Raw genomic sequence first — 57671 nt, 5'->3', positions numbered from 1 at the left:
CCGTATGAATGTCGATCATCGGCACCTTGACCGGCCAACCGGCCAGCATGGTCTCCGAGGTGACCGGCACCTCGCCGTCGCACAGCCCGACATCGGTACTGGTCCCCCCCATGTCAAAGGTGATGATGCGTTCGAAGCCGGCTGCCCTGGCGGTAACATAGGCGCCGACCATCCCGGCTGCCGGTCCCGATAAAATGGTGCGTACGGCCTCGCTGCCGGCGGTTTCGGCGTGGATGGCACCGCCGTTGCTCTGCATGATGCGCAAGGTACGATGTTCGAGGCCCTTTTGCAGGCGGTCGAGATAGCGCGTCATCACCGGCGATACGGCGGCATTGACGGCGGTGGTCGAGGCCCGCTCGAATTCACGGTATTCCGGCAACACCCGGTGCGAAGCCGATACCTGAAGACCGGCGTCTTCCAGAGCTTTCTGCAGGCGCTGTTCATGGTCGGGATTGGCGTAGGCATGCAGCAGACAAAGCGCCACCGAGTCGCAGTTGCAGGCCTTCAACTGTTTCACGACCCGGCGGATCTCTTCCTCGTCAAGGGGCTCGGCCACGGAGCCATCCGCCTCTATCCGTTCCCGCACCTCCACCACATGTTCGCGCGCAACCAGCGACCGGCGGTCTTCGGGATGCAAAGCGTAGAGCCGGGGGCGCTGTTGCCGACCGATGTGCAGTACATCGCCGAAACCTTGGGTCGTCACCAGCGCAACCGGCGCCCCAGTGCCTTCCAGCAGGGCATTGGTGGCAACCGTCGAGCCGTGGAACACCAGGGCCTGATCCTCGCCAAGCAGAAACGCGATCCCTTCGAGAACGGCCCGCGACGGATCGTCCGGGGTGGAAGGGAGCTTGTGGGTACGCACTTTGGAGCCTGTGACCAGTATCAGGTCGGTAAATGTGCCGCCGGTGTCGACCCCGAGCAGCGATGTTTCGGGTTGCTTCTTCACGCTAGTTTTTCCTTTGCATACCTGTCAGAGGGTCTTGGTCAACTGCTCTGCCAGGGCTTTTGCCTGGTGATGTTCCGGGTGGAGAGACAGAACCTTGTCGAGGGCTTCGCGGGCGGCATCGGTCTGCCCGAGGCGCGCCTGGCATTCCGCCAGATGCAGCCAGCCTTCGGTATCGCGGGGATTCTGTTCCAGCGCCTGCCGATAGGCGCTGATGGCTTCCGACAGTTTGCCGGCCCGCCGTCGCGCTTCGCCCAGCATAAAATGGGCCGGCGTAAAGCGGGGGCTGTTGACCGTTGTTTTTTCGAACTGCGCAGCGGCCTCGTCCAGTTCGCCGTTACGCAACAGTGCCATCCCCAACTCGAAACAGGCCTCGGTATAGTCCGGACTGGCCTGCTCGACTTGACGGAACAGGCGGATGGCCTCGGTAGGATTGCCTTGCTGGGAATAGATCATTCCCAGGATAAAAAGCGCCCGGGTATATTTGGGATTGAGCCGGATGGCGTCGTCGAGGGCGGCACGGGCCTGCTCCAGGTCGGATTGCCGCAGATAGGACAATCCCAACCGATAACAGGTTTCGGCACTGGCGGGATTGACTTGCAGGGCCTGTTTGAAACTTGCCACGCTGGCGGCAAGATCCCCCAGGCCGTACTGTGCCAGGCCGAGCTTGAAGAGGATGCGGAACGGTTCCCGGGACTCGGCCAGGGCCGCTCGAAAGGCCTTGATAGCGCGGGGCAGATCCCCTTGATCGTACAGCGCCAGCCCGATGTAGTAGTGCGCCTGGCTGAAGTCGGGTTCCAGTTTCAGCGCCTCCTTCCACAGCGACAGCGCCTGCTCGACCTGCCCGCGATGGTAAAGGTCGACCGCTTCTTCATGCAGGGATCGGGCATCGCGTTCGAGTTTTATTCCACACAACTCACAGAATTTGGCTTGTTCCGAAACAACCGCCTGACAACGGGGACAGCGCATGGTTCCTCCTTTTCAGCCGCAGGGTCGATGTCTGTGGTTCCTGGTGGCTAGTCCGCCTTGGGAGCCGGCTTAGGCGACCGTCGTTGCCCGCTTCGCCGCCGGCGGCGAGGACGGCGACGGCTGGGTTTGCTACTTTTGGCGGACGGGGCCTCGGTGCCGGCAAAAGCCAGCCGCCAGTCCGCCAGCAGATCGAGTTGCTGCTGCGTGGTTTCGCACCAGAGGGCAAAGAACTCCAGTGCTTGCACGGAGCTGGTGTGACGCAGGAAGCGGGCCTCGCCCCGCCGACCGCGGCCTCGGCTGAGACGGAAGAAACCGATGAGCAGGTCCCGGGCACGGGCACGGGTTCCGTGGGCGATGCGGAAATAGGCGCACATGGGGGTGAGCAGCAGATTGGCCAGCTGCAAGGCGTTGCCTATCGTGGCTTCATCGTCTGTCGGCAGGGCATGGCGAAAGCGTGCCAGAAACAGGGTCGCCAGTACCAGCGATTCTTCCACGGCGGCACCTTTGCCGGTGCGCCGGTCGACGCCTTCCAGCAGCGCCAGGGTTTCCTCGGTTACCTCGTAACCGGCCAGCAGGTGGCTCAGCAGCCCCATGGCCTGGGCTTCGCGGAACACCGGCCCCGCCACCGCGTGCCGAAACAGTTCCATCACTTCCTCGCGAATCCGGGCCGGCGCTGCTTCCGCAATCAGGGGGCCGCGCAGATAGATGGCTTCCCGAATCCCTTCGTCGAGGGAAAAGCCCAGGCGCGCGGCAAACTCCAGAGCCCGCAACATGCGGACCGGATCCTCGGTGAATCGCACCAACGGATCGCCGATGACCCGCAAGCGTCTGGCTTCCAGATCCTGGAGCCCGCCGACGTGGTCGATGACGGAAAAATCGTCGATGTTGTAAAACAGTCCGTTGATGGAAAAGTCGCGGCGAAAGGCATCTTCGCGCGGCGTGCCGAACACGTTTTCGGTAAAGAAGAAATGTTCCGCCGGATCGTCCGGCAGTTCCTCGGGGCGCGGTTGCCGCCGGAAGGTGGCGACTTCGACGACGTAGTTTTCGGCAAACCGGATATGGGCCAGGCGAAACCGCCGGCCGACCAGGAAGCAGTTGCGGAACAGTTTTTTGACCTGCGACGGGGTGGCATCGGTCGCTACATCGAAATCCTTGGGGCGCCGATTCAGAAGCAGGTCACGTACGCCTCCGCCGACCAGATAAGCCTTGAAACCGTGATTGCGCAGCCGGTACAGGACTTTGAGACTATGTTCGTTGATGTGTTTGCGGGAAATGGAATGTTGTGAACGGGGCACGATTACAGGGCCCTGTGCGCCGGTATCCATTTCCTTGTCCGGTTCAGTCATAATCATAGGCTCAACTGCTTGAATTTTCATGGAATAAGGTTCTTTCAAAATGCGATCCAATTTATCAGAGTTTGTGCGCAAAGGAAAGCATCGATGTGTTCATACCGTTGCAAAGGACTGTCAAAAATCCTATCATGCGGCGATACCCGTTTATCCAACCCGTTCCCAGGTTTTTTTATGACATGCAACCTGTTGGTCATCCTCGGCCCGACCGCCTCCGGCAAAACCCGCCTCGGAGTGGCGGCGGCCCGCGCCCTTGACGGTGAAATCATTTCGGCCGATTCGCGGCAGGTTTTTCGCGGTATGGACATCGGAACCGGCAAAGACCTCTCCGAATACGGCGATGTTCCGTATCATCTCATCGACATCTGCGAGGCGGGCAGCGAGTTTTCCGTATTCGATTTTCAGGAGCGTTTTTGTACGGCTTACGCCGATATCCGCAAGCGAGGCAGACTGCCGGTGCTGGTCGGCGGTACCGGTCTGTACCTCGATTGCGTGCTGCGCAACTACCGTCTCGTCAAGGTGCCGGAGAATCCCGTTTTGCGCGCCGAACTGGACCCCTTGAGTATGGATCAACTGGCAGAGCGGCTTCGGGCCCTCAAACCGGAACAGCACAACACCACCGATCTGGGCCATCGCGAGAGGTTGCTGCGCGCCATCGAAATCGCCGAAGGCGAAAAGGCTTGCGGCGAAACCGGCCCGGTGCTGCCGGGACTGCGGCCGCTGGTGTTCGGGGTGCGCTGGGAGCGGGCCGTGTTGCGGCGGCGTATCACCGCCCGTCTCAAAGAGCGTCTCGACGCAGGGCTCATCGATGAAGTTCAGGCGCTGCTTGATGCCGGAGTCGCCCACCGGATGTTGGAGCACTATGGCCTCGAATACCGGCTGGTATCGCAGCATTTGCGCGGGGAGCTGAATCGCAACGACATGTTTCAGAAGCTTAACAGCGCCATCCATCAGTTCGCCAAACGCCAGGACACCTGGTTCCGCCGTATGGAGCGTCAGGGCGTTCAGATCCATTGGCTGGATGGCGCCGGCGACCCTCTGCAGGGGTTGCTGCGCGTTTTTATGTCTTAATCACAGGTTATCACAATGTCCTTGCCTGTCGCTGTCCAACGCTACCTGGAAAAACGTGCGCTAACCCACCCGTGGCGTATTGAGGGGGCTTTGCGCCACGACTATCGGGGCGCGGTGGTGATCCCGGCACTGGCCGAAAGCGCCCATCTGTTCGCCACCTTGGCCAGCCTGCAGGCCAATCCGGCCTCTGTGCTTGAAGAGTTTCTGGTGGTTGTGGTGGTCAATCAGCGACAGGACGCTGCCGCAAGCGATAAACAGGATAATGACCTGACCTTACGGAAATTGAGGGAGTCGCTCGGGTTTTTGCCCCATCTGGGTTGGGTCGATGCTGCTGCCGACGGGTTGGAACTGCCTGGCAAAGGCGGTGTGGGGCTGGCGCGCAAAATCGGTCTCGATCTGGTGCTGCAGCGACTGGACTGGGCGGCGGGTCCGATCCTGGCGAATCTCGATGCCGACACCCTGGTCCGAGACGATTACCTGCCGGCTTTAAAGGCCCATTTCGCCATCGCCGAAGCCGGCGGAGCGGTGGTGCCCTTTTGTCATCCGGTCACCGGCGAAAAGGCGCAGCAGCAGGCCATGATAGCCTACGAACTCTATCTGCGCGGGCATGTGCTCGGTCTGCAATGGGCCGGCTCGCCCTATGCTTTTCACACCGTCGGCAGCACCATGGTCTGTCGTGCTGACGACTATGTGCGATCCGGTGGCATGAACCGCCGCCAGGCCGGCGAAGATTTCTATTTTTTACAGCAACTGGCCAAAACCTCGGGGGTTGGCGGTGTCGTCGATACGGTGGTTTACCCCTCGGCGCGGATTTCGCAGCGCACGCCTTTTGGCACCGGGCGTAGCGTGGCGCAGCTGGCGTCGGATGGGAGTGCGCCACGGCTTTACTACGATCCTCGCTGTTACGAGATGCTGCATGACTGGCTGCAGCTGGTGTCTGCCCACTGGCAAACCGACGGTGGGGAAATCCTTGAGCAGGCAGGAGTTATCAGTGAATTGCTGGCGGGGTTTTTGCGTAAAGAGAACTTTCAGGAGACGTGGCCGCGGCTGTGTCGCAATCATGCCGATCGCCAAAGCCGTCTGAAGGCATTCCATGGCTGGTTCGACGGATTGAAAACGACGCGACTGATCCACTATCTGACCGATGCCGGCTGGCCACGCCAAGCGGCAGCCGAGGCCATAGCGCCTCTGTTGCGGCGGGTCGGTCTGCCAGCGGTTGACGAGCCGCAAAAACAGCTGATGCTATTACGGCAGCGGCAAATCGGCACGCCTTGTGCTTCTTGCAGGTTGTCTGAAAAATCGAATTGTTGTAGGGTGGCGTGATCCTGCCCTGCCCGATTGCCGGCCCCATCAAAGAGAGAGCTGTCATGACAACGGAAACCCTCTCAAGAACGTCCATGCGTCGCAGATACCTTTCGTGCCCCTTGCTGGTGGTGCACCAGAGCCGTCCTTCCGACAGCTGCGTATTTTTCGGTTATGCGCGCAACATCAGTCGCGGCGGCTTGTACATAAGCACCGTCAACCCCCGTGAGCCGGGCAGCCGCTTCGATCTGGAAATCCCCATCCCGCCTCTGGGACGCTACGTAACCTGCCTTTGCGAGGTCATCTGGAAACGCGACTTTTCCCACAATTCCCCTTACGATCCCGGTATGGGGATGCGGTTTATCGATCTGGACGAGGAAACAGCGCAAGCCATCGATGCATGGGTGCTGGAGAACGAGGTCTAATCTGAAGACGGCGGGTTCCGGATCTTTTAGGCCCGCTTCTGCTTGCCTGTCATTTGAACTTCAATGCCATTTTTGCCGCCAGGTAGATCTGGGCCAGGCATCTCAGGACGCGGCAGTCGTGACCTTCCAGTCCCGCCAACGCTTTTGAACAACCGTTGTAAATCTCCACTCCCGTGTTGATCGGTATCGCATGGGAATCGTCGGCAAATGCGGCAAAAGCCTCATTGTCGAGGGCCACGTTGCCGTTCGTCTCCTTGATACACCCCTGGCGGAAGCGGGTGTCGAAGTCCAGCCACAGCTGTTGCTGTGCCGCTTCGGGAAGTTTTTCCTCAAGGACGATTTTCAGCATTTCTTCGCCTTTTTCGCTGAGTTGCAGGCAGGCTGCCACTCTTTGCTCGGCGGTTTGTTCGTCGCTCATGGGCATTCCTTTCTGAAAGATACTATCTGTTGTCAGCGTAAGGAATTCAGGAAGTGGTCTATCAGTGCGCCGCCTCGTTCCACAATCGAAAACGTTCCCTCCTCTATCAGCCAGGAATTAAGGCTTCCTATGATCAGGCAACGCAGGGCGAATGCACATTGTACGCAATCTTGATTCGCCGAAATCTTCCCCGCTTGTTGCAGGCGGGAAAAATCATCCGTGTCCTTTTGCTGCAGCCGGTGCAGTTTTATTTTGAACTGGTTCAATACCGGCTGAAGTTCCTCGGTAAATTCCGCTCGTAAAAAGATTAATTCGAAGAACTTTTTGAAATGTTCGTCGTTTTCAAGGTTGCGATACAGTCGCAGAATGTTGTCGCGAAAATCCGAAAGTTCGTTCACCGAAACCAGCAGCAGATCCTCCAGGCGGGTTTCGGTGGAACATTCGATCTCGTCCTTGAGACCGTTGAAAAGGTCGACCTTGTCTTTGAAATGCCAGTAGATGGCGCCCCTGGTGACGCCGGCGCTGCGGGCGATTTCTTCCAGTGTGGTCCGGGTATAACCTTTGGCGTGAAACAGCTCCAGCGCGGCCTCAAGGATGTCCCGGCGGGTCTGTTCGGCTTCTGCCTTGGTTTTTCGGGCCATTCCATCTCCTTCCTAAAATCGGTTCAAAGTCTCGCCGCATCGGCGGGAAACGTTTGGCCCGGAGGCGTCAAGACGCCATCCGGCCGCTAAAAGGTTATCGTTATTCGTCATTTCTGTCCAACCATTTTGCCCGCAGTGCTTCGCTGGCTCTTTGAATCACCACATAAAAAACCGGAACGAACAGTATCAGCAGGAAGGTTGCCGACAGCATGCCGCCGAACACCGCCGTACCGAGGGCCTGGCGGCTGGCGGCACCGGCTCCGGTGGCGACAACCAGCGGCGCGACCCCGAGAACGAAGGTCAGTGCGGTCATCAGGATCGGCCGGAAGCGCAGGCGCGCCGCTTCCAGCGCCGCATCCGCGATATCCTCGCCGGCGTCACGCTTGGCCTTGGCGAACTCGACGATGAGGATGGAGGTTTTGGACGACAGGGCAATGAGTAACACGATACCGATCTGGGTATAGACGTTGACCTCCATGCCCCGCATCATGACTGCCGATGCCGTGCCCAGCAGCGCCAGCGGTACCGACAGAATGATGGCCAGCGGGCTCGACCAGCTTTCGTACTGGGCGCATAACACCAGGTAGACGAAAACCACCGCCAGGAGGAAAATAAACAATCCCTGGTCTGCCGTGGTGCTTTCCTGATAGGACATGCCGGTCCATTCGAATCCCATGCTGGCGGGAAGCTTGGCCGCGGCGAGGCTTTCCATAACGCCCAGGGCTTCGCCCGAGCTGCGCCCCGCTGCCGCACGGCCGTTGATGGTGGCCGAAGGGTACATGTTGTAACGCCGGATCAATTGCGGCCCGACGGTTTCGTTCACCGATACCAGGGTGCCCAGGGGGATCATGCGTCCCGCCGTGTCGCGCACCTCCAGGCGGCGGATGTCCTCCACATCGCTGCGGAAGGCTCCGTCGGCCTGCACCTTGACCTGGTAAGTACGCCCGAATTTATTGAAATCGTTGACGTAGACCGATCCGAGGAAAGCCTGCAGGGTATTGAAGACGTTGGACAGGGGAACATTCAGGGTCTTGGCCTGAGTGCGATCGACATCCGCAAACAGCTGCGGCACGTTGGCACGGAAGGTCGTGTAGACCCCCTGCAACTTCGATTGGGCGTTGGCATCCTGAACCATGTCGGCAGCGACATTTTGCAGGGTATTCAGGCCGACGCCGCTACGATCCTGCAATTCCATGAGAAAGCCGCCGGCAAAACCCAGGCCGCGGATCGATGGCGGTACGAAGGGAAAGATGCGGGCTTCCTGGATGCCGGAAAATTCTCCGGCCATTCGCCCGACCAGGGCATCCTGACTGAGATCCGCGGACATGCGCTTTTCCCAGGGATCGAATACGACCCAGATCGTGGCCATGTTGGAACTGGCGGCACCGTCGATAAGGGAAAAACCGATGATCGACACCCAGTCACCGATGCCGTCCATAGCGGCAAGTCGCTGGTTGACCTGCTCGACCACCGCCCCGGTACGTTCTAACGATGCGGCATCGGGTAATTGAATGCTGACGAAACAGTAACCCTGGTCCTCACTCGGCACAAACCCCGTCGGCAGGCGCACGAATCCCCAGAAGGCCATTGTGGCCAGAGCCACGAACAAGACCAGGGTCAGAACGGCCCGTCGCACCAGACCGCCGAGCAGGCGGGCATAGAGATTACTGGTACGCTCGAAGGTCCAGTTGAACAGCCGGAAAAAGCCCCAGTGAGCGGTTTTTGTCGGACGCAGCAATAAAGCGCACAGGGCCGGGCTCAGGGTCAGAGCATTAATCGAACTGAATACCGTAGCCACCGCCACGGTCAGGGCGAACTGGCGATAGAGCTGACCGGTGATGCCCCCCAGAAACGCCGTGGGGATAAACACCGCCAGCAGGACCAGGGTGGTGGCGATGATCGGTCCGGTCACCTCCTGCATGGCCCGGATGGTCGCTTCGCGGGGCGTCAGACCGTGGTCGTCGATGTTACGCGCGGTATTCTCCACCACCACGATGGCATCGTCGACCACTACGCCGATGGCCAGCACGATACCGAACAGCGACAACATATTGATGCTGACCCCCATGCCGGCCATGACCGCGAAGGTACCGATGAGCGACACCGGGATGGTCAGGGCCGGGATGACGGTGGCCCGCCAATCCTGCAGAAACACGTAGATGGTAAGGAAAACCAACAACACGGCGATCAACAGGGTCATCACCACCTCGTCGATGGCGGTGTCGACGAACATGGTGGTGTTAAACGGAATCTTGTACTCCAGACCATCGGGAAAGGTCTTTGACAGTTGCGCTATTTTGGCTTCGACCCGTTCCGCCACCTCCAGGGCGTTGGCGCCCGGCAACTGGTAAATACCGATAGATACGCTGGGCGTGCCGTTAAGCTGGGAAAGGCTGGAATAGTTTTTGGCCCCGAGTTCCACCCGGGCGATATCCCGCAGGCGGATCAGGCGGCCTTCCTTGCCGGCCTTGACGATGATGTTTTCGAATTGTCCGGCATCCTTGAGTCGGCCCAGGGTATTGACGGTAAATTGAAAACTCTGTCCGGCGGGGGCGGGATCCTGGCCGATCTGGCCGGCGGCGACCTGCACGTTTTGCTCCTGCAGGGCGTCGATGACATCGGCGGTGGTCAGGCTGCGGGCTCGCAGTCGATCCGGATCGAGCCAGATGCGCATGCTGTAGTCGCGGGCCCCGAAAATCGTGACATCGCCCACGCCGTCGACCCTGGCCAGTTCGTCCTTGATGCGCAAGGAGGCGTAATTGCTCAGATACAGGGTATCGAAACGGCTGTCGGGGGAAAACAGGCTTGCGATCAACAAAATGTTAGTCGACTGCTTCTTGGTCGATATGCCGTTGCGCTTGACCTCCTCGGGGAGCGACGGTTCGGCGATGGCCACGCGGTTCTGCACCAGCACCGCGGCCATATCCAGATCGGTTCCGACCTCGAAGGTGACGGTCAGGGTATATTCGCCGTTATTGGTGCAGGTGCTCGACATGTAGAGCATCCCCTCGACACCGTTGACCTGCTCCTCGATCGGTTGTGCCACGGTCTCGGCGACGACATTGGCATTGGCCCCCGGATAGGAGGTGGTAACCCTTACCGTCGGCGGGGCGATTTCCGGATACTGGGAAACGGGCAAGGTGCGGGCCGCCACCAGCCCGGCGATGACAATGATAATCGAAATAACCGCCGCGAAGATGGGGCGGTGAATGAAAAATCGGCTGAACATCAGGCCCCTCCCTGCTTGGTCTCCGTCCCGTTGGCGGGATTCTGAGCGGTTTCTGTGACCGGCTGCACCACGACCCCGGCTCGGACCTTCTGCAGGCCCTTGACAACGACCCTGTCACCGGCCTGTACGCCGGTCTCTATCACGCGGGACCCATCGACTTTGGGTCCGATGCTCACCGCGTGGTATTCAACTTCGTTTTTGCCGTTGACGGTCAGCAGGTAATGCCCCTGCAGGTCGACTCCAAGCGCCGACTCGGGTACCAGCAAGGCCTTTTCGATGGTACGGATCGGTGCCTGCACCCGGGCAAACAGCCCCGGCAACAGACTGCCGTCGGCGTTGTCGAGCACGCCGCGCACCTGGATGGTACCGGTCTCGGCCTGGACCCGGTTGTCGACATAATCGACCTTGCCTGTGTGGGGATAGCCCTTCTCATTGGACAGGCCCAGATTAATGACGGTATGGCCATTGCCATTGGTCGGGCCCTGTTGTCCGGTACGATGGCTCTGGAAATCGAGCAGATCGCGCTCGTTGACGTTGAAGTAGACATAGATCGGATCGATGCTGACGATGGTGGCCAGCAGGGTATTTTCGCCGGCACCGACCAGGTTGCCGACATCGACCAGGCGCCGGCCGATGCGCCCGCTCAGCGGCGCGGTGACACGGGTGTAGGACAGTTCCAGGCGGGCCGTTTCGATGGCGGCTTTGGCGGCGGCGATAGCGGCGACCGCCTGGTCCTTTTGCGCCCGGGCCTCGATGACTTCCACTTCGCTGACCGCCTGATCCTCGAAGGCGCTCTCCTTGCGCTTGAGTGTCGCTTCGGCGAGACGCAGTTCGGCCTGCCGCATGGCCAGGGTCGCCTCGGCTTCGTCCAGGCGGGCCTGGTACGGTTTGGGATCGATAACGAACAACAGGTCGCCTTTTTTGACCATGGCGCTGTCGTTGAAATGGATGCTTTGCAGATAGCCCTCCACACGGGCGCGGATTTCCACCGATTCGACAGCGTCGGTCAATCCGGAATACTGGGCATAGTGGGTGATGTCCCGCTGTTGCGGGCAGGCGACGGTCACCGTAGGCGGCGGCGGTGCGACGTACTTGTTCTGATCGCGACATCCGGCGGTTAGCGGTAGCGCTGCCAGCAGCAAGCCCAACAGGATTTTATGGGTTTTGATGATCTTGGCCATTACTTGTTCTCCTCAGGGGTGTTGTCCGCAGTTTTGCCGGTTTGAAGATTGTCCGCAGGGTTCCAGCCTCCCCCCAGGGTCTTATACAACTGCACCAGGTAGATGGAGGTATCGCCGCGCGCGGCGGCCAGCTGGTTCTCGTTGTCGAACAGGGACCGCTGGGCATCGAGGACGTTCTGAAAATCGACCAGGCCGTCGCGATACAGGCGGGTCGCAAGCTTCAGGGAGCGTTGCGCCGCCTGTACCGAGCGTTCCAGGGCCGACAGACGGTTGCGCTGGTTCAGATACTGGCTCAGGGCGTTTTCAACCTCGTTCAGGGCCTCCAGCACGCTCTGTTCATAAGATAAAAGCGCCTGCTCCGTTTTGGCGTCCTGCACGGCGATCTGGGCCCGGACCCGTCCGCCATCGAACAGCATCCAGCGCAGGGTCGGCCCGAAGCCGAAGGCCCGGCTGCTGCCTTTCAGCAGGTTACCGGCATCGATGGCTTCAAAGGCGAAGGTGCCGCTCAGCGACAGGCTCGGATAGAGATCGGCCGTCGCCACGCCGATCCGTGCGGTCTGGGCGGCGAGCTGGCGTTCGGCGCGGCGGATGTCGGGCCGCTGGCGCAGCAGGTCGGCGGGAACCCCGACGGCAACCCGGGCGGGCGGCACCGGGATCGGTGCCGGTTTCTCCAGTTGCTCGGAGAGGCTGCCGGGCGCCTGGCCCAGCAATACCGCCAGGGTATTGACGGAGCGGGTCAAGCCGACCTGCAGCGGCGGAATTTCCGCCTGGGATGCAGCCAGTACCTGTTCGGCCTGGGCCACGTCGAGACCGGTGGCAAGTCCGTTTCTGAAACGCGAGCGGGTCAGTTTCAGAACCTGCTGCTGGGATTCGATATTCCCTTGCGCCGCCGCCAGGCGAGCCTGGTAGGTGCGAATATCGAAATAGGTGCGTGCCACTTCCGCAAAAACGCTGATCAGCACATCGCGGCGGTCCTCCTCGCTGGCCTGATAATCGGCCTGGGCCGCCTCTACCGACCGGCGGATGCGACCAAACAGGTCGATTTCCCAACTGGCATCGAGCCCTGTATTGTACAAGGTCTCGGTTTTGCCGCCGGTCGAGTACATGCCGTTTTCGCTGCTGCGTTGCCGTATGGCGCTACCCTTGGCATTCGCTTCCGGCCACCAGGCTCCGCGCGCGGCGCCGAGGCTGGCCCGTGCTTCCCGGATTCTCGATACCGCCTGGCGGATATCCAGATTGTTCCGGCCGGCCTGTTCGATATATTGGTCGAGGAGCGGATCTTCGAAGGTTGCCCACCAGTCGACCGTAACGGATTGGTCGGGCACCAGGGCGGGGTCCTGTCCGGAGCGCCAGTCATCGGGCGTTTTGATATCGGGAGGGGCATAATCGGGACCGACGGCAATGCAACTGCTAAGCAGCAACAGCCCCAGCATCCCGGCAAAAAAACCTGTCAGACGGTGACCGTGGCTCCGCCAGCCTTTATTTTCCGCATCGATTTTTTCAACTGTCATGGTGGCCTCGTTGGGATAATACATTGAGAGAAGAACAAACATACACGAACGTATTTTTGCGATCAAATAAAAAAACCGGGTACGGCGTCTGTCGTACCCGGGGCTGCAAAAAGAGCTGCGGAAGGAAAAACTCAGTAATTACCGCCGATACCTTCTTCGGCTGCGTCACTGACCGGGCCGCGGAAGATGCGGTAGATCCAGATCTTGTAGGCGATGACGATGGGCACAAAGATGGCCACCACCACCGTCATGATATGCAAGGTGTAAGGGCTTGAGGAGGAGTTGGACAGGCTCAGGCTGTAGGCCGGATCGAGGCTGGAGGGGATAAGGTTCGGGAACAGCCCGATGATGCCGGTTGCCACCACCAGCACGATGGCGGCGCAGGATGCGGCGAAGGCCTGCAGCCATTTGTTCTGCGCGACCAAAAGGCGCACCGCCAGCAGTTCCAATGCCGCCATCAGCGGCACCACCCATAACGACGGCGAGGCTTGAAAGTTTTCGTACAAGGCCGTAGCCGGCGCGGTGAAGGCCAGAAAGGCGACGGCGGTCGCCAGCATATAGGGCCAAAGGGTGCGGGCTGTGCGTTTTGCCCTTTCCTGCAGATCGCCGCTGGTCTTGATGGCCAGATACAGCGCACCGTGCTGCAGAAACAGCATGATGAAAAGCACCCCGGTCAAAAGCCCATAAGGGTTGAGCAGCGCCGGCAGCGAGCCGTGATAGCCGGCGGCATCCATGGGCAACCCCCGGAAGATGTTGCCGAAGGCCACTCCGAACAGCAGGGTAATGACCAGACTGGACAGAACGATGGCCCAGTCCCAACCGTTTCTCCAGCCCGGTCCGGGGTTCAGGCCGCGAAACTCAAAGGAGACGCCGCGCACGATGAGGCCGAACAGCAACAGCAGCAACGGGGCATACAGGTAACTGAACATCAGCGCATAGGTGGTGGGAAAGGCCGCGAAGGTGGCGCCGCCTGCCGTGATCAGCCAGACCTCGTTACCGTCCCAGACCGGGCCGAAAGTGCGGATCACCTGTTGACGCTGCGCGTCGTCGCGGGCGATGAATTTGTGCAGCATACCGGCCCCGAGGGTAAATCCGTCGAGCATAAAGTACAGGGCCCACAACAAACCCCACAGGGCAAACCAGATCACCTGAAGTGTCATCGTTACGCCTCCCGTTGTTCGGCCACCGCAAGCTCGGGGCCCTTGGCCGCGATTTTGGTGAGCAGATAGAAATCAAGGACTCCCAGCCCGCCATATAAAAGTGTAAAGCCGATCAGGGAGCCGATGACATGTCCCGGCGTGAGATTCGAGGAGACGCCGGCGCTGGTCTTCATAAGTCCGTAGACGATCCAGGGCTGGCGGCCGACCTCGGCGGCAATCCATCCCAACTGATTGGCCAGGTAAGGCAGGGGGATGGCGAAGAACATCATGCGCAGGAACCACCGGTGCCGATCGAGCCAGCCTCGCCGCGATAGCACTACGGCGGCCATGCCGGCCAGCACGAAGAACACCCCCAGCCCGACCATCGCCCGGAAACTGAGGAACACCGGCAATACCGGCGGGCGCTCTTCGGGGGGGAATTCCTTCAGCCCCTTCACTTCCGAGTTGAAATTCTTATGCGCCAGATAACTCAGCATTTTAGGGATGGGCAGAGCCTGCACCGCATTGCGTTCGTTGGCGGCATCGGGCCAGACGATGAGGTTCATGGGCGCGCCGCTGCGGGTTTCCCAGGTCGATTCCAGTGCCGCGAATTTGGTCGGCTGGAAGCGCGCCACCACGCTGGCCTGCATATCGCCGCTGAACATGACCAGGCAGGCGGCCACCAGGGCGAAGGGCGCGGCCATGCGAAACGAGCGCCGGAAAAATTCCGGCTCCGAATTGCGCAACAGATGCCAGGCCGAAACGCCCATGACAAAGAACGCCGCCAGCAGGTGCGCGGAAATAACCGTATGGAAAAATTTGATCAGCCCGTAGGGGTTGGTCAGCAGTGCGACGAAATCGACCATCTCGGCGCGGTTGTTGCGCAGGACATAACCGACCGGATTCTGCATCCAGCCGTTGGCCAGAAGAATCCACAGGGCCGACATGTTGGAACCCAATACCACCATCCAGATGGCAAAACAGTGCACTTTTTTGGAGACCTTGTTCCAGCCGAAGATCCACAGGCCGATGAAGACCGATTCAAGGAAAAACGCCGCCGTTGCCTCGATGGCCAGGGGTGCGCCGAAGATGTCGCCGACATAGCGGGAGTATTCCGCCCAGTTCATGCCGAACTGAAATTCCAGGGTGATGCCGGTGACGATGCCGAGGGCGAAATTGACCAGAAACAATTTGCCCCAGAAGCGGGTCATGCGCCGGTACAGCTCATCGCCGGTACGCACATAACGGGTTTCCATCCAGGCCACCAGGATAGACAGGCCCAGGGTCAAGGGCACAAACATGAAGTGAAACAAGGTGGTGATGGCAAACTGCAGCCGACTTAAGGTAACCACATCCATCGAAAAGCCCCTCCTTTTTGAGTCCCCCTGTGTTGCTAACGGACGGTGTGTCGGGGCGCCTGCCCCCTGAAAACGAAATGACCGGTGCGATTGAAGCCTGGTTTCATGCCTGTGAACATCGGAGTCAACATGCCATAAAGTTCGGTTTGGAAAAGGGTCTGGATCCGGATTTCAATGGGCAGACCCGACATTACATATAACAGACATAAATGACTTTTTCAGTGATATTTTTACGTAAACGCCAGGATTCCCGGTTGTCGGGTGCTGCATGGTTCGATTGATTCATAGAGGGGCAGAACGGATCAGTCGGTTTGAGCTTCCCGGGGAACGGCCGATACTGTCGCCGGACCGAGCAGCGTGGCAACCCACTGGGTATCCTCGTGGCTGTCCAGGGCAATTTTGGCTGTCATGGTCAGTGGCACCGACAGCAGCATGCCGACCGGACCGAGCAGCCATCCCCAGAACAGCAGGGATAAAAAGACCACCAAAGGCGACAGGCCAAGCCCCCTGCCCATGAAGCGCGGTTCGACGGCACTGCCCATGACCAGGTTGACCACCAGAAAGCCGACACCCACCAGCAGTGCCCGCAACAGGCCCAGCTGAACCAGGGCCAACAGCACGGCGGGGCCGGCGGCGATGATCGACCCGATATTCGGGACGTAATTGAGCAAAAAGGCCAGGACACCCCATAGCAAGGGAAAATCGACGCCCAGCACCAGCAGCCACAGGGTGATCAGCGCCCCGGTGATGAGGCTGATGATGGTTTTTATGGCCATATAATGCTGAACGTTTTGTACAAAGTGGTCGAAACCCGAGAGACTCTTCGACGGGCCGAGAATGGCACGCAGTTTTCCCGGCATGCCCGAAGCTTCAAGCAGCATGAAAATAACCGTCATAAGGACCAGAAAGCCGTTGGCCAGCACGTTGGTCAGGGCATTAAACAGCGAAGCGACAAGCTTCATGGCGGCGCCGGGATCGAAAATCTCCGTAAGGACCTGCCCCGATATGCTGATGTTCTTGCGTTCCAGCCAGGTGGTGAGCACATCGGCGTATTGGCGTAGCCTCGATTCGTAGAGAGGCAGGTTTTCCGAAAAAGCGCTGACCGAGGAGCCTATCAGGCCGGCGAGCATCAGCCCGGCCAGCACTACCGTTAGGATAACCACAAGCAATGCCAGCCATGATGGCAGCCCGCGGCGCTGCAACCAGAACATGGGGGATGCGCTTAAAATGGCGATAAAGCCTGCCAGCAGAAAGGGCACAAGAATCACCTTGCCGGCATTTAAACCCGCTGCAACGATGACCAGGGCGGCCAGAGTTATGAAAACCTGAGAAACGCTCAGGGGGCGGTTGGACATATTTCCTCACACATGGCGAATGCTGCAGACAGTGAATTAACGGCGTGCAGGTTATCGGAAAGCGTGGCTCGGCATGTTTTCCTGCGGACCGGAATTTTAGAAATAATAATCGTTTCGAGCGGAAACCGCAATGCCGCAGGGTGCAGACGGTCGGCTGACTTTTTGCGGAACGTCGCCACAGGGCGGCCGGCCGATGATGGGAAACGCTTTGCAGTAGAAGCGGGCCGCTACCGGCGAATCGGTGTTCTTTAAGGAGGTGCCGGGATCAGATGGGGGCCGTACGTCTGGTACGTTTGCTACGGGTTCGCTTCAAGCGAATCAGGGCGGATTCGATCCGGGCAAAATCGGGACCCTTGCGGTTCAAACTGGAAAGGTCCAGCTTGTATTTTTTGGCCATCTCCATCACCACCGGCAGGGGTTCGGGGTCGGCCTTGGTCCACACGGGACGTAATTCGCGCAAGAAGATGTTGGCGACATCGGGCTCCATACCGTGCATGGCGGTCAGACGCCCTTCCAGATCCTCGGCATTGGCGGCGGTATCATGCAATTGGGTAAGGCTGCCCTGGTAGTAATTCTGCAAGGTGTTGCAGATGTCCATGACATTGGTTGCCGCTATGCCGTCATACCGCACATAACCGCCTTCCTGCATGACCGGATGCACCAGGTAACTCCAGCCTGCACGGCTGATACTTTCCGGGTCGAGGAGTTGGTACTTCTGGAATGTGCGATAGGTTTTGCGGGCGATATCCCGCGAAACCGGGCCTCCGAACAGCGTGGCGGCCAGCAACCATTTGAAAAGTTCCTGATCGCAGGAGCTTTGTAAGTCGATACCGAGTTCTTCGGAAAACAGGGGAAAGGTGAGCAGGTCGTCGATCTTCATGAAGGATTCCTTTTGATGCTTTTTGTTCTGCGTTGAATATGCAGGGAACATGCCTGAATCATTAGATATTCTTTGCAGAGCGGTAGGGCTTTGCGGTTGCCGTGTTTTTTACAGGAACGGCCATGTTTTTAATCCGTGAGCAAGCGGCAGCGTAGAGAGGATTGTTCGATAACGGCATGCGGAACGAAGGCCGGTGGTGAAGAACGGCAGGTAGAGTCATGCAGAGGGGAGCAAGCTTAATGCATCATGGACAAAGGTGGGTTGGCACCGGCAGGGTTTGCGGTTGAGGTGCCTGTTTGTGTTGCCGGGGTCGGTGATTTCACCGAATGGGAGAAATTTGCAGGTGTTGCTGCTTCAGGTGTCGGGATGCGAGGCCAGCCGGTAGATGGCCATATCGACACCGCAAGAAGAACAGATGGTCGTATCTTCAAGCAGAGTACGGCAGCATGGACAGGTATCCCCCCAACCGGTGCTTCCGGTTATTTTTCGATCGACGCGGCGGGCCGACGCGAGTTGCTCCATGGGTTCGACGCTGCATAAGGCCCCGGCTCTTCTGAAATGTTCCCAACAGCGCCAGGCGGCTTTGCGGTCGACCCCGGAGCGGACAATGGCGCCTGGGGATAGAAGACGGCCTATTTCATGGTCGGTAAAGCCTGTCGTTCTGGCCAGGTTGGATCGAACCTGGTGCTGACTCAGCGTTGGTGAGAAGCGACCGGTGAAGATCACATTGAAGAGTTTTTCTCTCATGATTGCTCCGAAAAGGGGTGCCCCCGCCGTTGCCCATCGGGACCGGGGTTTGCCGGGACAGGGAACGTGGCGGTCAATAAAGAATAGCATGCCTTAATTTTCTATGTCTAACGCTTTTTGGCAAGGAGGCGAACACGGAGAAAGGTGTTTTCATCGGCGGCATCGATAACGGTTCTCACGATGGCGGACGGCAATCCCTTTCAGGAGTGGAGGAAATCGTCGGAGAGGGTTTCCAGCAGCAGGATATGCAGTTCACGCGGTCCACGGGGGGCGGCGGGCAACATCCGCTTGGTATCGGCGGTGCGGCTGGGCCCGGTGATAAACGCAATGAAATCAGGACTCTGACGGCTGTGCAGACGCCGCAACAGGGGAGTGGCAGCCATATGGTCGGGAAGGATTTTTGTCGGATGCAGCAAGACGAAATGCCGTTCGGGCAAGGTGCAGGTCAGCTGCACGTCCTGCGCGCTGGCCTCCAGCACCAGGGTGCCGGTATCGGCCAGGCCGAAATTGGCGCAGCTGACACCGGCGGCAGCCGTGGCGGTGGTACGGAACAGGTCGCCGCAGACAACCTTGCCGCCCCGGTCTTGCAGGCGTCCGACCAGGGCGAGTCGGCGGGCATCGGCGAAATCGGGCACAAGAATGGTGCCGCCGGCATGCCGGACTAGGTAGTCGGTGGCAGCTGACGTCGAAACGCAGCGCACCACCTCCGCGCCTGCCCGGGCGGCTGTTTGACAGAACCGTTCAAGGAGAGTGGCCGGGATGGACATGGAAATCGATGGCTTGCGGCCCGCTCAGGCACCGCGTCCTGATTTGAAACGTTTTAACCAGGCCTGGAAATCCTTTTCTTCGTGTTCCAGTTCGAAGGCATTGATCAGGCCGCGCCGCAGGGCCACGGCGACGGCGCGGTTGCGAAGATTGAAGGCGTCCCCGTACTTTTCGGTATGAAATTGTTCCTGATCGACACCGAGCTTGGTGTAGAGGGAATTGAGGCGGCTCTGAACGCCGCGCCGCGACAGATAGCGTCGCTGGGCGATGAGATTATCGGTCAGCCCCAGAGAAATATCGAGAAGCGCTTCGAATTCGATGTCGGACAGAGCGGTCTGGCTGTGGCCGGCACGGCCCTGGACTTTGCGCACTTCCGGGTCGATCCAGCACTGTTCTTCAAGCAGTACGGTGCGAATGGCGGACATAATGCGGTCGCGGGGATTGGATTTGAGAATGTATCCGTACACGGTTTCTGGCGGAACGATACGCGACAGAGTTCGCACATACATTTCATCTTTGAACTGGCTCCAGAAAACGATGCGAGCCTCAGGCTTGCGCTGCCACAGATTGCGGGCCAGTTCGATGCCGTTCATTTCCGGCATCTGGATGTCGCTGATCAGAAGCGGCTGCTCCTGCTGCAGGGCCATTTCCAGTGCCGCCATGCCGTTCGGTGCCCGGTCGATCTGGCAGGCTTCCTCCCAGCCTTTGAGCAACTGTTCCAGAAACTCGAAATCCCGCGGATTGTCTTCTGCGATTACGATGTGCACATCCGTCATTCGTGTCAGGCCTCCTGGGTTCCTGCCGGGATTGGCAGGGTCAGTTCAAAGCGGGTACCGCTTGAAAATCGGGAATCGCTCCAGCGTACCTGGGCGCCGATCGTTCGCGCACGCTCGCGAATGTTGTTCAATCCCCGCCCGGCGCGCATCGCCACCTGCTCAAGATTGAACCCGATGCCGTTGTCTTCAATGGACAGCACGACCTGGTCGCCGCATAGGTCGAGGTTCACCTCGTAGCGCGAAGCCCGCGCATGTTTGATGACATTGTGGATGGCTTCCACCGCTATGCGGTAAATAGTCAGTTTCTGCAGCCGTGATAGACCGGAGGCGTCGACCTCGGGAGCAATATAGAGATGGTACTCCGGCATATCACCCTTGCCGAGGTGCCGCTCGAGATGGGACTCGAGGGCCGCCCCCAGGCCAAGAATGTCGAGGGTCTGGGGATGCAGGTTGTCCATCAGTTGGCGCAGGTTGGCAATGGCCCGCAGCAGGTCCTCTTCCAGAATGCAGACTTCGTCCCTGAATTCAGCCTCTGCCGGCAGACTTTGAAGGCCGCGCAGGATGCCCGACAGGTCGCACAGGGTTTGATCGTGGATATCCATGGCAATGCGGCGACGCTCTTCTTCGGCGCCTTCGAGCAGTTTTTCCGTGCCCACCACCCGGATCAGCTGGTCGGTCATGTGGTTGATGGACAGGGCCAGATCGTCGAGCTCGTCCCGTACCGGATTGGGTGCCGGCGGTGGCGCCAGATCGCCGCGAACGATGCGGCCGGCGCTGTCGCTGAGGGTCTGCACCCGTCGCAGAATACCGCGCGCAAAGAACAGCGATAGCAGCACCCCGATGGGAATCGCCGCACCGAGCACGATGACGGACACCAGGGCTGCCCGATCTGTCAATTTGTCGAGATCCTTGCTGTTGGGCGGCGGCGAGTCCTTGCGCATCCGTTTGGTCTGCTCGTTGAGCTTGACGAGTTTGGGGCGCAACTGCTCGAGGCCCGCGGTATAAACCCAGATATTGAATGCGTCTTTATCGGGATACAGGGCTTCGACGGCTCGTGCCAGTTCCTGGGCCTGAGTTTCGGGCAGTGGCATGTATTGTTGCAGGCGTTCCAGACCGCTGAGCAGGTGGGCATAGGCCTGGTCCAGATCGCTGAGCAGGGCTTCCAGGTTTTCGTAACCGGCCTGCCCGTTCTTTACCAGAACCTGGTATTGGCGGACCGAGTCGTCCATGACGCGGGCGGCGATGTTGGCTTCGGTGATACCCATGAGGATCGCCCCGACCCCTTCGGCATGATCGCGTTTGCGGGACAGGTCGATGTAGGTATATTGCAGAAAGCTCAGCAGCAGGGTCATCAGCAACAGAACCGCCGCCGGTGCAATCAATATCTGATGTTTGAGAGTCAGTCGCATGAGGGCAAAGATACCACAAACGTTGAGGCGATGCACTGTGCTTCAGCACAGGCCGATAGTGTATATAAATCCCTCTAAGGTGCGGCGGGCTTTGTTCCCCCGTCAAACGCGGCCCGTGCTTCCCGGCTCAGGGCATGCGGCTCGCGCTGATAGCGCGGGGAATGGTGAAAGACCTGCAGGCGTGCCGCCCGCGCCAGACGGGCCAGACGCCCTGCCTGCCAGGCCGTGAGATGGTTGCGAAGGCGCGCGCGCTGCAGATCCCGATGGGCGAAAGCCGCCTCGATGGACAGCAGGTGGGCATCGGCCGCGATTTCCAGAATGCGTCGGAAATTGCCGAAGACAGGAGAACAATCGGTGACATAGACGATTTTCATGCCCCGTTCCGTGGAAGCGATCTGTTTCAGCAAAGTGCCCAGCGGCGCGGTCTGCAAACCGCCGCGCAATAAAGGTATCCTGACCGGCGTCCGGGGATCGGCTTTCTGCAGGACCAGATCCTTGAAGTGCCCCAGCCAGGGGCCGGGCTTGAAGCCGAAGCGTTCCAGGGCATCCTTGTGAATGGCGATGTGCAGCGGCTCTTCCAGGGCAAAAGCCAGCGATACGATATCGCCGTGGATAAGCGGTGTGGCCCGCACCCGATACCAGGGGGTGGTGTGCAGGACGCCGTCCTCGCAGGGCAGCAGCCGCTCGGCTTGGGGGCGAAAGGCCCGGCCCGCCGGGAAAGACACCTCGCGGATCCCTTCGGGGAGCCACTCGCGTACGGTGAGCGCAAAAGGGTAACCATCGACCAGGTTCCAGGTATAGCCCTGCAGGCGGGCCGCCATCTGATCGGCCAGCCCGGCCGGGCCGTACATCAGCAGGGAAAGGTCCCGCGCCAGAAAGGTGCGCAGCAGCAGATCGAAGCCGACCAGGTGATCGATATGCGCGTGGGACAGAAACAACAGACGGGTTTTGAGCAGTTCGCCGGGGGGCAAGGCATGCAGATCGCCGCAGTCGAACAGCAGCGCTTCGCCCCGGTAAGCGAGGCGTACATGGAGGGCGGGGTCACCGAAAGGGCCGTTGACCAGGCGGGGGAAAAATACCGAACGCATCGGTTGTGCCTCCCTGGGGTCTTTGAGCGGATGAAGCAGCTTGATACAGCCGAACCCTTTTGTTGTGCTGTGCAGATTCCCGGAGGAACCGCCAGCTTCGAAAAGGGTTCGGCCATCGAGGAGTCGGTGGGAAGCAAAACGCTCTTCGCGGCATCTGCCGAAACCGAGAGATTACTTCGATTTTACCGTGGTATAGAGGGTCTGGTCACGGCGTTGAATCAGCACCCGTACGACTTTCCCGCCTTCTATGTCGGTAAGCAGGGTACGTAGCTGAGAGGTCGATACGACGGCTTTGCCGTTAATTTCCAGCAGCACATCGCCAGCGCGGATTTTTTCGCTGGCCGGGCCATCCGGTTCGACGGCGGTGACCAGCACCCCTTGTTCGACGGACAGACGATAACGGCTGGCGACTTCCGGGGTAATGTCGAGGACCGACAGTCCCAGAGCCTTCTCGGCATTTTCTACTTTAGCGGGTTTTGTCGCCTTGGAGGACGACTGTGCCTTATCCTGGGTTCCTATGGTGATATGGACGGTTTTGTCGCGGCCCTCCCGGAACAAGGTCAGCTTGGCTTTTTTCCCGACGGGCAAAGAGGCGACCATTTTGGGTAGATCGCCAAGGGTTTTCAACTCTTTACCGTTGAGTGCAAGGAGGATGTCTCCCCGGAGCAGGCCGGCCTTTTCAGCGGGGGAGTCCTTCTGGACATCGGTAACCAGAGCGCCCCGGGCTTTTTTCAGGCCGAAAGATTCCGCCAGTTCCTGGGTGACTTCCTGCACGGTAACGCCGATCCAGCCACGCACCACATGGCCCGTGTCGCGCAGTTGGGGAATAATGGATTTTGCGGCGTTGACCGGGATGGCGAAACCGATGCCCTGACCGCCGGCCACGATCGCCGTATTGATGCCAATCACCTGGCCGGACTCGTTGAACAGGGGGCCGCCGGAGTTGCCGGGGTTGATGGAGGCGTCGGTCTGGATGAAATCGTCATAAGGCCCCGCGCCGATGACGCGCCCCTTGGCCGATACGATGCCGACGGTGACCGTCTGCTCCAGTCCGAAGGGGTTGCCGATGGCCATGACCCATTCGCCGACCCTGAGTTTTTCGCTATCGCCGAGTTCGGCGACCGGCAACTGTTCCTGGCCGACATCGATTTTTACCAGGGCCAGGTCCAGTTTAGGATCGAGGCCCTGCACCGTTCCGCTGAATTCACGGCCGTCGGCCAGTCGCACCTTGATGACGTCGGCACCGTCCACCACGTGATCGTTGGTCAGGATGTAGCCATCGGCGGAAATGATAAAGCCGGAACCGAGGGAGCGTTCTTTACGCGGCATCGGTTGGCCTCGGAAAAAGCGATCGAAAAAATCCTCGAAGAATTCGTCGTAAGGGGAAGGTTGCCCGGGAAAGACGGGACGCTGGGAGCGTACCGTCTTGGAGGTACTGATGTTGACTACCGACGGTTTGAGATGGACCGCCAGGTCAGCGAAGTCGGGAACCGCCAAAGCCGGGACGGCGATCAGCAGTAACGTCAGGCAACTTAACAGCATACGAGACTTGAGCTTCATGGTTATCCTCCGTAGGGTATTCGGCGACTCCGGCACCGTGCGATGAATCGCGCCAGATTCATGGTCATGCCGGAAAAGGTAATCATTCAGAGGGGGTGTGTCAATGTGCAGAAAGGCATATGCCGGTGCGGATATGTCCCGCCCGGTCGAAATGTCGGTCTCGCCTCAGCCGATCGCTTTGATTGCCACAGGTCTAAGGGGTCGCCGGGGGCGTTTGCGGTCCTTTGCGTGGCAGAAAGACGGTAAAGGTAGTGCCCTTTTCGGGAACCGAGAAAACCTCGACTCGTCCTCCATGAGCCTTGACGAAGGAGTCGACGATGGCCAGTCCCAGGCCGGTACCGCCGTCTTCCCGATTGCGGGCTCGGTCGACCCGGTAAAAACGATCGAAGATATGCGGCAGATGCTCCGCAGGGATGCCGATACCCGTATCGCTGACCTTGACGATGACCTCATCCTGTTCCCCGTCCACGGACAAGGAGATTTCCACCTGGCCGCCATCAGGGGTGTAATTGATGGCATTGGCGATCAGGTTGAGAAATACCTGGCGCAGTCGCATTTTATCCGCCAGGATCCGGATCTCCTCGGTAACATTGGGATGCAGTACCAGTTCGATGGATTTCGGTTGAGCCAGGGAACGGCCCTGTAGATACAGCTCCTGCAACAGGTCGCTGAGGCTCATTTCCTTGATGGTCAGCGGTTTCTGCCCCCCTTCGCTTTTGGCCAGCAGCAGCAGGTCGTCGATGATGCGGCTCATCCGGTCGATTTCTTCCATGCCGGATATGAGCATTTTGCGGAATTCTTCAGGGGTTTTGGCCCAGCGCAGGGCGACTTCGGTTTCGCCCTTGAGGATGGTCAGGGGAGTACGCAGCTCGTGGGAGGCGTCGCCGGAAAACTGCTTGATTTTGCGGAAGGATTCTTCCAGGCGTCCCAGCATGGAGTTGAAGGTGTCGACCAGGCGGGCCAACTCATCGCCGGAGGAGCGAAGCGGCAGGCGCTGCGAGAGATTTTCCACATTGATGCGGCGCATGGCCCGGGTCAGGTTTTCGACCGGCGCCAGGGTACGGCCGGCCAGAAACCAGCCGAGAATGGATACGGCCAGTAAAGCTATGGGGCTGAATATCAGCAACAGCGTGCGCAGTTCCCGTAGCGGTTCCCGAACCATCCCCAAGCCGGTGCCGACCTGCAGAAAAATGACCTCGCCATTCTTGAGTTCCATGGCCATGGTCAGAAACCGCATGGGATAGGGGCCATTCTTGAGCCTGGAGCTCTGTATCACCAGCCCCTTTTCAGCGGCGGCCTCCAGGGTGCGGAGGTCGATGTCCGGGGCGTTTCCGATACTGTTGACTTCGCTGCACAGCGGTTGGCCGGCAGCATCGACCAGGCGATAAAAATTGCCCTGGCGATGGCGGCGCACGAACTTGGAAAATGCGCGGCAGCGATCCGGTCCGGAAAAGCCCTGCAGTAACGCAGGGCTTTCTTCGGTCAGTTTCATCAGGCGGCGGTCGGTTTGCTCCAGCAGGCTGGTGGACAGCTGCTGGTACCAGATGCAGCCGCTTACCGCCAGTACCACGACGATGGTCAGGGTATACCAGGCGGTAAGCCGGAATCGCAGGGAGTGAAAAAACAATCAGCCCTCCTTGAGGACGTACCCCACGCCGCGCACGGTGTGAATAAGCTTTTTGTCGAAATCCCGGTCGACTTTCTTGCGCAGGTAATTGACATACACATCGATGATATTGGTGAAAGAATCGAAGGTGTAGTCCCATACGTGCTCGGCGATCATGGCCCGGGTGAGCACCTGATTGGGATTGCGCATGAAGTATTCGAGCAAAGCGTATTCCTTGGCTGTCAGATCGATCTCCTGATCGGATCGCCAGACCTTGTGCGAAACAGGGTCAAGGCGCAGGTCGGCAAAATAGATCTCCGCACCACGATCCTTGGCGCTGCGCCGCAGCAGGGCTTTGACGCGAGCCAGCAGTTCGCTGAAGGCAAAGGGCTTGGTCAGATAGTCGTCGCTGCCCGAATCGAGGCCGGAGACGATATCTTCAACAGCGTCCTTGGCGGTCAGGCACAATACCGGAGTGGTTACGTCCTTGGTTCGCAATTCCTTGATGACTTCAAGGCCGTCTTTCTTGGGCAGCATGAGGTCCATCAGGATGATATCGTAAGGATTATTTTCAGCCAGGTAGAGCCCCTCTTCACCATCAAAGGCTACATCTACGGTGAAGTCTTCCTCTTCCAGACCCCGTTTGATAAAGCTGGCTACTTTTTTTTCGTCTTCTACCACGAGTACACGCATAGTCGCTTCCTTTCTGCCTGCGGTGGAAACGGTCAGGTCTTTGATTCGCACTGTTTCCGGTAAAGGGTTTAACTGTATCCCCGCCTCGCCCCCCTCTTCGCGGGGCCTGGCCCAGCGTACGGCTCGTTGCCCGGTGAGTTTTTGAGGTTCCGTGGTTGTCGAGACCCTCACCGGGGCTTGATGCCAGCCGGGACTGGCCGGGCAGGACCATGTCCCCCTGTTGGATTCCGCTGCGTGGCTGGCCAACGTACAATAAAATGTGCCCGGATTCACTTCATGAATTTTACATTAAAATGGTAGCAACAAAATACGATCCCGCAAGTATTTCATTGTACCAAATGCACAAGTCTTTATAGTGCACAGTTCCGGGTATGAGCGGCACGCGTTGCTGGATATACAATCTGGGACGAAACTACCATTAAAGGTATAATGCTCATTAAGCGTTGGCGGGATTACACTCTACTAACAAGGTTTTTGTCAAGTATTTTATTGCCTTCCCCCCCAGTCCTTTGGTAAACAGAGCGCATGAATGAATTCTGGTTGCAAATCAATATTATCGTACCGGCCGCCGGTATCGATCTGGTGTGTCATGAAATGACCGAACTGGGTTCTGCCGGCATTACCGTGGAAGAGCGTGCCCTGGATACTTTCGTGGTCCCCGACCCGGATGCCGATATTCCGGAAACCCTCATCCTGAAGGTGTATTTCCCTCCGGAGATCGAACCGGAGCAACTTGCACGGCAGGTTGCCGAGCGCTTGGCCTGGCTTGCGCCCCTGATCCCCGGCCTGGAGGTGGTTACGCCGGAAATCAGCCGGGTACGCGCCGAAGATTGGGCGGAGAACTGGAAGCAGCATTTTGGCATTCAGCGTATCGGTTCGCGTCTGGTCATCCGCCCGACCTGGGAGGCCTTCAGTCCCGATCCTCAGGACGCCGTTCTGACCCTCGATCCCGGCATGGCCTTCGGAACGGGCAGCCATGCCACCACCCGTCTGTGCCTCGAAGCTCTTGCCGAGTTGTATGAAACCCCACCGGGCCCGCAGCGGGTTCTCGATGTGGGTACCGGTTCCGGTATTCTGGCGGTGGCGGCTGCGCTGCTCGGGGCTGGCCAGGTGTTGGGCTGCGATATCGACGAAACGGCGTGCCAGGTAGCGCTGGACAATGCCCGGCAAAACGGTGTGATCGAGCAGATCGCCGTGACCCTGGATCCGCTGGAAACACTGGGGGGGGATTTTGATGTTGTGCTGGCCAATATCCTGGCCGAGGAAAATGCGCGGCTGGCCCCCGAACTGGTGCATCGGCTGGCGCCCGGCGGCGTGTTGATCCTGTCCGGCATTCTGAACGAAAAAGAACAACTGGTTATAGACGCTTTCGCCGGCCGCGGATTGACGGGGCCCGATATTCGCCGGCAGGACGAATGGTCTTGTCTGTGCTATATCAAGGAAGCCTGAATGCACCGCTTTTTTATCGCTCCGGATGTCTTGCGGCACGATCACATCGCTTTGACCGATGAGATTCTGCGGCACATGGCGGTACTGCGCCTTGCCAGGGGAGCGGAAATTCTGTTGCTTGACGGCCTCGGTAATCTCTGTCATTGCCGCATCGATCATCTGGACCGCAAATCCGGTTCGGCCATGGTGCTGAGCCGTTGCACTCAGCAGGAGACGGCTTTTCCCGTGGAGCTTATGCAGGCCCTGCCCAAGGCTGACAAAATGGAGCTGGTGCTGCAAAAGGGCACCGAATTGGGCATTACAGGGTTCACCCCGCTGCAGACCAGTCGCAGCGTTCCAAGACTTAAACCCGAGCGCGAGACACAACGGCATCAACGCTGGCTGCGCATCATTCGTGAAGCGGCGCGTCAATGCCGGCGGCCGCTGTTGCCGTCCCTGGCTGCGATCCGCCCGCTGGATGAGGCCCTTGGCCAATGTCGGAGCGAACTGCGTCTGATGCTGTGGGAAGAAGGCAGCCAACCCCTGGATGCGGTGCTGCCGGAGCGGATTCCGGCCGGAGCAGCCGTCCTGATCGGACCGGAAGGCGGATTTTCCCGGGAAGAAGCCGAGACGGCCAGACAGCACGGGTTTGTCCCGGTCTTGTTCGGTCCGCGTATTTTGCGCAGCGAGACCGCCGGATTCGCTGCTGCAACCATACTGCAATACCGTTATGGCGACCTGGCTGGCAGAGTTTGAAGGTTCCGATGGAGCCCATGTGGAGGAGTTGATATGAAGTGTCCCAAGTGCGGTTTTCAGAGTTTTAACTACCTGGCCACCTGTAAGAAATGTGGTCGGGATCTGTCCCAGATACGTGACAAATTCCGCCTTGGCGACCCTGTCCTGCCTGAAACGATTGACAGCCATCCGGCGGCGGCGCCGCCCATGCCCGAAGACCCGTTTGAAACCCTGTTGCCGGACGAAAAAGACATCTCGACCGCCGCCAATCTGGCCAGCCTGCCGGATGAAGAGACGGACACGGCATTGTCCGAGTACATCGAGGACATAAACACCGTGGATCCGGAGCTTGCGGAAACCCTGGATCCGGATATGGACTGGAGTGCGGAGGGGGTGACTGTCGACTCGTTCGACCTGGGTGACGAGCTGGCCGAACCCGTTCTGTCTGAAGAAGAGTCTTTGCCGAAGCTGGCCGATGATACCATCGAACCTGCCGGATCTGCTGATCCGGAGCCTGAAGCCGTGCCGGTTTACGCAGCGGAGCAGCGGTCCGAGAAAAGCTTTGAGGATATGGCGACGGTCGAAGAGGCCTCCGATTTTTCCACCAACGATTTAGACTTCGAGGATGATGCGGATCTCGATGCCTGGCTGCTCGATGGAGAAGAGCCCTCCTGGCGTCGGGCCGTGCCGGAGCCTCTTTCGGAGGCAGACCTGGCGGACCCCCTCGGGGACGATTTCGGTTCTGCTTCGGTGGGTGGCGATTTTCCCCCGTTCGACGATCTGCAACAGACCGAACTGCCCTTCGAAAACGATATGAAGAAGGCATCGGTAGCCGCTCGGATGCTGGCGTTTGTGCTCGATACGGGGTTGTTGGCCCTGCTCCTTGCCCTGTTTGTCATGGCGGGGGAATATCTGCGGCGCGGGACGGGCGTTTTCGAGTGGCCGCAACCACAGCAATTAGCCGATCAGGTCGGGCCCTATTTCCTGGTGTTTTTCGGATTGTCCTTCGGTTATTTCACCCTGTTTCATTATCTCGGCGGCCAGACGCCGGGCAAAATGGCCGGCAAACTGCTGGTTGTCGATATCAGCGGCGAACCCTTGCAGCTTTCCCAGGCCTTTTTGCGCACCGTCGGCGGGTTGATCTGCTTGTTGCCGGGGGGGCTGGGTTTCTGCAGCATGCTGCTGAACCGCGAAGGGCGAGGATGGAACGACCGTTTGGCAGGCAGTATAGTGGTTGCTGCCGAAGACGGTGTGTTGTTTCAGGGGGACGAGTAAGGACTGGTTGGGATTTTGCGTAAGTCCGGCGGTTATGGCCGGGTGAGCTTGTTGCGCAGAATGAGGATCTCCAAAGCGCAGGCGGTCTTGGCCAACAGATTCTGCAGCTCCGTCACCCGTTCGCTGCCGGTTTGACCGGCCTCTTCCGCGAACAGCATGCCTACCGATCGCCCGGCCAGAATCAATGGCAGCATGATGGCTTTTTCGCAGGAGGCACCCAAGGCGTTAACCAGCTGTTTCAACAACCGCGGTTCGGGTACACGGCCAAGAAACGGGTTTTGCTCCGACAGCACCGCATGCAGCAGGTTGCTGCCTGTCACCGTGATTTTAACATTGTGAAATTCGGGGTGTAACCGATGCCCGACCAGAGCCCGCCAGCCGCGTAATTCTCCATTCTTCAACAGAAACAGTCCCATGCGATCGAATTGTCCGGACAGGTGGTCGATAAGCGTGTCCGCCACGTCATCACGGCAGCGAGCCGCAGCCAGTTTTTCACTCAATTCGGCGAGGGTTATCGCGGTTTTCGGCGGGATCTCGTCGTCGATCACCTCCGCCTCTTCCAACATGGCTTCGTCGATGTCCTCTTCCACGGGCGGGCCGAACATAGCGGCTGCAGGCCGCATCTTTTCCAACAACAACTGCTCCCGATCGGGCAGCTGCCGGTCGTAGCAGCGTTCGATGGCTTGTATCAGCCGGCATTCAGGCGCCACCAGGGGGGCCAGCGGATAACCGATCAGGCTGGCCAGCGCCTGCATGTTTTCCCGGTCGCTCGGGTCGGCCATGGCGACGACCAGTCCCTGCTGTCCCAGTCGTATCGGTAAGGCCCGAAATTTCAGCGCTTGCTCCATGGACAGGAATTCACGCATAACAGGCGGCAGGTTTTGTAGCTGGCGGGGTTCGAAGCAGGGAAGGTCGAGCTGTCTGCTGAGCAGCTGCGCAAGGCGGTCTTCACCCAGGGGGATCAGGATGAGCGTGCTGGTACTGGCGGCGATTCCGGCATGCCTGGCATGTGCCTGCACCTTGGCGGCCATATTTTTGGGAAGCATACCGGTGCGTACCAGCAGCTTCAGCAGGTTGCTTGCCATAAAAATCACCACGACAGGCGGTTAATTACCGGACTGTCATGCCTCCTCCGATACCATGCGCATCCAAGACAGGGAATCCCCGTCAAATCGAATTAACCCATGCGTAAAGCCAGAAAACTCTCCAGGTCGGGGCAGCGCAGGTAAGGATTGTGCTGCCGTTCAAACGCTATGGTGGAATGGGGCTGGGGCCCATAGTCGTGTCCCGGAAAGACCAGGGTCTCTCCGGGAAAAGCGGCCAGCCGCCGTAAACTGGCATACAGGGCCGCCGGATCGCTGCCCGCCATGTCGGCCCGGCCGACCTTGGTCACAAACAGGGTGTCCCCGGTCAACAGTGCGCCAGGCAGGTGCAGGGTGATATCCGCCGGCGTATGACCCGGAGTGTGCACGATTTCTACCGCCGTATCGCCCACCGTAAGCACGTCCCCATCCGCAAGAGACCGATCCAGCTTCGGCAAGGCCAGCGGATGCGCTGCCAGCGCAGCGCCGGTGGCCTCCAGGATCAGGCCGTTGCCGGCCACGTGGTCGCGGTGTCCATGGGTGTTGACCAGCCAGGTCAGTTTGACGTTGTGTGCTTCGATAGCATCGAGCAGTCGCTGGGGTTCCAGCGACGGATCGACGGCCAGGCCCTGACGGCTGACGGGGCAGTACAGCAGGTAGGAGAAGTTTTTCATCTCCCCGGCCGGAATCTGCACAATTTCCAGGTTTCCCACTTTCATGGACAGGACTCCGTGTCGGTCTCCGCGCAGGAGCGCCTGATTTCGCCATCCACAATACAAAAAGCCTCGCCGGTGGCACGTGCAACCCAACGGTCGCCCTCTTCGGGAGGCAGGGGAAATTCCCGGCTGCCAAGATAGACATCCTCGCCGTCAATCATTCCCCACCACTCCAGAGCGCCGGTCTGCCAGATCTTGGTTTTCAAATTATATGCCATGCAAAAGGCTCTCCTTTGTGAATAAATGTGTCATCATCATACGTTAGGCGACAGCTTTGGTCAATCGAGATGGGCCTTGTGGTAAAAGTCGGATTTTTCTATAATTCCGGTTCCGGTTAATTTGATCATAGATAAGAGAGAAAGGCTTTTGCCATGAAATTTGCAAAAATGCACGGAGCCGGCAATGACTACGTTTACGTCAACTGCTTCGAGCAAACCATCGATGACCCCGCAGAAATGGCTCGCAAGGTCAGCAATCGCAACTTCGGTATCGGTTCGGATGGTCTGATTCTGATTCTTCCCTCCGAAGTCGCCGATGTGCGCATGCGCATGTTCAACTCTGATGGCAGCGAATCGGAGATGTGCGGCAACGGTATCCGTTGCGTTGCCAAATACGCTTATGACCACGGCCTGGTGGAAAAGAAAGAAATCACCGCGGAGACCGGCGCAGGTATTCTTACCCTGCAGCTGTTTACCAACGACCGCGATAAGGTCGAGCGGGTGCGGGTCAATATGGGCAAGCCGCGGTTGACGCGTGGTGAAATTCCCATGACCGGCAGTCCCGAAGAGCAGGTCATCAATGCGGAGCTGAAAGTTCTCGACCGCACCTTTCATATCACCTGCGTTTCCATGGGCAATCCCCATTGCATCATTTTTGTGGATAATGTGGATGAATTCCCGGTCGCCAAATACGGCCCGATCATCGAAAACGATCCCATGTTTCCCAATCGCACCAACGTCGAGTTCATCGAAATCGTCTCGACCACGGAAATCAAGCAACGCACCTGGGAACGCGGCGCCGGCGAGACCTTGGCCTGCGGTACCGGTTCCTCGGCGGTCACCGTCGCTTGCGTTCTGAACGAGCGTACCGAGCGCCGTTTGCTCAATCATCTGCTGGGCGGCGATCTGGAGATGGAATGGGCCGAAGATGGCAGCGTCTATATGACCGGCCCGGCGGTGCAGGTTTTCGAGGGGGTTTTCGATCCCCAATGAATTGTCCCATGTGTACACGCTGGCAGGATCAGCCGCAGTTGCGGATCGCCGAGTTCGAGCACTGCTACGCCATGCTCAACGGCGATCAGTTCTTCCCGGGTTATACCCTGCTGTTTACCAAGCGGCATGTGACCGAGCTGTTTCACCTGCAGCCGGCCGTTCGGCAGGCGGTCATGGAAGAGGTCAGCCGCATGGCGGCAGCCCTGGCATCCGTTTATAATCCGGCCAAGATGAATTACGAGCTGCTCGGTAATATGGTGCCCCATATGCACTGGCACCTGGTGCCGCGCCAGACCACCGATCCGCTGTGGCCGCGCCCCATCTGGAGCGAGCCCCACGAAGATTGCCTGCTGTCCGATGATCGGTATGTCCAGGCGATTCGCAGCATCCGCGCCGCGCTTGGGCTGATAGACTAACCACGAGGATACACGAAGCGTTATGGAATGCATCCTGTTCGATCTTGACAATACCCTCTATCCGCCCCGCTGCAATCTGTTCGGGCTCATCGACAAGCGGATCAACAGCTACATGCACGAGGTGGTGGGTATCCCCCTGGACGAGGTCGATACTTTACGCCGCCGGTACTGGCAGGATTACGGCGTCACCATGCAGGGTCTCATGCGCCATCACCATGTCGACCCCGAGGACTATCTGCACTATGTGCACGACGTGGATGTCGCCAGCCGTTTGCAGGCCGAACCCGAACTGCGACAGGCGCTGGTTTCCCTGGCGCAGCCCAAGGTGATTTTTACCAACAGCAGTCGCGCGCATACCGACCGGGTGCTCGGCGCTCTGGGGATCGCCGATCTGTTCGACCAGGTATTCGATATCCGGGTGGCCGATTATATGCCAAAACCCTATGTCCAGCCGTATCACAGAGTGCTTGAGCATCTTGGCTTGACCGGCAGCCAGTGCGTTATGGTGGAAGACAGCGTTGCCAATCTCAAGCCGGCCAAGGCGCTGGGGATGACCACCATTCTGGTAGGCAACGCAGCCGTCGAGCCCTTTGTCGACCGGCAGTTGGCCGAAGTGGTGCAATTGCCCGAGGTGCTGGCGAATTGGGCAGCCATCGGTGGCTGCGCGACGGTGGGAGGAGAGTGAGTATGCTGCTTGGAGCCCATGTATCCATCGCCGGCGGGGTCAGTCGCGCTTTTTCGCGGGCACAGGAGATCGGTGCCACCGCCATGCAGATCTTTACCAAAAATGCCAACCGGTGGCAGGCCAAGCCCTTGCCCGACAAGGAGATAAAGGCCTTCGCCGCGGCCCGGGAAAACTGCAACGTAGCCTCGGTCATCGCCCATGACAGCTATCTTATCAATCTGGCGGCAGCCGACGGCGAAAAACGCCATCGCTCCCTGGCCGCATTTGTCGATGAAATGGAGCGTTGTGCCGCCCTGGGGATCGGTGGCTTGGTCATGCACCCCGGCGCCCATCTCGATGCCGGCGAAGATATCGGTCTGCAGCGCATTGCCGAAGCGTTTCGCAGCATCTTCGCGGCGGCGCCGCCGCAGGTTACGGTACTGCTGGAAAATACCGCCGGTCAGGGCAGCTATCTGGGCTATCGCCTGGAGCACCTGGCCGCCATCATGGAGCGGGTTCCCGAAGGGCGTTTCGGCGTCTGTTTCGACACCTGCCATGCGTTTGCCGCCGGTTACGATCTGAGCTCGGCAAACGGGTATCAAAAAGTGATGGAGGAATGCGAGCATCTTTTCGGTACCGGGCGCATCGCCGCTTTTCACCTTAACGATTCCAAAAAGGAGCAAGGCTCCCGAGTCGACCGGCATGCCCATATCGGCGAGGGGTGCATCGCTTTGGAGGCTTTTGCCGCCTTGATGCAGGATGTCCGGTTCGAGAGCGTTCCCAAGATTCTCGAAACCGCACCCGGGGATCACAACTGCTTTCATCTGAAAGAGTTGGCCCTGTTGCGGCAACTGGCGGAGCAGCGCGCGTGAGGGCGGTGCTGCAACGGGTAACGCAGGCCCATGTCAGCGTCGACGAGGAGATCGTCGGTGCGATCGGCCCGGGGCTGATGGTGCTGCTCGGCGTGGAACAGGGGGACGGGCCTCAGGATGCCGCGCAACTGGCCAAAAAAACTGCCGAATTGCGGGTGTTTGAGGACGCCGAGGGAAAGATGAACCGTTCGGTGGAGGATATCGGCGGGCAATTGCTGGTGGTCTCCCAATTTACCCTCGCGGCCGATTGCCGCAAGGGGCGCCGCCCCGGATTTTCCCGCGCCGCCGCCGCCGACACGGCCAATAGCCTGTATCTGGACTACATCGAACAGCTGCGACAGCGCGGGCTGACGGTGGCCACCGGACGTTTTCAAGCCATGATGCAGGTGCACCTGGTAAACGATGGCCCGGTTACTTTTCTTCTCGACAGCCATAAGGTATTCTGATGGACGATATTGTACAGGAACGGCAGCCCAGCCGCAGTGCCAAGAAACGTGCCGCCAAGGCCGTGGAAGACATGGCCGCGCATCTGGTCGAACTGGGGGACGCGGATTTCCGTCGTTTGCCCCTTACCGGCGAAATTCTGCAGGCTATCGAAGAGACGCGCCGCATCAAAGCCTTTGGCGCCCGTAAGCGGCAACTTAAACATCTGGCCGGCATGTTCCGGCGGGACGAAGACAGCGTGCAGGTTGCGGAAGCGTTTCTTGCGGATATCCAGCATGGCCGGCAACAAGCCGCTGCCGATTTTCATCAACTGGAGGCGTTGCGTGAGCGCCTCTGCGATCCGGAGGGTTTCGATGCCGCGCTGGAAGAGATTCGCCGGAAAATGCCCGCTGCCGATCTCGGCAAGATTCGGCGGCTGGCGGAAAGTGCGCGGCTACATAAGGATAAGCGCGCCTTCCGGGAACTGTTTCGGTTGCTCAAGGCGGCCTATCCGGAACAACTTTGAAGGGGCAATAACGCGCTTTCAGGGCAGGGAAACGCTGACGGAGTGCCGACAAAAGCTTTATGAACAAAAAAAGACCGATGCAGCACATCGGTCTTTTTATTCGGCGGTTGGCCGGCCCGGACTCAGAGGGCCTTTTTGATCAGGGCTTCGAGCTGCCCTTTGGGCACAGCGCCGACGACCTGGTCGACGACCTGGCCGTCTTTGAACAGAATCAGCGTCGGAATGCCGCGCACACCGTAATTGCTGGGAGTTGCGGGGTTTTCATCGACGTTGATCTTGCCGATTTTGACCTGTCCGTCGAACTGTTCGGCCAGTTCGTCGATTGCCGGAGCAATCGCCTTGCAGGGGCCGCACCAGGAGGCCCAGAAGTCAACCAGTACCGGTTCGGAGGATTTCAGGACATCGGCATCGAAACTGTTATCGGAAAGATGTACAATCTTGTCGCTTGCCATCGATATGCTCTCCTTTAAATTAAAAGTTAACGAATCACCCTAAGTAAAGTACCTTGAACTATCCCATCATAGAAGAGCCTAAGAAAAAAGCAAGAGTCTTGTTCTTCGCAGGCTGTCTACAGCTTGTCCTTGACACGCTGCATGGCCCACCCTATCATTCTTCGAAATTCGCAGGCAAGGGCACACGATATGATGCTACAGGATAAAATCAGTAAATCGCTGCGGGAGCACACCGCGGTTCTGGAAGAAACCTTTCTCATGCAGGCCAATGAGCTGGTGACTTTTGCCGGCCAGGTGGCGGAAATCTTCAACCGGGGCGGGCGCCTGATGGTGGTTGGCAGCGGGCCGCTATGTTCCATCGCCAACCTGGTGGCCAATCTGTTCCGCTACCGGCTGAACATCGAGCGGCCGGCTTTGCCGGCGCTGTCCCTGTGTCAGGACCTTGCATTGGCCGCATCTTTGGCCAAGGAGGGGCGTAGTGGCGCTTTTTTCGCCCAGCAACTGCAACTTGTCGCCAGCGAAGGCGATGCGGTGCTGGCCTTGGGGGATGTTTCGCAAAACGAGGCGATTCTGGAAGGTCTGGCCGAAGCGCGCGAGCGCGGCTGTATCACTGCCGCCCTGTTGCCGGAAAAAGAAGAGATTCAAGGCGATGGTCCCCACTTTCTGTTCCGCCTGGCTACCGATTCCATCGGCCGCGCGGCGGAAACCGGCTTGTTTTTCGGTCATCTGCTGTGCGAACTGGTCGAAGGTGAGTTGTTCGGTCTTTGAGGGGCATCGCGCCGAGCTAAACCTTTTCTATTTAAGAGCCGGAGGCCGGCGAGGAATCAGCTATGCCTGAATACCCCATTCTGCTGCGCTTGGCCGGCAAGCGCTGTGTGGTGATCGGCAGCGGCCCCGTTGGCATGCGCAAGGTGCGCGGACTGCTGGCAGCCGATGCACGGGTCTGCCTGATCAGTCCCACGGTGTCGTCTCAGAACTGTCCGGAAGGTGTTGAAACGATCCCCCGCGCCTTCAGGGCCGGTGATCTTGACGGCGCCAGCCTGGTCTTTGCCGCCACCGGCGATAACCGCAGCGATCGTGCCGTGGCCGCCGAAGCCCGGCGTCTCGGCATTCCCGTGTGTCTGGCGGGCTTGCCCGAGGAAGGGGATTTCGGTCTGCCCGCGGTGTTACGTCGGGGCGATCTGAATGTCGCGGTCACCACCGGCGGACGTAGCCCCGCATTGGCCGCGGAGGTGCGCGATCTGCTGGCGGATTTACTGCCGGAATCCTGGGCCGTGGTGGTGAAGATTGCCGCCGCCCTGCGCCGGCACGCTCTGGACGGCGCGGACGATCTCGATTACAGCCGCGATACATTGCGTTGTTTACTGGATGGTGCGTTGCTTGAACTGCTGGCCGCTCGGGATGTGGCAGGGATCGACCGTCTGCTGCAACAGGTTTTCGGACCATCCTGGTGCCTGGCCTCGCTGGGGATCTCCCTGCCGGAAAGGAATTCATGACCATCGATATCCTGCTGTTCCGCACGACTCTGGCGGTTTACGCCCTGGCGACGGGGCTGGCTCTGGCCGATATTCTGTGGCGTCGACCGATCCTCGGCCGCCATGGTCGTATCCTGCTGTGGAGCGGCTTTACTCTGCACAGCCTGAGCCTGGCCAGCCGCTATCTGGCGACGGGGTTTCCGCCTCTGTCGAGTCTGCACGAATCCCTGTCGTTTTTCGCCTGGGCCATTATAGGCACCTTCCTGTTGTTTCACCTGCGCTACCGTCTGGCGGTGCTCGGCGCCTTTGTCTCTCCGCTGGCGCTGGTGCTGATGATTTTCGGCAGCGCCGTTTCCAGCGCAACGGCCGCGCCACCCCCTGCCCTGCAGAGCTGGTGGTTGCCGGTGCACGTGGCTCTGGCGTTTCTCGGCGACGCGGTTTTCGCTCTGGCGGCGGTCGCCGGTTGTCTCTACCTGCTGCAGGAGCGGATGCTCAAAAAAAAGAAGGTATCTTCCCTGTTTTACAGGCTTCCGTCCTTGCAGGTTCTGGATAATCTCAACTATCGCTGTCTGACCATCGGTTTTCCCCTGATGACCCTCGGTATCATTACCGGGGCGATCTGGGCCGACCGCGCCTGGGGCGCATATTGGAGCTGGGATCCCAAGGAGACCTGGGCCCTGATCACCTGGTTTCTGTACGCGGCATTGCTGCATGGCCGGCTGGCCATCGGCTGGCGTGGTCGCAAGGCCGCAGTGCTGGCCATCGTCGGTTTCGCCTTGCTGTTGTTCACCTTCCTGGGGGTCAATCTGCTGCTTTCGGGACTGCACAGCTACGTTTCTCTGGGGACCCTCTGACATTTTCACAAGGAATCCTGGCTTTTCATGAATTTTCTGGTCATAGGTCTCAGCCATAAAACCGCTCCGGTCGAGCTGCGCGAACGTATCAGTTTCAGCTCTGATGATCCGGGCGGCGTATTGCGTGCCATCACCGCGCTGCCGGGGATCAGCGAGGGTATGATCCTGTCGACCTGCAACCGGGTCGAGGTGTATGCGGCCAGCGGGGATCCTGCCGGCGGTTGTGCCTGTCTGCAACGGTTCATGGCCGAGCACCATGGGCTCGATGAGGCGCAACTCAAACCGCACCTCTATATCCACAGCGGGCGGGACGCCATTCGCCACCTGTTCCGGGTGGCGTCGAGTCTCGATTCCATGATCCTTGGCGAACCGCAGATTCTCGGTCAGCTCAAGGAAGCCTACAACCTGGCCGAATCGAGCTGTACCGCCGGGCCGGTTTTAAACCGGCTGTTGCCGCGGGCCTTTGCGGCCGCCAAGCGGGTGCGCAATGAAACCGCCATCGCCCAGCACGCGGTTTCCGTGTCCTATGCGGCGGTGGAACTGGCGCGCAAGATTTTCGGCGACCTGGCAGGTAAGAGCGTCATGATTGTCGGTGCCGGCAAAATGTGCGAACTGGCGGCCCGGCACCTGACCGGGCAGAACATCGGCGAGGTGCTGGTCACCAACCGTACCCTGGCCCGCGCCCAGTCGTTGGCCGAACAGTTCGGCGGACGGGCGATACCGTTTGCGGAATTTCCCCTGTATCTCAACCAGGCGGATATTGTCCTGACTTCCACAGCCGCCGGGGGGCTGTTGCTGACCCGGGCTCAGCTTGAGCAGATCATCCGCCAGCGCAAAAACCGCCCCATGTTTCTCATCGATATCGCCGTGCCGCGCAACATCGATCCCGAAGTCAATCACATCGATAACGTTTATCTCTACGATATCGATGATCTCAACGGCGTCATCGAGACCAATCTGCGCGAGCGGCGCAAGGCGGCCAAAAAGGCCGAGGATATTATCGAGCAGGAAATCGTGCGTTTTTACAGCTGGCTGCGCAGCCTCGAAGCCACTCCCATGATTGTTGCTCTGCGTCGGCAGGTGGAAGATATCCGCCGCACCGAAACGGAAAAGACCCTTGGCAGCCTGCAGCACCTCGATGCTGGCGATCGCCGTGCCGTCGAGGCGCTGACCCGCGCCATTGTCAACAAGGTGTTGCATTCCCCTTTAAGCGTACTCAAACGCGCCGGTGACGACATTACCGGTGAAATCTATCTCGAAGCCGTACGGCGCCTGTTCGATCTGAACCCCGATTCGCAGCAGACTGGCGGGGATTCCGTCGAAAAAGACGCCGATTCCAAACAGGATCTAACTTCATGAGTTCTAGCGCATTGCGTATCGGTACCCGCGCCAGCCGACTGGCCCTCTGGCAGGCCGAGTGGGTGCAGCAGCAACTGGAAACCCTGCATCCGGGCTTGTCCGTCGTCCTGGTGCCGATCACCACCAAAGGCGACAAAATTCTCGATGTGCCGTTGGCCAAGGTCGGTGGTAAGGGGCTTTTCGTCAAGGAGATCGAGGAGGCTCTGTACGACGGCAGCATCGATCTGGCGGTGCATTCCATGAAGGATGTCCCTTCCGTGTTGCCGCCGGGGCTGATTCTGCCCTGCATTCCGCCACGCGAGGATCCGCGCGATGCCCTGGTCACACCGGATGGCCGCAGTTTTGCGCAGCTGCCCCAAGGTGCGCGCATCGGTACTTCGGCCCTGCGGCGCCAGGCCCAGTTGCTGCATCGCCGCCCCGACCTGGACATCGTTTCGCTGCGCGGCAACGTCGAGACCCGGTTGCGGAAGATGGAAGAAGAGGACATGGACGGTATCGTACTGGCCGCCGCCGGTCTCAAGCGCCTGGAACTGGCGGAACGTATCGCCGAGTATCTGTCTGTCGATGTAAGCCTGCCTGCCATCGGTCAGGGGGCGTTGGGACTGGAGTGCCGCGAAGGCGATGACCGCACCCTGGAGCTGATCGCGCCTTTGCATGATGCCGATACCGCCGTAGCGGTGCGCGCCGAACGTGCGTTTCTGCGGCGTTTGAATGGCGGTTGCCAAGTGCCGTTGGCGGCGCATGCCACGGTTGCCGAGCAGACCCTGACTATGGTCGGTCTGGTGGCCGAAGTCGATGGGGGTAGTTTGATCAAGGAAACCCTTGCGGCCCCGGTGGCACAGGCCGAAGCCGTTGGCTGCCAATTGGCGGAGACGCTGCTGGCACGTGGTGCCGATCGTATCCTTGCGGCTCTCGATATCACTCCGACCCCGTTGGTGCCCTGAGCATGAACCGTTGCGAAAACAGCGCCACAGGCATCGTTTATCTGGTCGGAGCCGGTCCCGGCGATCCCGGCTTGCTGACCGTGCGGGGATTGCAGTGCCTGCGCCGTGCCGAAGTCGTGGTCTACGATTACCTGGCCAATCCGCAGCTGCTGCATGAGGCACCGGCCACGGCCGAACGCATCTATGTCGGCAAAACGGCTGGCCACCATCACCTGCCTCAGGAGAAGATCAACGCGCTGCTGGTCGAAAAAGCGCGTCTGGGCAAGGTGGTGGTGCGTCTCAAGGGGGGTGATCCCTGTCTTTTCGGTCGGGGCGGCGAAGAGGCCTGCGAACTGGCCGAAGCGGGTTTGCCTTTCGAGATCGTGCCGGGTGTCACCGCCGGTTTCGGCGCCGCCATCTATGCCGGGATTCCCTTGACCCATCGTGATTACACCACCAGTCTGGGTTTGATCACCGGCCATGAAGATCCGAAAAAGAAGGTGTCGAGTCTCGACTGGTCGAAACTGGCCACCGGGGTCGGTACCCTGCTGTTTTACATGGGCATGGGCAATCTGGCCACCATCACCAAAAAGCTTGTGCAACACGGTCGCGCGCCCGACACTCCGGTGGCCGTGGTACGCTGGGGCACCACCCCGCGGCAGCAGACCTTGGTCGGCACGCTGGCCGATATCACCGAACGCGTGCAGCAGGCCCGCCTGGGCCCGCCGGCCATCATCGTGGTCGGTGAAATCGTGGCACTGCGCAAGCAGTTGCGTTGGTTCGACAACCGGCCGCTGTTCGGGCGGCGCATTCTGGTGACCCGGGCCGCCGGCCAGGCCGGTGTCCTGACCGAGGGCTTGCAGGCCGCCGGGGCCGAGGCCATCTGCTGTCCGACCCTGGAGATCGTGCCGCCTCCCGACTGGCAGGAGCTGGATGCCGCCTTGCAGCAGCTGCCCGGTACCGATGTATTGGTGCTGACCTCCGTTAATGCGGTAAACTATTTCTTCGAACGGTTGTTTGCCCTGGGGCACGACAGTCGCCTTCTTCATGATGTTTGTATCGCCGCGGTGGGCCCCAAAACCGCTGCCGCTCTTCGGCAGTATGGCCTGCGCGCCGATCTGCTGCCCGATGAGCAACGCGCCGAAGGGGTGCTGGAGGTGCTTCTTGACAGGGGCGTGACCGGCAAGCGCATTCTCTACCCCCGTAGCCAACGGGCCCGCGATCTGTTGGTTACGGAACTGTCCGCTGCCGGTGCCGAGGTCTGTGCCCCGGTGGCCTATCATACCCGTGCCGCCGTCGGTGCTGCCGAGCAGCTGCGTGAAGCCCTCGAGCAGGGTGTCGATGCCGTGACCTTTGCCTCGTCCTCGGCGGTGGATCATTGCCTGCAGGCTCTTGGCGATGACGGTCAGCGGCTGCTGGCAGGGGTGACGATCGCCAGCCTCGGCCCTCTGACCAGTGACACCGTCCGCCGACACGGTCTGGAGGTTGCCGTGGAGGCTGCGGTGCCGACGGTGGAGATGCTGATTGAGGCTTTGCAGGGGTATTTTGGCGAGCTGGAGGCATAGATAGCCTTTTTAACTGAATAGCTGCTGCAGACACCGGTTCTGCTGGAATTGCCAAACGCTTTTAAGCTTGGTTTTGCCGTTAATCCCCTCATGACGCAGCCGGAGCGAAGCGAGCGGCGGGCGAAACAGGCGGACGACTGAGCGCAGCGAATCTTGTCCGCCCGCCCGACGGTTGCGTAGCGCAGGGAACCCGCCGCAGGCGGGCCAGGAATCGGGGCGCCTTTTTCTGATTACTCTTTTGAGGCGTATTAAAAGAGTAATGTGCCGTGTGGGGGCGCGATCCCACGGTGTTGAAGTTGGTGTTTGGTGTAAAGAACTAAAACATTTACTTCAAATTCAACACCGCCGGTCCCGGCCGGTTGTCGCCATGACTTGGATTCGCCAGGGGCGGCGCTACTAACTTGTTTTATAACGGCGGTGCCGTTAATCCCCTCATGACGCAGCCGGAGCGAAGCGAGCGGCGGGCGAAACAGGCGGACGACTGAGCGTAGCGAATCTTGTCCGCCCGCCCGACGGTTGTGTAGCGCAGGGAACCCGCCGTAGGCGGGCCAGGAATCGGGGCACCTTTCTCTGCTTACTATCTTTTGGTGTGAAAAGAGAGTAAGGCGCCGTGCGGGGGCGCGACCCCGCGGTGTTGAAGTAGGTGCTAAGTCCAAAGAGTTAAAACCTTTACGTCAACTTCAACCCCGCCGGTCCCGGCCGGCAGCCGGCTTACTTTCTTTACTCGTCTAAAGAAAGTAACCAAAGAATGGACGTAAGGTCGGCTGCCGCCATGACTTGGATTCGCCAGAGGCGGGGCTTCGGGTCACCGCTGCTGCCACTTAAGAGCCATGAATATCTTCGTCTGTCTTACTTGCGGAACGGAAATGGTTTCGCTGCTATCTGCGTAGCTGTTGCAGATATCGACCTTGCTCATTTGTTTTATTATGGCCGTGCCGTTAATCCCCTCATGACGCAGCCGGAGCGAAGCGAGCGGCGGGCGAAACAGGCGGACGACTGAGCGTAGCGAATCTTGTCCGCCCGCCCGACGGTTGCGTAGCGCAGGGAACCCGCCGCAGGCGGGCCAGGAATCGGGGCGCCCTTTTCTGATTACTCTTTTGAGGCGTATTAAAAGAGTAATGCGCCGTGCGGGGGCGCGACCCCGCGGTGTTGAAATTAAAGGTTTTATCTTCCAAAAAGACGAAAAGTTTTAAAGCATAAAAGGAGTATCCCATGAAATTTCCCGAATACCGGGCCCGTCGCACGCGCCGCACTCCGATTTTGCGCAACATGGTTCGCGAGACCCAGCTGGCGGTGGACGACTTTATCTATCCGCTGTTCTGCGTCGAGGGTACCGACGTCTGCAATCCCATCAGTTCCATGCCCGGCGTCAGCCAGATGTCCGTGGACCGGTTGGCGGCGGAGGCCCGCGAGATCCGGGATCTCGGCATTCCTGCGGTGATCCTGTTCGGCATTCCGGATCATAAGGACGCCGAGGGCAGCGAGGGCACCAACGAAGACGGCATCATTCCCCGCTCCATCCGTGCCATCAAGGCGGCGGTGCCGGAGTTGATTGTGGTTACCGATGTCTGTATGTGCGAATATACCGACCACGGCCATTGCGGCCTGATCCGTGACGAGGAGGTGGTCAACGATCCGACGCTTCGTCTGTTGTCCCTGCAGGCCCTGGCCCATGCTCGTGCCGGTGCTGACATCATCGCGCCGAGCGACATGATGGACGGGCGGGTGGCGGCCATCCGCCGCACCCTCGATAGCGAAGGATTCGACCATCTGCCGATCATGAGTTATGCTGTTAAGTACGCCAGCGCGTTTTACGGACCCTTTCGCGAAGCGGCGGAGTCGGCCCCTCAATTCGGTGATCGGCGTTCCTATCAGATGGACCCGGCCAACCGCCGCGAGGCCCTGCGCGAAGCCCAGCTCGATGTGAACGAAAACGCCGATTTTCTCATCGTCAAGCCGGCCATGGCCTATCTCGACATCCTGCGCGATCTGCGGGAACGTTTCGATCTGCCGCTGGTGGCTTACAACGTCTCCGGGGAATTCGCCATGCTCAAGGCTGCGGCGCAGCAGGGCTGGGTCGACCATGACAAGGTGATGCTGGAACTGCTGACCGGTATGAAGCGTGCCGGAGCCGATCTGATCATTACCTATCACGCCAAGGAAGCGGCTAAGCTGTTGAACCATGCTTGAATAACAGAGGATGGCACCGACCATGCCGGATACGCCACGCGACGATAAATCTCTGAATCGTACCGAAACCATTACCGCAGTGATTCATTACTATCGGGCGGAATCGGCGCGGGCGCTGGCCTGGCGGGAACGCCTCGACCGCACCACCAACTGGGCGGTCGCCGCTACCGCGGCGTTTCTGGGATTCGCTTTCAGTCATCCGGAAATCACCCATGCCGCGTTTTTATTCGGTCTGGCCATGGTGTATATCCTGTTGTTCGTCGAGGCGCGGCGCTTTCGTTTTTACGACGCCTATGAATACCGGGTGCGTCTGTTGCATCAGGAGTTTGTTGCCAACCTTCTCAAAGGGCGGCTCGATTTCTCGCCCGATGCGCCCTGGCGTATCGATCTGGCCGAGGATCTGCTGCATCCGCGCTACAAAATGGGACCGCTGCAGGCCATCGGTCAGCGCATCCACGCCAATTACATCTACCTGTTTGCGGTGCTGCTGGCCGGCTGGTTGCTGAAAATCAAACTGCATCCGCTTATTGCGCGATCCTGGCGCCAGTACCTGCAGCAGGCGGCGATCGGCGAACTGCCCGGCATCTGGACCCTGCTGTTTATGGCGGCGTTTGTTGCGCATCTTATTTATCTGCGTTATCTCGGCCGCCAGGCCAAAGGCGGTCGCGACCTGATCTATCCCCGGCAGAGCGGTTGAAGCTGCTTCTTGCCCTACCTGACACCACAATTCCCTGGAAGTAACTTGCATGACTGAATATTTTAAGGACACCCTGGCCAACGGTTTGCGCCTGGTTACGGTGGAAATGCCGCATCTGCACAGTGTCGAGATGGTTTGCCACGTCGGGGTCGGCGGTCGCCATGAACAGGCCGATAAGGCCGGGATCTCCCACTTTCTCGAACATATGCTGTTTCGCGGAAGTCAAGACTACCCCACGGGGCTGGCCCTGGAGTCGGCCTTTGAGGCTCTCGGTGGCACCGTCAATGCCGCTACCGACGGCGAAACCACCTGCTACCATTCGCGGTTGCATCCCGAGCATGTGGCCGAAGGTACCGCCTTGTTCGCGTCTTTGCTGCGTCGCCCGCTGCTGGACGACATCGATATCGAGCGCCGGATCATCATTGAGGAAGCTCTCGAAGATCTTAACGAGGCCGGTGAGGAGATCAATCCCGACAATCTGACCAGCCGCCTGATCTGGCCGGGGCATCCTCTGAGCCTGCCGACCGTCGGTACCCACGAATCGGTGCAGAGCCTGACCCGCGAGGATCTGCGCCAACATCTTGAAACCTGGTACACTCCGGGCAATATCGTGGTTGCTATCGCCGGTCGCGTTACACGCGCCCAGGCACTGGCCGCCGTCGAGGCCGCCTTTGGCGACTGGGTGAGCTACCCCGTGCCGACGGCGCTACCCGCGCCGCCGCCTGCAGCAGAGGGTCCTCTTACCGTCTGGACGCGGGACGCCACCTCGCAGATTCATCTGCAACTGGCGTTTAATGTCCCCGGACGCAAAGATCCGCGCACTCCGGCGTTGCGTTTGCTGCGGCGCATCCTGTCCGGCAGCAGCGCGCGGCTGATGGTGCGGCTGCGGGAGCAGCTCGGACTCACCTACCATGCCGAAGCCAATCTCGGCCTGTACGACGACTGCGGTGCGTTTTCCATCGACCTGGCTGTCGCTCCGGCCAGCCTGCTGCAGGCCCTGCAGGAGCTCCTGAAGATGTTGGACGATCTGCGCTGCAACCCCGCCGGCGAAGAGGAACTGCAGCGGGTGGTGCGCGCGTTTGTCTACGAACAGGAATTCAGCCTCGACCAGGCCGACACCCGGGCCGGCCGTTTCGGCTGGGGCGAACTGGTCGACTATCCCCTGACTCTGGCGGAGGAATGCCGCCAGGTGCAGGCCCTCACCGCTGCCCAGGTTCGTGAAGTCGCCGCGCAACTGTTTGATCCTAAAGCTCTGGCCGTGGCGTTTGTCGGTCCCTTCAGCGCACGGCAGCGTAAAGAGGTGGAAAAGCTGCTGGCGGGGTACAAGGGGTGAGCGAAGCATCCCCTTTAGGCCATAAGCAGATTAACCGCCGGGTACCCGGCGTCCGCAGAGAAAGACAAATGACTTCAGGCGTTACCGTGGCGGATTTATGATCACGATGCCTTTTGATGAATAAAAGGGCAGCCTTCCAAAACAGAAAAAGACCCACCCTGTTTTTGGGGTGGGTCTTTTCGCCATAGTTTCGCAGAATCTCATATCCTTTTCTCTGGAAAAGTGACTAGGGTTTTTCCTTCCAGACGATATTCTTTCTGGATTTCAGAGAGCGGCATCGGTTGCAGAAAAACCCGGTGCCGCATTTGACGTGCACCTCGAGTAGCTCCCCACATTCAGGACAGTGGGGCTCCATGTCGAACTCGTCATATATGGGGTAGTCGTTACAGGTTTTACAATGAAATTTGGTACCCTCGGGGGTTAACTCCGGGATAGTTTCGTGACCACATATCTTGCATATTCTTCGAAGCATACATACCTCCCCTTGATGATCTTCAATTCAAGATCCCTGCAAACGACCCATCTTTGCGCGCCGAGGCAAGAGTTGGCCTTATTGTATTACAAAAGCGGCAACGTATTCCAGAGCTGACCTGCAAATTATAGCGCCCCTTTTTTATGTGGATTCCGGTAAAACAAATAAGACCTTGTAAGGCTTTATAGAGAGGCCTAATATGCGGTATGGAAAAATCGAACGGGCATCGCTTCCGGATTACGTCTCACTATTGCAGAAACCCCATCGCCCTTATATGCGCCGAATCAATTTTCGTCAGGGGGGGTCGCATAGGCATGTGAAAACTGCTTGCGTTTTTAGAGGATAGGACTGAACCCCATTGAACAAATTTTCAAAGACGATGTCGGATAAAAGGTTACACGCGGCCCCTTCCGGAGCTATGACCTCCGCTTATCTGGAGCATTTCCGCCGCAAGCTTCTTCTGCTCTCCCTGTTGATCGGGACGATGCTTGTCGGTGCCGTTTTTGCGGTTTCGCGGGGTGCTTACCCTATCCCGATCAAGGGTGTATTCAGCGCGTTGACGGGCACCGCCGACGCTGCCACCGGTGTGGTGATTACCAATATACGATTGCCGCGGGTGATTGCCGCCATCGTGTGCGGATGGGGGCTTTCGTTGTCGGGCCTGAGCATCCAGTCCCTGCTTAAAAACCCGCTGGGTTCACCGTCAACACTCGGCATCAGCCAAGGGGCGGCCTTCGGGGCGGCGGCAGCTATCGTCTTTTGGGGCTCCGGGATGTTCTCGGTGACCACCTTTGCCTTTATCGGGGCTATGGCGGCGACCCTGGTTGTGCTTGTTTTATCGGGATTGAAGCGTCTTTCCTCCGAAGCTGTCATTCTGGCGGGGGTGGCCCTGTCATCCTTGTTTGTATCGGCAACTATTCTGATCCAATATCTGGCGACGGAAACCGAATTGGCCATGGTCGTTTTCTGGGCGTTCGGCGATGTGGCTCGTTCCAACTGGATGGAAATCGGGATCATGACCGGCGTGGTTTTGCTCGCATCCCTTTACCTGATGGCCATTCGATGGGACCTCAACGCTCTGGCCTCGGGGGAAGAGACGGCCAAAGGGCTGGGGGTGAATATCGGGAGCATCCGGGTGTCCGGCATGGTGGCGGCAGCACTGGTATCCGCCATGGCAACCGCTTTTCACGGTGTCATCGCCTTTATCGGCTTGATTGCGCCCCATATGGCCCGGCGTCTTGTGGGCGATGATCATCGTCTGTTGATCCCCTTCTCTTCGGTTTTGGGCGCATTGCTGCTGCTGACGGCTGACACGGTGGGCCGGTTAGTCATCGGTTCAGGAGCTCTGCCGGTGGGCGTTATCACCTCGTTTCTGGGGGCGCCGCTCTTTCTCTATCTGCTCGTTCGGGGGTGCCGATGAAGCTGACGGTGGCCAATGTCGATTTTTCCTATAACAGCCATCCGGTGTTGTCGGATGTGAGTTTTTCCCTGGACCGGGGACAGGTCATGTGTGTTCTGGGCGTTAACGGTGCGGGAAAGTCCACGTTGCTCAAGTGCCTGAATCGTATCCTTACACCCCATCGGGGATCGGTGCTTGTGGATGGAGACGACCTGTTGCGCATGAGCCAGAACAATGTGGCTCGACGCGTGGGATATGTCCCGCAGCGTCACCCGGAAACGCGGCTGTCGGTTTTCGAGGCGGTGCTCATGGGGCGCAAACCGCACATTCGCTGGTCGCTTGGCGCAGAGGATTACGCCTTGGTGGAAGACATCATTACGCAGATGGGGATCTCGGATCTGGCCATGCGGTCGGTCAGCGATCTGAGCGGCGGCGAACTCCAGAAGGTGATCATCGCCCGGGCGCTCGCCCAGTCGCCTGCCGTTCTACTGCTGGACGAACCGACCAGCAATCTCGATTTGAAAAACCAGCTCGAAGTGATGGAGCTGATTTGCCGCATTGTTGAAACCCAAAACTTGTCGGCGGTGGTTGCCATCCACGATTTGAATATCGCCTTGCGCTTTGCGGACAGATTCGTTTTCCTGAAAGAACAGAGCGTCCATGCGGTATCGACCAGGGAGGATCTCGATTCGGAGATGATTTGGCAGGTTTATGGTGTCAGGGTGGCTCTTCGGGAATTCGCCGGTCATACCGTGGTTGTGCCGATGTAAGCGAGGAGAAACACATGAAGAGAACATATATGATGATGTTAGGTATCCTTGCCGGTTTTCTGGTTCTGTCTTCCCACTGCATGGCCGCTCGGACGCTAAGGGTTACCGATATGGCCGGGCGGCAGGTGACCGTCCCTTTTGATCCAGAGAGGATTGTTTGTATCGGACCCGGCGCCTTGCGATTGATGGTGTATCTGCAGGCTGCATCGAAAATTGCCGGCGTGGAAGATATGGAAAAGATGAACCCCGGCGGCAGGCCATACTGGATTGCCCACCCGGAACTTTCCATGCTGCCGCGTTGCGGCCCGGGCGGTCCTGCCGGCATTAACAAGAAACCGGACCTTGAAGCCCTGCTCGCCGTAAGGCCTCAGGTGATATTCGCCACCTACATGGATGCGTCCCTGGCGGATGAGGTGCAGCGAACCCTGAACATCCCACTGATCGTGTTGAATTATGGCGCCTTGGCGACCTTCGATGAAGCGGTTTACGATGCCATGCGCATTGCGGGGAAGATCCTGAACCGCGAAAAGCGCGCCGAAGAAGTTGTCTCCTATATCGAATCCCTGCGCGAGGATCTGCGCATGCGCACCAGGGATATTCCCGAGGATACAAAACCGACCGTCTATATCGGTGGTATCGGTTATCGCGGCGCCCATGGCATCGAAAGCACGGAACAACGCTATATTCCGTTTGACTGGGTGGGGGCGGATAACGTTGCAAAGAAGGTAACAGCCCGCATCGGCAGCCATGTGGCCATGGACAAGGAGATACTGTTGAAGCTGAATCCGGAGGTTGTCTTTATCGACGGCGGCGGATTGAGTCGTGTGCGGGAGGATTATCGCAAAAAGCCGGAATTTTACCATGCCTTGAAAGCATTTTCGACCCGCCGGGTATATACGCTGCATCCGTTCAACTGGTACACGACCAACATCGGTACGGCCCTGGCCGACGCCTATGCGATCGGGAAAATCCTATACGAAAAACCATTTAAGGATATCGATTCTCAGCACAAGGCGGATGAAATTTACACCTTTCTGGTTGGGAAACCCGTATATGCAAGCATGCAAAAGGATTACGGACCCATCGGCCAAACAGCGCCCTTTTTGAAAACATCTCCCCTATGAGTTCGGCCATGCAGTCTACATAACTATCCCTTTGGATAAGGGGGACTCAGATGAACAGGATTGTCTTTTATTCAAAAACGGATTGTGTCCGGTAATCATCACTCTGGCATATCGCAATATTTAAGCTTGGATGAACTCTTCCGTGGTACCCATATTTGCCCCGCCACGGTCTTGTCCCACCACGGTGTCTGGTACACGGAAAATGCAACGAGAGGATCCACGGCAATCGCAATGCCTGATGGAAGATAACCCCTTGGGCAAGAATGCCCTTCCTCTCCAAGGCGAAGAAAGGTATCCTGACGCTTTATGACATCGATTTTTGCTTCAAATACTTTTTCTTCCTTGAAGACATAGGCGTACAGAGTCAGGAATATGGACTTGGCACGCCGTTGGCAGAAGAAGGTTGCTGGAACCGTGCGACTGTAGGCCGGTTTGTTGCGCCGATGCGTGTTTTTCCGTCAGTTGTTTGACCCGGACAAAAAGAACGAACGCTATTCCATGAGTGATTCTCCTGCCAAAAAGTCCTTGCGTCCCGAAGAACCCGCCCCTCACACATCCCAGGTGCCCACCGGGTCGTTTGAATGTCCGATTTGTGCGCGTGATTTTGCCGGATCAGGTGTCTCTGAAGGGACCTTCCAAGAAACTGGCGCGCTGCATCTGGCTTTTATGGAGTCTTCCATCGATGGCATCGTCATTATGGATGGTGCATCCGGCGGTGTCGTCGAGGCCAATGCGGCCTTCGCCGAAATGCTCGGCTACAGCATGGAAGAACTTCGTCGCTTGCATGTCTGGGATTGGGATGCCCAGTGGTCCAAGGACGAACTCCGATTGATCATTGCAAATACCGGTTTTTCGAATCAGCGGTTCGAAACCCGGCATCGGCGTAAAGACGGGCAGATTCTGGATGTGGAGATCAGTGCCACCAAAATCCAATGGTTGGACAAGCTCTTTGTTTTTTGTGTCGTCAAAGATATCAGCCAACAAAAGCTCCAACAGCAGAGACTGCAACAGGAACTCACCCTGTGGCAGTTGCTGATGGAACGCAGCAAGGGGGGCATCGCTGTTATTGATGGGGAAACCCTAAAGGTTCTCGATGTCAATCCCGCTTTTGCTGAGATGCTCGGCTATGAACCGGGGGAGATGCTGGGTATGCACCCCTGGGAATGGGACGCATGCCGCAGTCGTGCGCAAATAGAATCGAGAGCATTCTCCTCTCAGGTTTCCTACGAAGAATACTTCTTTGAAACCATCATGAAACGCAAAGACGGCACTCTGCGGAATGTGGAGGTGAACAGTCTGCCCATGATGGTGGGCGATAGAAAACATGTTTTTTGCCTCTGTCGGGACATCACGGAACGCTGCGAGGCCAATAAAGCTTTGCTTGCCAGGGAACAGGACTTTCGCAGCCTGGCCGAGAATGCCCCCGATGCCATCGTGCGCTATGACCGCCAATTGCGTCGTCTGTATATCAATCCGGTTCTTGAGCGTCTGCTCGGTCAGGATAAAGCAACTCTGCTCGGTAAGCCCTTTGAAAACCATGCGCCTGTGGATATGACGGCTTATCAGGATGCTCTTGAAAAGACTTTCCAAACCGGCCTCCAGCAAGTGACCGAGGTTCAGTATCCCCTGCCTGACGGTACGCTCGGCTGGTTTCACGCGCGTTTTGAGCCGGAATTTGCCGAGGATGCAACCGTTAAATCCGTTATGGGCATCGTTCGCGATATCACCGAGCTGGTCGAGCAGCGGGAACTGGCGCAACACCTGGCGTTTACCGATATGCTGACCGGGCTGCCGAATCGGGCCTTGTTTGAAAAGCGTTTTAAAGAGGCTGCCGCCGAAGCGAAAAGTACCGACTGTCCCTTTGCTCTGCTGATGTTGGATCTCGATCATTTCAAAGATGTCAATGACTCCCTGGGCCATAACTGCGGGGATGAGCTGCTGCGTCAGGTGACCGCGCGCCTGTCCCACTGTGTCAACGAATGCGATACCATTGCCCGCATGGGCGGGGATGAGTTCGCCATTCTACTGGCTGAGAGCCGAGGCAGCGATGAGGCCGGCCAGGTCGCGGATCTGATTCTCAGCACACTGGCCCAGCCTTTTTTCATCGAATCTCAGGAACTGTTCATCTCCGGCAGCATCGGCATCGCTTTCTTTCCCCATGATAGTGCCAATCTTGACGAGTTATTCACCTACGCCGATACCGCCATGTACAGCGCCAAGCACAAGGGACGCAACAATTTCCAGTGCTACGACCAGGAACTCACCCGCCATGTCTCCGCGAAGTTGTCCCTTGGCGCTTCGCTGCGCTATGCCTGTGTCAACCATGAACTGCAGCTTTATTATCAGCCCAAGGTTCAACTGAAGGATGGTCGGGTTGTCGGTGTGGAGGCTTTGCTGCGCTGGTGGCATCCCGTGCTGGGCATGTTGACGCCGGATCGCTTCATCTCCATTGCCGAGGAGACCGGCCTGATCGTCGAAATCGGCGAATGGGTATTGAAAACCGCCTGCCAGGCGGCGGTTGATTTCAACCGGAATGCCACCGCCCCGTTCAAGGTGGCGGTCAACCTCTCCTGCCGGCAGTTTCTGCAGAATGATCTGGCCGCTACCATCGAGGCCATTCTGAAAACCACCGGCTGTCGGGGGGAATGGCTGGAGTGCGAGATCACCGAAAGCCTGATGATCGAGGACAACCCCCAGGTAGCGAAGACTCTCGAAGCCCTGCGCTCTCTCGGCATCACCATCGCCATCGATGATTTCGGTACCGGTTATTCGGCCTTGAATTATCTCTCCCGGTTTCCCATCGACGTCCTCAAAATAGACCGCTCGTTTATCAACCATATCGACACCGACCCCTGCAAGGTCGGCCTGGTCAAGGTCTTCATCGCCCTGGGAACCAACCTCGAAATGCAGATTGTGGCGGAAGGTGTGGAGACCGTATCCGAGTCGGCCTCTCTGCAAAAACTGGGTTGTGGCCTCGCCCAGGGCTATCTTTTCGGCAAGCCCCAGCCTTTTAAAGCCCTGATGGCAACGCTGTCGCTTTGAATGTCATCATCAGTCTCTGTCTGCCGTCGATCCCGGAACCCGCTGCGCAAAATGAAAAGAATGGGGCGCTTTGTCGACGGATATCCCTGGAACCTGCCTTTTTAACTGTTGTTAGCCAAGCTGTTTATGTATTCTTCATGAATACTTATCCTTGACTAAACCCTCTTTGCCGCCGGGAGAACAGAAATGGAGCCTCTTGACAGAGACACAGCCAAGAAACTGTACAAACATTACCGTAAAAACCGGGACGGCATCCGAAATTGCCCGGAAATGGCCTCCATCTGCCTGATCTGCGAATCAATCCATATCGTTCCCATGGAGGGCAACCCCTATAAGCTGGTCTGCCGCAACTGCGGCTTTGCTTTTTTCCGTTACCAGTGCAGCGCCTGCGGTGCCACCATCGACGGTCGCGATCCTAAAAATCCCCCCTGTGAGACCTGCGGCTTAAGGGTCTGTACCTGTGGGGCCTGCGATTGCCCGACGTAGCCTGAACCGACCGCTTCCATGTAGTGAGTAACAACGGCTGAAACAGCCTCTGGTAAGAAACCGTAAAAGGAACCTTTCATGACTGATAAAGATCCCCGTTGCGCCAGCTGCCCCTATGAAGCCTCCGACCGGATCTGCCGGGATAAAAACGGCAAGGCTCCGGTATTCTGCCCGACTTTGAATATGCCCGATCTGGCGCAGGAGAGCCTGAAGCAATACAACGATGACCCGGCTGTCAGCAACTTCGCCAAACAAGCCTCCATCCAGGAAGCGGACGGATACATCAATCGCGAGCTTGGTCATGCAGCTGTTCGGGGTTCAAAAACCCGCATGGAAGAGATCATGGAGTTTGCCGCCAAGATGGGCTACAAGCGCCTCGGTCTGGCCTTTTGCATGGGGTTGAGAAAAGAGGCCCAGGTGGTGGAGAAACTCTTATCCTCCCGAGGTTTCGAGGTGGTTTCGGCCATCTGCAAGGTCGGCGGGATCTCCAAAGAGTGCATCGGTCTGAGCAAAGAACAGCAGGTCGATCCCAAGGGAACCGAGGTCATGTGCAATCCCATTATGCAGGCCATGATTTTGAACGAGGGCAAAACCGATTTCAACGTGTTGCTGGGTCTGTGTGTGGGGCATGATTCCCTGTTCCTGAAGTATGCCGAAGCCCCCTGCACCGTGCTGGCCGTCAAAGACCGGGTGCTCGGCCACAATCCCCTTGCGGCCATCTACAATGTGGATAGCTATTACCGATCTCTGAAGTAATACAGGAATCTGGATTCATGATCTGATAACCAGCCATGGACAGGATTTGAGAGACTCGTATACACATTAGAATATTTGACAAACTGTTGTATTTGTCGGTATTTATGAAGGGCTTTTTGTTTTCGGCGGACTATGGACATGCCGGGGCACCATCATACCGACAACAGATAACCAAAGCCGCTCAGCTGAAACAAAATAGCTGGGCGGTTTTTTTTGGTTTTTAGAAGTCGATAGTTTGGTGGATGCGGCTTGTTTTGGATACGGGTAGTGGTTTTGAGGCCCAACTGTAATTAGAGTGCACTTACTAACAGCACATGGAAAATACCAGGGGCAATTTTCCACTTTTACCCCTTTAATAATGCAATAAGTGGAAAATTTTGCCTGCTATAAGGGTGTTATGCTGGGAAGTTTTCCACTTAACCACAATGTTAGAAACTAAAGAGAAAAATGAAATACTCTGTGTCAATCATTGTAACGACGATCATATTTTTTAGTTGGGCAGTGACCTGGAGAATCTTCAAAGAAGACATAAAAAGAAAAATTTCCCCAAGAGATCAAAAGCTGATTTTGCTGCTTTTCTTTTTTATTATAGGCGCATTGCTCTACACGTATTTTGCTACTAATGGGACTTTCATCTGGAGATAAGAAGAGGTTTTCTAACCAATTGATTAACCGGACTGGTGACCCAGGGGCGATTCTCGAAAAGGTCTCTACTAAATTGGATCGGCACGTCGCAGCCGGTTATCACTACCGTTGAGGCTGTAGGAAAACCCAAAAACGTGTTAGAATGCGAAAAAATTCATGAAATGCTAAAGGGGTTTTTCTCATGGCTCGTTTCAAACCCTACGACTACAAGCAAACCGTTATGTTGCCGGTGGATTTCGAACAGCAGATCCTGCCCGGCACCTTCGAGTATTCCCTGCACTACCTGGTCGACAACGAACTCGACCTGAGTATTTTCAACAGTAAATTCAACAACGACGAAGCCGGCCGTCCCGCCTACGATCCGGCCATTCTGCTGAAGATTGTGCTGCTGGCCTATTCGCGCGGGGTTACTAGCAGTCGCAAGATCGAAGCACTGTGCCGTGAAAACGTGATCTTTATGGCCCTGTCCGCCGACAGCCGTCCGCATTTCACCACCATTGCCGACTTCATCTCCGGGTCTGCCAAACAGATTGCCGATCTGTTTCATCAGGTGCTGATGGTTTGCGATGCCCTGGGGCTGATTGGTCATGAGATGTTCGCCGTCGACGGTTGCAAGATGCCATCGAACGCCTCCAAGGAGTGGAGCGGCACCCACGACGATTTGAAAAAGAAAGCCAAGAAGATCGACCGGGCCGTACGCTTTCTGCTCAACAAGCACCGCGAAGAAGATAAAAAGGGGCCGCCCGATCCGACCATGCGGCAGCGGGAGGAAAAGCAGAAAGAGACTCTGACCAAGGCCAGTCGTAAGATCAAGAAGTTCCTGACCGAAAACAAAAAACGCCAGGGTCGTCGCGGCAAGGAAGTGAAAAGCAACATCACCGACAACGACAGCGCCAAGATGAAGACCAGCCACGGCGTGCTTCAGGGCTACACTGGCGTCGCCGCGGTCGATGCCGAGCATCAGGTGGTGGTGCATGCCGAAGCCTTCGGTACGGGACAGGAGCATGGGTTGCTCGAACCGATGCTTGAGGGCATCCGCAAGGCCTTCAACGGTAACTATCATAACTGTGGTGACGAGATTCTTAGCGAGGCCAAAATCCTGGCCGATAGTGGTTTTCATAGCGGACAGACTCTGGAGCATCTGGAAGCAGAAGGCATAGACGGCTATATCGCCGATCCTGGTTTTCGCTCCCGCGATCCCCGTTTCAAGACCGCGTCACGTCACAAGCCCCAAGACTCCGGTGCGTCAAAGAGCCACCCAAAAAAACGCTTCAGCGTCAGCGACTTTCAGGTCGATCTTGCCAACAAGACCTGCGCCTGTCCGGCCGGTAACCCTCTGTGGCTCAAGTGCGCCAAAGCCAAGATCGGCGAGCGTTTATTCATGCAATTCATGGGCTATCAGGCTGATTGTGATCGCTGTGCAAAGCGGAGCCAATGCTTGCGAGACATCCGCCAAAAAGGAGCCCGCCAGGTCAACGTGCTGCTGGAGACGCTATCGAGTCCCAAGATCGGCATCATCGAGCGGATGAAACAGAAGATCGATTCCGTGTTCGGTCGCCACATTTACGGGCAACGCCTGGGCATCGTCGAACCTGTCTTTGGCAATCTGCGCGAAACGCTTGGGCTGCGACGGTTTTCCCTGCGTGGTCGCACCAAAGTCGATGGGCAATGGAAATTGATGACAATGCTCCACAATATCGGCAAGATTCATCGGTATGGATGGACTTTGTAGGGTAAAAGCGGGAAATCCGGGTCTAGATGGAGTAAAAGCTTCTTCTTTGTACGGTTTGTGGAGTCGTTTTAGAGAGAATAAGGCGAAGGAAACCGAAGAGAACTTAAAATAGGAATCGGGGCCGAGAAGAATAGATTGACGGAAAACAGGTTCAGTCAAAATGGTTTTTCTACAGGCTCGTTATGCGCAAAAAAACCGAGAGGAAACAAGTAATGTTCGGATTCTTCAAAAAGAAGTACCCACTACTTAAGAATGAAATGATTACACCTGTCGGTGAGCCAGTCAATACATCTGAAGCCAAGCGAATTTTTAAACAATTTATGAAAGAAATCGGCTATCTCGAAAAAGATGAACTCACAGAACATGCTGGCTATCTTTCTGAGGAAATCAAAGACCATGAGCAGGGGTTAAGAGAAGAATGCTTAGATAAAAAGGAAGAAATTGCTGAAGCAAAGCGACTTTTAAAAGAGCTTAAGAGCAATCTCAAGAAAGCCGAAGGTGAGGAGAAGGAAGATATTGAGTGCGAAATCGAAGATATTGAAGATGATCTGGAAGATTTTGTGAAGGAATTGGAACAGGCAGCTGAAGCTCTTGCCAAATTCAAAAAAGATAAACGAGAATTTCTAATCGAGTA

Annotated in this window: 54 protein-coding genes (2 of these 54 cut by a window edge); 29 read left to right on the top strand and 25 right to left on the bottom strand. The window is 58.1% G+C overall.

The genetic code is table 11. The features are described 5' to 3' along the window. The 3 genes in view from PCAR_RS16760 to pcnB are tightly spaced (at most 47 nt apart) and all read right to left on the bottom strand, a layout consistent with a single transcriptional unit that may run on beyond the window. Positions 1-946: the beginning of a hydantoinase/oxoprolinase family protein gene (locus PCAR_RS16760; RefSeq protein WP_011342898.1), read on the bottom strand. 1037 nt of this gene lie to the left of the window's left edge; only the first 946 of its 1983 coding nucleotides appear in the window; it begins with the start codon at positions 944-946; its stop codon lies off the left edge, out of view. Between the two features lie 24 nt (positions 947-970). Then, positions 971-1912, bottom strand: coding sequence for a tetratricopeptide repeat protein (locus PCAR_RS16755; RefSeq protein ID WP_011342897.1), 942 nt, complete (start codon positions 1910-1912; stop codon positions 971-973). Between the two features lie 47 nt (positions 1913-1959). Then, complete coding sequence (gene pcnB, locus PCAR_RS16750; protein ID WP_245523299.1) at positions 1960-3264, bottom strand: polynucleotide adenylyltransferase PcnB; 1305 nt, start codon at positions 3262-3264, stop codon at positions 1960-1962. A 171-nt stretch (positions 3265-3435) separates the two neighbouring features. Here pcnB and miaA point away from each other — a divergent pair, with 171 nt between their 5' ends. The 3 genes from miaA to PCAR_RS16735 all read left to right on the top strand — a co-directional run bounded on the left by miaA (position 3436) and on the right by PCAR_RS16735 (position 6059). Further along, positions 3436-4332, top strand: coding sequence for a tRNA (adenosine(37)-N6)-dimethylallyltransferase MiaA (gene miaA / locus PCAR_RS16745; protein ID WP_011342895.1), 897 nt, complete (start codon positions 3436-3438; stop codon positions 4330-4332). 15 nt (positions 4333-4347) lie between these two features. Next, a complete protein-coding gene (locus PCAR_RS16740) occupies positions 4348-5655 on the top strand; it encodes a glycosyltransferase family A protein (protein ID WP_011342894.1) in 1308 nt (435 codons plus the stop codon). A 74-nt stretch (positions 5656-5729) separates the two neighbouring features. Next, entirely contained in the window at positions 5730-6059 is a 330-nt protein-coding gene (locus PCAR_RS16735; protein ID WP_245523298.1) for a PilZ domain-containing protein, read from the top strand. A gap of 49 nt (positions 6060-6108) precedes the next feature. Here PCAR_RS16735 and PCAR_RS16730 read toward each other — a convergent pair whose 3' ends face one another. From PCAR_RS16730 to PCAR_RS16650, 17 genes are all read right to left on the bottom strand, one after another. Continuing rightward, entirely contained in the window at positions 6109-6477 is a 369-nt protein-coding gene (locus tag PCAR_RS16730; RefSeq protein WP_011342892.1) for a hypothetical protein, read from the bottom strand. A 32-nt stretch (positions 6478-6509) separates the two neighbouring features. After that, a complete protein-coding gene (locus tag PCAR_RS18865) occupies positions 6510-7118 on the bottom strand; it encodes a TetR family transcriptional regulator (RefSeq protein WP_011342891.1) in 609 nt (202 codons plus the stop codon). 100 nt (positions 7119-7218) lie between these two features. Then, positions 7219-10347, bottom strand: a complete 3129-nt coding sequence (locus tag PCAR_RS16720; RefSeq protein WP_011342890.1) for an efflux RND transporter permease subunit — start codon at positions 10345-10347, stop codon at positions 7219-7221. Continuing rightward, the gene (locus tag PCAR_RS16715; protein WP_011342889.1) at positions 10347-11528 is read right to left on the bottom strand and encodes an efflux RND transporter periplasmic adaptor subunit; all 1182 of its coding nucleotides are present in this window, start codon (positions 11526-11528) and stop codon (positions 10347-10349) included. Before PCAR_RS16715 ends, PCAR_RS16720 begins: the two co-directional genes overlap by 1 nt. Next, complete coding sequence (locus PCAR_RS16710; protein ID WP_011342888.1) at positions 11528-13039, bottom strand: efflux transporter outer membrane subunit; 1512 nt, start codon at positions 13037-13039, stop codon at positions 11528-11530. The genes PCAR_RS16715 and PCAR_RS16710 overlap by 1 nt, the downstream gene beginning before the upstream one ends. A 131-nt stretch (positions 13040-13170) precedes the next feature. Next, positions 13171-14199, bottom strand: a complete 1029-nt coding sequence (cydB, locus tag PCAR_RS16705; protein ID WP_011342887.1) for a cytochrome d ubiquinol oxidase subunit II — start codon at positions 14197-14199, stop codon at positions 13171-13173. A gap of 2 nt (positions 14200-14201) precedes the next feature. Beyond that, a complete protein-coding gene (locus PCAR_RS16700; protein WP_011342886.1) occupies positions 14202-15536 on the bottom strand; it encodes a cytochrome ubiquinol oxidase subunit I in 1335 nt (444 codons plus the stop codon). A gap of 302 nt (positions 15537-15838) precedes the next feature. Then, a complete protein-coding gene (locus tag PCAR_RS16695) occupies positions 15839-16891 on the bottom strand; it encodes an AI-2E family transporter (RefSeq protein ID WP_011342885.1) in 1053 nt (350 codons plus the stop codon). 265 nt (positions 16892-17156) lie between these two features. Then, complete coding sequence (locus tag PCAR_RS16690; protein WP_011342884.1) at positions 17157-17771, bottom strand: hypothetical protein; 615 nt, start codon at positions 17769-17771, stop codon at positions 17157-17159. A gap of 354 nt (positions 17772-18125) precedes the next feature. Continuing rightward, entirely contained in the window at positions 18126-18518 is a 393-nt protein-coding gene (locus PCAR_RS16685; RefSeq protein WP_011342883.1) for a hypothetical protein, read from the bottom strand. Positions 18519-18718: 200 nt separating this feature from the next. Next, positions 18719-19285 carry an LUD domain-containing protein gene (locus PCAR_RS18190; protein WP_011342882.1) on the bottom strand — a complete coding sequence of 189 codons (567 nt, stop codon included), beginning with the start codon at positions 19283-19285 and terminating at the stop codon, positions 18719-18721. Between the two features lie 24 nt (positions 19286-19309). Beyond that, complete coding sequence (locus PCAR_RS16675; RefSeq protein ID WP_011342881.1) at positions 19310-20059, bottom strand: response regulator transcription factor; 750 nt, start codon at positions 20057-20059, stop codon at positions 19310-19312. A 5-nt stretch (positions 20060-20064) separates the two neighbouring features. Beyond that, positions 20065-21468, bottom strand: coding sequence for a sensor histidine kinase (locus PCAR_RS16670; RefSeq protein WP_011342880.1), 1404 nt, complete (start codon positions 21466-21468; stop codon positions 20065-20067). A gap of 74 nt (positions 21469-21542) precedes the next feature. Then, a complete protein-coding gene (locus PCAR_RS16665) occupies positions 21543-22556 on the bottom strand; it encodes a ribonuclease Z (protein ID WP_011342879.1) in 1014 nt (337 codons plus the stop codon). A 171-nt stretch (positions 22557-22727) separates the two neighbouring features. After that, on the bottom strand, positions 22728-24116 hold the full coding sequence (locus PCAR_RS16660; protein WP_011342878.1) for a DegQ family serine endoprotease: 1389 nt from the start codon (positions 24114-24116) through the stop codon (positions 22728-22730). Positions 24117-24309: 193 nt separating this feature from the next. Beyond that, entirely contained in the window at positions 24310-25743 is a 1434-nt protein-coding gene (locus PCAR_RS16655) for a sensor histidine kinase (protein ID WP_011342877.1), read from the bottom strand. After that, positions 25744-26415 (bottom strand): response regulator, encoded by a 672-nt coding sequence (locus tag PCAR_RS16650; protein WP_011342876.1) that lies wholly within the window; start codon positions 26413-26415, stop codon positions 25744-25746. A 525-nt stretch (positions 26416-26940) separates the two neighbouring features. Between PCAR_RS16650 and prmA the strand changes: the two genes are divergently transcribed. Genes prmA through PCAR_RS18185 form a run of 3 tightly spaced genes read left to right on the top strand, consistent with a single transcriptional unit; the run spans position 26941 to position 29853 of the window. Continuing rightward, on the top strand, positions 26941-27864 hold the full coding sequence (prmA, locus tag PCAR_RS16645) for a 50S ribosomal protein L11 methyltransferase (RefSeq protein WP_011342875.1): 924 nt from the start codon (positions 26941-26943) through the stop codon (positions 27862-27864). Next, complete coding sequence (locus tag PCAR_RS16640; protein ID WP_011342874.1) at positions 27865-28599, top strand: 16S rRNA (uracil(1498)-N(3))-methyltransferase; 735 nt, start codon at positions 27865-27867, stop codon at positions 28597-28599. A 33-nt stretch (positions 28600-28632) separates the two neighbouring features. Further along, positions 28633-29853, top strand: coding sequence for an RDD family protein (locus PCAR_RS18185; protein ID WP_011342873.1), 1221 nt, complete (start codon positions 28633-28635; stop codon positions 29851-29853). Positions 29854-29885: 32 nt separating this feature from the next. Here the strand turns inward: PCAR_RS18185 and PCAR_RS16630 are convergent, their stop codons facing one another. From PCAR_RS16630 to PCAR_RS16620, 3 genes are all read right to left on the bottom strand, one after another. Beyond that, the gene (locus PCAR_RS16630; protein WP_011342872.1) at positions 29886-30938 is read right to left on the bottom strand and encodes a GspIIEN domain-containing protein; all 1053 of its coding nucleotides are present in this window, start codon (positions 30936-30938) and stop codon (positions 29886-29888) included. A 92-nt stretch (positions 30939-31030) separates the two neighbouring features. Then, entirely contained in the window at positions 31031-31654 is a 624-nt protein-coding gene (locus tag PCAR_RS16625; protein WP_011342871.1) for a hydroxyacylglutathione hydrolase family protein, read from the bottom strand. Continuing rightward, positions 31651-31869, bottom strand: coding sequence for a hypothetical protein (locus PCAR_RS16620; RefSeq protein ID WP_011342870.1), 219 nt, complete (start codon positions 31867-31869; stop codon positions 31651-31653). Before PCAR_RS16620 ends, PCAR_RS16625 begins: the two co-directional genes overlap by 4 nt. Positions 31870-32022: 153 nt before the next feature. Between PCAR_RS16620 and dapF the strand changes: the two genes are divergently transcribed. Genes dapF through yjgA form a run of 6 tightly spaced genes read left to right on the top strand, consistent with a single transcriptional unit; the run spans position 32023 to position 35763 of the window. Continuing rightward, the gene (dapF, locus tag PCAR_RS16615; RefSeq protein ID WP_011342869.1) at positions 32023-32862 is read left to right on the top strand and encodes a diaminopimelate epimerase; all 840 of its coding nucleotides are present in this window, start codon (positions 32023-32025) and stop codon (positions 32860-32862) included. After that, entirely contained in the window at positions 32859-33278 is a 420-nt protein-coding gene (locus PCAR_RS16610; protein ID WP_011342868.1) for an HIT family protein, read from the top strand. The genes dapF and PCAR_RS16610 overlap by 4 nt, the downstream gene beginning before the upstream one ends. Positions 33279-33300: 22 nt before the next feature. After that, a complete protein-coding gene (locus PCAR_RS16605) occupies positions 33301-33963 on the top strand; it encodes a pyrimidine 5'-nucleotidase (RefSeq protein WP_011342867.1) in 663 nt (220 codons plus the stop codon). Between the two features lie 2 nt (positions 33964-33965). Then, complete coding sequence (locus tag PCAR_RS16600) at positions 33966-34814, top strand: deoxyribonuclease IV (RefSeq protein ID WP_011342866.1); 849 nt, start codon at positions 33966-33968, stop codon at positions 34812-34814. Next, a complete protein-coding gene (dtd, locus tag PCAR_RS16595) occupies positions 34811-35260 on the top strand; it encodes a D-aminoacyl-tRNA deacylase (protein WP_011342865.1) in 450 nt (149 codons plus the stop codon). The genes PCAR_RS16600 and dtd overlap by 4 nt, the downstream gene beginning before the upstream one ends. Next, positions 35260-35763 carry a ribosome biogenesis factor YjgA gene (yjgA, locus tag PCAR_RS16590; RefSeq protein ID WP_011342864.1) on the top strand — a complete coding sequence of 168 codons (504 nt, stop codon included), beginning with the start codon at positions 35260-35262 and terminating at the stop codon, positions 35761-35763. Before dtd ends, yjgA begins: the two co-directional genes overlap by 1 nt. 122 nt (positions 35764-35885) lie before the next feature. On the opposite strand, the gene trxA is transcribed toward yjgA, so the two are convergent. After that, entirely contained in the window at positions 35886-36215 is a 330-nt protein-coding gene (gene trxA / locus PCAR_RS16585; protein WP_011342863.1) for a thioredoxin TrxA, read from the bottom strand. A gap of 189 nt (positions 36216-36404) precedes the next feature. On the opposite strand from trxA, the gene PCAR_RS16580 reads away from it, so the two are divergent. The 9 genes from PCAR_RS16580 (at position 36405) to PCAR_RS16535 (ending at position 46611) form a co-directional block, all read left to right on the top strand. Continuing rightward, positions 36405-36983, top strand: coding sequence for an SIS domain-containing protein (locus tag PCAR_RS16580; RefSeq protein ID WP_011342862.1), 579 nt, complete (start codon positions 36405-36407; stop codon positions 36981-36983). 62 nt (positions 36984-37045) lie between these two features. After that, on the top strand, positions 37046-37711 hold the full coding sequence (locus PCAR_RS18180; RefSeq protein WP_011342861.1) for a precorrin-2 dehydrogenase/sirohydrochlorin ferrochelatase family protein: 666 nt from the start codon (positions 37046-37048) through the stop codon (positions 37709-37711). Beyond that, positions 37708-38544, top strand: a complete 837-nt coding sequence (gene ccsB, locus PCAR_RS16570; RefSeq protein ID WP_011342860.1) for a c-type cytochrome biogenesis protein CcsB — start codon at positions 37708-37710, stop codon at positions 38542-38544. Before PCAR_RS18180 ends, ccsB begins: the two co-directional genes overlap by 4 nt. Before the next feature lie 27 nt (positions 38545-38571). Beyond that, complete coding sequence (hemA, locus tag PCAR_RS16565; RefSeq protein ID WP_011342859.1) at positions 38572-39903, top strand: glutamyl-tRNA reductase; 1332 nt, start codon at positions 38572-38574, stop codon at positions 39901-39903. Next, positions 39900-40847, top strand: coding sequence for a hydroxymethylbilane synthase (gene hemC, locus PCAR_RS16560; RefSeq protein ID WP_011342858.1), 948 nt, complete (start codon positions 39900-39902; stop codon positions 40845-40847). Before hemA ends, hemC begins: the two co-directional genes overlap by 4 nt. A gap of 2 nt (positions 40848-40849) precedes the next feature. Beyond that, positions 40850-42391, top strand: a complete 1542-nt coding sequence (gene cobA, locus PCAR_RS16555) for a uroporphyrinogen-III C-methyltransferase (RefSeq protein ID WP_011342857.1) — start codon at positions 40850-40852, stop codon at positions 42389-42391. Positions 42392-43603: 1212 nt separating this feature from the next. Continuing rightward, complete coding sequence (gene hemB, locus PCAR_RS16545; protein WP_011342856.1) at positions 43604-44581, top strand: porphobilinogen synthase; 978 nt, start codon at positions 43604-43606, stop codon at positions 44579-44581. 22 nt (positions 44582-44603) lie between these two features. Further along, complete coding sequence (locus PCAR_RS16540) at positions 44604-45278, top strand: DUF2270 domain-containing protein (protein ID WP_011342855.1); 675 nt, start codon at positions 44604-44606, stop codon at positions 45276-45278. A gap of 49 nt (positions 45279-45327) precedes the next feature. Beyond that, a complete protein-coding gene (locus PCAR_RS16535) occupies positions 45328-46611 on the top strand; it encodes a M16 family metallopeptidase (RefSeq protein ID WP_011342854.1) in 1284 nt (427 codons plus the stop codon). A 226-nt stretch (positions 46612-46837) separates the two neighbouring features. On the opposite strand, the gene PCAR_RS18520 is transcribed toward PCAR_RS16535, so the two are convergent. Continuing rightward, the gene (locus tag PCAR_RS18520; RefSeq protein WP_011342853.1) at positions 46838-47083 is read right to left on the bottom strand and encodes a zinc ribbon domain-containing protein; all 246 of its coding nucleotides are present in this window, start codon (positions 47081-47083) and stop codon (positions 46838-46840) included. Positions 47084-47501: 418 nt separating this feature from the next. Between PCAR_RS18520 and PCAR_RS16530 the strand changes: the two genes are divergently transcribed. From PCAR_RS16530 to PCAR_RS16485, 8 genes are all read left to right on the top strand, one after another. Beyond that, a complete protein-coding gene (locus PCAR_RS16530; RefSeq protein WP_041531432.1) occupies positions 47502-48503 on the top strand; it encodes a FecCD family ABC transporter permease in 1002 nt (333 codons plus the stop codon). Continuing rightward, complete coding sequence (locus PCAR_RS16525; protein WP_011342850.1) at positions 48500-49252, top strand: ABC transporter ATP-binding protein; 753 nt, start codon at positions 48500-48502, stop codon at positions 49250-49252. Before PCAR_RS16530 ends, PCAR_RS16525 begins: the two co-directional genes overlap by 4 nt. 14 nt (positions 49253-49266) lie before the next feature. Continuing rightward, a complete protein-coding gene (locus tag PCAR_RS16520; protein WP_011342849.1) occupies positions 49267-50376 on the top strand; it encodes an iron ABC transporter substrate-binding protein in 1110 nt (369 codons plus the stop codon). Positions 50377-50874: 498 nt separating this feature from the next. Next, a complete protein-coding gene (locus PCAR_RS16510) occupies positions 50875-53418 on the top strand; it encodes a sensor domain-containing protein (RefSeq protein ID WP_011342848.1) in 2544 nt (847 codons plus the stop codon). Between the two features lie 186 nt (positions 53419-53604). Beyond that, positions 53605-53904: a hypothetical protein gene (locus PCAR_RS16505; protein ID WP_011342847.1), complete on the top strand. Its 300-nt coding sequence runs from the start codon at positions 53605-53607 to the stop codon at positions 53902-53904. A gap of 78 nt (positions 53905-53982) precedes the next feature. Next, positions 53983-54660 (top strand): DUF1847 domain-containing protein, encoded by a 678-nt coding sequence (locus tag PCAR_RS16500; RefSeq protein ID WP_011342846.1) that lies wholly within the window; start codon positions 53983-53985, stop codon positions 54658-54660. Positions 54661-55486: 826 nt separating this feature from the next. After that, positions 55487-57037, top strand: coding sequence for a transposase (locus PCAR_RS16490; protein WP_011341110.1), 1551 nt, complete (start codon positions 55487-55489; stop codon positions 57035-57037). A gap of 212 nt (positions 57038-57249) precedes the next feature. Next, positions 57250-57671 carry the 5' portion of a hypothetical protein gene (locus tag PCAR_RS16485; RefSeq protein ID WP_011342845.1) on the top strand. 28 nt of this gene lie beyond the right edge of the window, so only the first 422 of its 450 coding nucleotides appear in the window; the start codon lies at positions 57250-57252; the stop codon falls past the right edge of the window.

The organism is Syntrophotalea carbinolica DSM 2380 (genome assembly GCF_000012885.1).
GTDB classification, from domain to species: domain Bacteria; phylum Desulfobacterota; class Desulfuromonadia; order Desulfuromonadales; family Syntrophotaleaceae; genus Syntrophotalea; species Syntrophotalea carbinolica.
This window is presented reverse-complemented; position numbering and strand designations above follow the sequence as displayed.

Coding starts and splice junctions, on each gene's coding strand:
- ccsB (WP_011342860.1), top strand. CDS start 37,708: ATGACCATCGATATCCTGCTGTTCCGCACGACTCTGGCGGTTTACGCC.
- PCAR_RS16525 (WP_011342850.1), top strand. CDS start 48,500: ATGAAGCTGACGGTGGCCAATGTCGATTTTTCCTATAACAGCCATCCG.
- PCAR_RS16535 (WP_011342854.1), top strand. CDS start 45,328: ATGACTGAATATTTTAAGGACACCCTGGCCAACGGTTTGCGCCTGGTT.
- yjgA (WP_011342864.1), top strand. CDS start 35,260: ATGGACGATATTGTACAGGAACGGCAGCCCAGCCGCAGTGCCAAGAAA.
- PCAR_RS16490 (WP_011341110.1), top strand. CDS start 55,487: ATGGCTCGTTTCAAACCCTACGACTACAAGCAAACCGTTATGTTGCCG.
- PCAR_RS16505 (WP_011342847.1), top strand. CDS start 53,605: ATGGAGCCTCTTGACAGAGACACAGCCAAGAAACTGTACAAACATTAC.
- PCAR_RS16695 (WP_011342885.1), bottom strand. CDS start 16,891: ATGTCCAACCGCCCCCTGAGCGTTTCTCAGGTTTTCATAACTCTGGCC.
- miaA (WP_011342895.1), top strand. CDS start 3,436: ATGACATGCAACCTGTTGGTCATCCTCGGCCCGACCGCCTCCGGCAAA.
- PCAR_RS16755 (WP_011342897.1), bottom strand. CDS start 1,912: ATGCGCTGTCCCCGTTGTCAGGCGGTTGTTTCGGAACAAGCCAAATTC.
- PCAR_RS18180 (WP_011342861.1), top strand. CDS start 37,046: ATGCCTGAATACCCCATTCTGCTGCGCTTGGCCGGCAAGCGCTGTGTG.
- PCAR_RS16690 (WP_011342884.1), bottom strand. CDS start 17,771: ATGAAGATCGACGACCTGCTCACCTTTCCCCTGTTTTCCGAAGAACTC.
- PCAR_RS16530 (WP_041531432.1), top strand. CDS start 47,502: ATGACCTCCGCTTATCTGGAGCATTTCCGCCGCAAGCTTCTTCTGCTC.
- PCAR_RS16660 (WP_011342878.1), bottom strand. CDS start 24,116: ATGAAGCTCAAGTCTCGTATGCTGTTAAGTTGCCTGACGTTACTGCTG.
- PCAR_RS16700 (WP_011342886.1), bottom strand. CDS start 15,536: ATGGATGTGGTTACCTTAAGTCGGCTGCAGTTTGCCATCACCACCTTG.
- hemB (WP_011342856.1), top strand. CDS start 43,604: ATGAAATTTCCCGAATACCGGGCCCGTCGCACGCGCCGCACTCCGATT.
- PCAR_RS16670 (WP_011342880.1), bottom strand. CDS start 21,468: ATGCGACTGACTCTCAAACATCAGATATTGATTGCACCGGCGGCGGTT.
- PCAR_RS16605 (WP_011342867.1), top strand. CDS start 33,301: ATGGAATGCATCCTGTTCGATCTTGACAATACCCTCTATCCGCCCCGC.
- PCAR_RS16715 (WP_011342889.1), bottom strand. CDS start 11,528: ATGGCCAAGATCATCAAAACCCATAAAATCCTGTTGGGCTTGCTGCTG.
- PCAR_RS16580 (WP_011342862.1), top strand. CDS start 36,405: ATGATGCTACAGGATAAAATCAGTAAATCGCTGCGGGAGCACACCGCG.
- PCAR_RS16630 (WP_011342872.1), bottom strand. CDS start 30,938: ATGGCAAGCAACCTGCTGAAGCTGCTGGTACGCACCGGTATGCTTCCC.
- PCAR_RS16610 (WP_011342868.1), top strand. CDS start 32,859: ATGAATTGTCCCATGTGTACACGCTGGCAGGATCAGCCGCAGTTGCGG.
- PCAR_RS16650 (WP_011342876.1), bottom strand. CDS start 26,415: ATGCGTGTACTCGTGGTAGAAGACGAAAAAAAAGTAGCCAGCTTTATC.
- PCAR_RS16740 (WP_011342894.1), top strand. CDS start 4,348: ATGTCCTTGCCTGTCGCTGTCCAACGCTACCTGGAAAAACGTGCGCTA.
- PCAR_RS16720 (WP_011342890.1), bottom strand. CDS start 10,347: ATGTTCAGCCGATTTTTCATTCACCGCCCCATCTTCGCGGCGGTTATT.
- PCAR_RS16600 (WP_011342866.1), top strand. CDS start 33,966: ATGCTGCTTGGAGCCCATGTATCCATCGCCGGCGGGGTCAGTCGCGCT.
- prmA (WP_011342875.1), top strand. CDS start 26,941: ATGAATGAATTCTGGTTGCAAATCAATATTATCGTACCGGCCGCCGGT.
- PCAR_RS16500 (WP_011342846.1), top strand. CDS start 53,983: ATGACTGATAAAGATCCCCGTTGCGCCAGCTGCCCCTATGAAGCCTCC.
- PCAR_RS16685 (WP_011342883.1), bottom strand. CDS start 18,518: ATGAGAGAAAAACTCTTCAATGTGATCTTCACCGGTCGCTTCTCACCA.
- pcnB (WP_245523299.1), bottom strand. CDS start 3,264: ATGATTATGACTGAACCGGACAAGGAAATGGATACCGGCGCACAGGGC.
- trxA (WP_011342863.1), bottom strand. CDS start 36,215: ATGGCAAGCGACAAGATTGTACATCTTTCCGATAACAGTTTCGATGCC.
- PCAR_RS16710 (WP_011342888.1), bottom strand. CDS start 13,039: ATGACAGTTGAAAAAATCGATGCGGAAAATAAAGGCTGGCGGAGCCAC.
- PCAR_RS18520 (WP_011342853.1), bottom strand. CDS start 47,083: ATGCTTCGAAGAATATGCAAGATATGTGGTCACGAAACTATCCCGGAG.
- PCAR_RS16665 (WP_011342879.1), bottom strand. CDS start 22,556: ATGCGTTCGGTATTTTTCCCCCGCCTGGTCAACGGCCCTTTCGGTGAC.
- hemA (WP_011342859.1), top strand. CDS start 38,572: ATGAATTTTCTGGTCATAGGTCTCAGCCATAAAACCGCTCCGGTCGAG.
- PCAR_RS16620 (WP_011342870.1), bottom strand. CDS start 31,869: ATGGCATATAATTTGAAAACCAAGATCTGGCAGACCGGCGCTCTGGAG.
- PCAR_RS16520 (WP_011342849.1), top strand. CDS start 49,267: ATGAAGAGAACATATATGATGATGTTAGGTATCCTTGCCGGTTTTCTG.
- PCAR_RS16510 (WP_011342848.1), top strand. CDS start 50,875: ATGAGTGATTCTCCTGCCAAAAAGTCCTTGCGTCCCGAAGAACCCGCC.
- PCAR_RS18190 (WP_011342882.1), bottom strand. CDS start 19,285: ATGTCCATCCCGGCCACTCTCCTTGAACGGTTCTGTCAAACAGCCGCC.
- hemC (WP_011342858.1), top strand. CDS start 39,900: ATGAGTTCTAGCGCATTGCGTATCGGTACCCGCGCCAGCCGACTGGCC.
- PCAR_RS18185 (WP_011342873.1), top strand. CDS start 28,633: ATGAAGTGTCCCAAGTGCGGTTTTCAGAGTTTTAACTACCTGGCCACC.
- cobA (WP_011342857.1), top strand. CDS start 40,850: ATGAACCGTTGCGAAAACAGCGCCACAGGCATCGTTTATCTGGTCGGA.
- PCAR_RS16625 (WP_011342871.1), bottom strand. CDS start 31,654: ATGAAAGTGGGAAACCTGGAAATTGTGCAGATTCCGGCCGGGGAGATG.
- PCAR_RS16675 (WP_011342881.1), bottom strand. CDS start 20,059: ATGACGGATGTGCACATCGTAATCGCAGAAGACAATCCGCGGGATTTC.
- PCAR_RS16735 (WP_245523298.1), top strand. CDS start 5,730: ATGCGTCGCAGATACCTTTCGTGCCCCTTGCTGGTGGTGCACCAGAGC.
- PCAR_RS16540 (WP_011342855.1), top strand. CDS start 44,604: ATGCCGGATACGCCACGCGACGATAAATCTCTGAATCGTACCGAAACC.
- cydB (WP_011342887.1), bottom strand. CDS start 14,199: ATGACACTTCAGGTGATCTGGTTTGCCCTGTGGGGTTTGTTGTGGGCC.
- dapF (WP_011342869.1), top strand. CDS start 32,023: ATGAAATTTGCAAAAATGCACGGAGCCGGCAATGACTACGTTTACGTC.
- PCAR_RS16640 (WP_011342874.1), top strand. CDS start 27,865: ATGCACCGCTTTTTTATCGCTCCGGATGTCTTGCGGCACGATCACATC.
- PCAR_RS16730 (WP_011342892.1), bottom strand. CDS start 6,477: ATGAGCGACGAACAAACCGCCGAGCAAAGAGTGGCAGCCTGCCTGCAA.
- PCAR_RS18865 (WP_011342891.1), bottom strand. CDS start 7,118: ATGGCCCGAAAAACCAAGGCAGAAGCCGAACAGACCCGCCGGGACATC.